This window comes from Rhizobium sp. rho-13.1 (assembly GCF_007000305.1).
Taxonomy (GTDB): domain Bacteria; phylum Pseudomonadota; class Alphaproteobacteria; order Rhizobiales; family Rhizobiaceae; genus Rhizobium; species Rhizobium rhododendri.
In genome coordinates, this window is the sequence record NZ_SCFL01000005.1 from 224,130 (window position 1) to 280,524 (window position 56,395).

Genomic DNA, 56,395 nt, shown 5'->3' on the forward strand with positions numbered 1-56,395 from the left:
CGCCGACAATGGCGGCACGGCATATGACGGTTTCGTTGCGCTCGGAATGGTCATTCGCGGCGAGACCTACCATTTCGATATCGTTTCCAACGAGTCGTCGCGCGCATTGATGGATCTGTCCGTCAGCGAGTCGCTCGCCATCGGCAACGGCATTCTCACCGTCGAAAACGACGAACAGGCCTGGAGCCGCGCCCGCCGCAGCGACAAGGACAAGGGTGGCTTTGCCGCCCGCGCCGCCTTGACGATGATTTCCGTCAAGCAGAAGCTGGGTGCCTGAGCGATGAGCAACGAGGAAGTCGAGCGCCCGGTCAAGACCGCCAACCAGCGCGGCGCAGCGCGTCTCGCCGCAGTACAGGCGCTCTACCAGATGGATATCGGCGGCAGCGGCGTGCTCGAGGTCGTTGCCGAATACGAGGCGCATCGCCTCGGACAGGAAGTCGACGGCGAAACCTACCTGAAGGCCGATGCCTCCTGGTTCCGCTCGATCGTATCGGGCGTGGTTCGTGAGCAGACGCATCTCGATCCGCTGATCGGCCAGGCGCTGCAGGACGACTGGGCTTTGTCGCGTCTCGACAGCACGGTGCGTGCCATCCTGCGTGCAGGCACATTCGAGATCGTCGATCGCAAGGATGTACCGGTGGCCGTCATCGTCACCGAATACGTCGAGATCGCCCAGGCATTCTTCGGCGACGACGAGCCCAAGCTCGTCAACGCGGTGCTCGACCGCATCGCCAAGCAAGTCCGGGTCGAGACGAAGAAGTGATTCTCGCCTGAGTCGCCGTAGTAGTTCGAAAATCTACCCCTGCGCGCCGCTTCTTCGTCATCCCATCCGGCTTTTTCAGCCCTGATTTGGCTCGCTTTGCAGGATCTTCGGCACTCCCGTGCATAACGACTGCTGTTTTTGCCACCCATGGCTTTTTGCCTGCCGCCCGTCTTGACGCGCGGTTGTCCCGCACGCAATCTCGCCTTCCGCAAAGGCCGCCATCCTTGGAGGAGGTTGGCGACCGATGCCTTTTGCGGCCGGGGGAGACAAGCGCCGGCTTTTTGGGAGGGAAGATCGAATGCTTATACTTTTTGGCGTCATTGCATGTGGGGTGCTGTCGCTGCTCTACGCGGGATGGGCGACCCGCTCGGTGCTGGCTGCCGACCAGGGCAATGCGCGAATGCAGGAAATTGCCGGCTATATTCGCGAAGGCGCGCAGGCCTATCTGACGCGTCAGTATAAAACCATTGCCATTGTCGGCCTCGTTGTCTTCTTCGCCGCCTGGTGGCTGCTCTCGGGCGAGGCGGCTATCGGCTTCCTCATCGGCGCGGTACTCTCCGGTGCCGCCGGCTTCATCGGCATGCACGTCTCGGTGCGCGCCAATGTCCGCACCGCACAGGCGTCGTCTGTCAGCTTGTCGGCAGGCCTCGATATCGCTTTCAAATCCGGCGCGATCACCGGCATGCTGGTGGCCGGTCTCGCTCTGCTCGGCGTCTCCGTCTACTACGGTGTCCTTACCGGCATTCTCGGTCACGATCCCGGCTCGCGAGATGTCGTCGATGCGCTTGTGGCACTCGGCTTCGGCGCCTCGCTGATCTCGATCTTCGCCCGGCTCGGCGGCGGTATCTTCACCAAGGGCGCCGATGTCGGTGGCGATCTCGTCGGCAAGGTGGAGGCCGGTATTCCGGAAGACGACCCACGCAACCCGGCCACCATTGCCGATAACGTCGGCGACAACGTCGGCGATTGTGCCGGCATGGCGGCCGACCTGTTCGAGACCTATGCCGTCTCCGTCGTCGCCACCATGGTGCTGGCTTCGATCTTCTTTGCAGGCAGCGCCATCCTGCCGGTCGCCATGGTCTATCCGCTGGCCATCTGCGGCACCTGCATCATCACCTCGATCATCGGCACTTTCTTCGTCAAGCTCGGCCCCAACGGCTCGATCATGGGCGCGCTCTACAAAGGGCTTGTTGCCACCGGGCTGCTGTCGATCGCAGGGCTTGCCATCGCGACATCGGCCACCATCGGCTGGGGCTCGATCGGAACAGTCGGCGGCGTCGATGTCTCCGGCCTCAACCTCTTCTACTGCGGTCTCGTCGGTCTGCTTGTTACGGCCCTCATCGTCGTCATCACCGAATACTACACCGCGACAGGCAAGCGCCCGGTGGTCTCCATCGCCCAGGCGTCGGTGACTGGTCACGGAACCAACGTCATCCAGGGACTGGCTGTTTCGCTCGAATCGACGGCGCTGCCGGCCATCGTCATCATCGGCGGCATCGTTGCCACCTACCAGCTCGGTGGCCTTTTCGGCACCGGCATCGCCGTCACGGCAATGCTGGGCCTCGCCGGAATGATCGTCGCGCTCGACGCTTTCGGTCCGGTCACCGACAATGCCGGCGGCATTGCCGAAATGGCCCATCTGCCGCCTGAGGTCCGCAAATCTACCGATGCGCTGGATGCGGTCGGCAATACGACCAAGGCCGTCACCAAGGGCTATGCCATCGGATCTGCCGGCCTCGGCGCCCTCGTGCTGTTTGCCGCCTATTCCAACGACCTGAAATATTTCGCCGCCCATGGCGACCTGTTTCCCTACTTCGCCAACATGGGGGCGATTTCCTTCGATCTCGCCAATCCCTACGTTGTCGCCGGACTGCTCTTCGGCGGCATGATTCCCTACCTGTTCGGCGGCATCGCCATGACAGCGGTCGGCCGCGCCGCCGGTGCCATCGTCGAGGAAGTACGCCGGCAATTTCGCGAAAAGCCCGGCATCATGCTCGGCACCGAGCGCCCGGATTACGGTCGGGCCGTGGATATCCTGACGAAGGCGGCCATCCGCGAGATGATCGTCCCTTCGCTGCTGCCGGTGCTGGCGCCAGTCGTGGTCTATTTCGGAGTGCTGCTGATATCGGGGTCGAAGGCCTCGGCCTTTGCAGCACTTGGCGCCTCGCTGCTCGGCGTCATCATCAACGGCCTGTTCGTCGCCATCTCGATGACGTCGGGCGGCGGCGCATGGGACAATGCCAAGAAGTCGTTCGAGGATGGTTTCGTCGACAAGGATGGCGTGCGGCACATGAAGGGATCGGAGGCACACATGGCCTCTGTGACTGGCGATACCGTCGGCGATCCCTACAAGGATACGGCCGGTCCCGCCGTCAATCCGGCGATCAAGATCACCAACATCGTTGCCCTGCTGCTGCTGGCAGTGCTGGCTCGGTCAGCCTGATACACCAAAAAGCCCGCGGCGCATGAGTGCGTCGCGGGCTTCGTCTTGATTGGTGGGCTTATTGGCCCGGGTTGACGGTGTTCAGCAGGTTCTTGGCGCCATTGGCACCCGTGCCGCTGCCCATCAGGACCTGCTGCAGGAAGGTCATGTCCTTGCCGCCTGTTGGCGTCGTGCGCGAAATCATGTCGAACGGCTTGCCGTCCTTCAGCGAGTAGTTCGCCCGCTGCTTCACGACACCGTCCTTGTCGAAGTAGATCGCCAGGATCGACTGGGCGACCAGGTGCGGCTTCATGAAGGCCACCGGGCGCGTACGCTTCTGGGAGATGTAATAGAACACCTCGCCGTCGAACGTCGCCGTCGTCGATGGCGTGCCCAGCGACAGCAGCACCTGCTCGCGGCTGGAGCCGACCGGCACCAGATCGAGCGACTGCTGGTCGAAGATGTAGCCGCCATTCATGACGTCGCCAGTCTGGCAGCCTGCAATCCCTGCGGTGGCAATCAGCAGGGCGATAGTGGCGCCCCGGATGAAAGTTCTGTCCGACTTGAAATCCCGTCGCGTCAACGACATCTCCCTATCTATCAATCCTGCGGCCGACCGCCCGGAACACTTGCTGCGCACATCATTATGGCGTTTCCGCGATATGCGGAAAATCCGGTGATGGACGAATGGCCCTGAAGCGACTGTCGTGGCACCAGGGCCGGACAGATCGGGCGGTTCCCGCAAGGGCACCAACGGCATTGCAATTCGCGCCTGCTTCGGTAAACCAGCTTTTTGACGGATGCAACAAGGGCCGGCGCCATGCGGCGCGCCGAATGGGCCAATTCTGGGAAATTCGATGATCTTCGGGCTCTTTGCCAAAAAGAATCACAATCGGACGATCGTCGAGCGGCAATATGCTGCCCTGACCGCTGCAGCCCGCCAGCCCGGCTTCTATGCCGCACTGGACGTCCCGGACACGGTGATGGGCCGTTTCGAAATGCTGTCGGCCGTCATGATCCTGTTTTTTCGCCGCACCCGGTCGTCTCGGACCAGCGGCCAGGAGATCGCCCAGGAAATTGTCGATGCATTCTTCCAGGATATCGACTATTCGATCCGGGAACTCGGCGTCGGCGACAACGGCGTGCCAAAGCGGATGAAGAAACTGGCCGGCATGTTCTACGGTCGTCTCGAATCCTACGCTGCGGCGATGGACAGCAACGATCGTGAGGCACTCGCGCAGGCGCTACGCCGCAACATATATCCCGAACCGCGCGACGATGCGCCTGACATGCTGGGATTGGCCGACTGGATGATGTCGGCGGAAAACCATCTGTCGGGCATTTCGGAAGCGGAAATTGCCACAGGCTCGGCGTCACTGCCGGTGCCGGCATAGGAGGCAAAGATGAAGAATAAGACGGCGACAGCCGAAAACCCGTTTTCCTACAACGTCAAGGTTGGGCATATTTCGCTCAATCCGATCGAGGTGCGTCTCGAAGCCGACGAGGCTGAACGTATGGGCCTGGCTGCTCTGTGGAATGTCGTCTCGGTCGACGATCTCAAGGCCGAGTTGAAGATCTCCCGCTGGAAGCGCGATGGCGTCAGGGTGAGGGGTACAGTCAAGGCGCGGATCGTGCAGGAGTGCGTCGTTTCGCTCGACCCGGTCGCCTCCGAGATCGACGAGGAGTTCGACCAGCTGTTCGTTCCCGAGGGATCCAAGCTCGCCCGCGTGCCGGTTCAGCCCTCCGGCGAACTGGTGCTCAACCCAGACGGTGACGACCTGCCCGAGACCTTTGTCGGCGATGTCATCGATGCCGGCTCTATCGTCACGGAATTTGCCGCAATGGGCATCGAACCCTATCCGCGCAAGCCCGGTCTGGACTTCGAGGACCATATCGAGGATACCGCCGACAATGACGTCAAACCGTCAGCATTTGCTGCTCTAAAGAACTGGAAGAAGGAATAGGCTTCCGCAGCCCCTTCGGCACAATTCAGTTGTAAGGCAAATGAAAAACGGTATTTTGGCCGAAATTTCGCCAAATGTGGCGGAAAAAAAGGATCAGTCAGGCGTGATCAGAATTTCTCTCGACCTTATGGGTGGCGACTTCGGCCCTGGAGTTGTCATCCCCGGTGCTGCCAAGGCGCTGGAAAGGCACCCGGAAATCTCCTTCCTGCTCTATGGCCGGAAAGACCTTTGCCAACCGCTGATCGACAAGTTTCCCAAGCTCAAGGCAAAGTCCGTATTCTACGATTGCGAAGTCGCAGTCGCCATGGACGAGAAGCCCAGTCAGGCGCTGCGTCGCGGTCGCAATGTCTCGAGCATGTGGCGCTCGATCGAAGCGGTGAAACTCGGCGAGGCCGACGTTATCGTGTCTGCCGGCAACACCGGCGCGCTGATGGCGATGTCGAAGTTCTGCCTGCGCACCATGGCCAATATCGAACGGCCCGCCATTGCTGCGATCTGGCCGACGCTGCGCGGCGAGAGCATCGTGCTCGACGTCGGCGCCACCATCGGTGCCGATTCGCAGCAGTTACTGGATTTTGCCCTGATGGGCGGCGCCATGGCGCGGGCGCTGTTCGAGGTGGAGCGACCGACGGTCGGGCTGCTGAACGTCGGTGTCGAGGAGATGAAGGGACAGGAAGAGGTCAAGGATGCCGGCCGCCTGATCCGCGAGGCCAATCTCGAATCGCTGGAATATTTCGGCTTCGTCGAAGGCGATGACATCGGCAAGGGCACCGTCGACGTCGTTGTGACCGAGGGCTTTTCCGGCAACATCGCCCTGAAGACGGCGGAAGGAACAGCCAAGCAAATCGCCGGCTATTTGCGCTCGGCGATGAACCGGACCCTGATGGCCCGCATCGGCTATCTTTTCGCCAAGGGTGCTTTCGACATGCTGCGTGAAAAGCTCGATCCAAGCAAGGTCAATGGCGGCGTGTTCCTAGGCCTCAACGGCATCGTCATCAAGAGCCATGGCGGCGCCACCGCCGACGCCTTTGCAGCGGCCATCGACGTCGGCTACGATATGGCCAAAAACGGCCTCACTCAGAAAATAGAAAACGATCTCAAGAGATATCATGCCATGCGTCTGCCGCCCATCGGGCCGGAAGCTGTCATGAGCGACGAGGTATAATCAGCATGATCCGTTCAGTAGTCCGCGGCTTCGGGGCAGCGCTTCCGAAGCGCGTGATGACCAATCGCGAAATGGAAACCGTCGTCGATACGTCCGATGACTGGATTGTACAGCGCACCGGCATCCGCCAGCGATACATCGCCGGAGATGGCGAGACCACCGCATCGCTCGGCGAAGCCGCTGCCCGTGCTGCGCTCGACAATGCCGGCCTGACGGTCGCTGACATCGACCTGATCATCCTTGCAACCTCGACGCCGGACAACACCTTTCCAGCGACTGCGGTCAATATCCAGAACCGTCTGGGCATGCACCACGGCTTCGCGTTCGACCTTCAGGCGGTCTGCAGCGGTTTCGTCTATGCTGTCACCACTGCCGATGCCTACATCCGCGGCGGCCTTGCCAACCGTGTGCTGGTGATCGGTGCAGAGACCTTCTCGCGCATCCTCGACTGGAACGACCGCACCACCTGCGTGCTGTTCGGAGACGGGGCAGGCGCGCTGATTCTGGAGAAGGCTGAAGGCGAGGGCACTGTTGCCGATCGCGGCGTGCTGACCGCCAGCCTGCGCTCCGATGGGTCACACAAGGACAAGCTCTTCGTCGACGGCGGGCCATCCTCGACGGGCTCCGTCGGCAAGCTGCGCATGGAAGGCCGCGAAGTCTTCAAATATGCGGTCGGCATGATCACTGACGTCATTGTTGCCGCTTTCGAGGCGACAGGGACCACCGCCGACGATCTCGACTGGCTGGTCCCGCACCAGGCCAACCGCCGCATCATCGACGGTTCCGCGAGGAAGCTCGGCATTCCGCCGGAGAAGGTCGTCATCACCGTCGATCTTCACGGTAATACTTCGGCGGCCTCCATTCCGCTGGCGCTTGCGACTGCGGCCGGAGACGGGCGGATCAAGAAGGGCGATCTGGTGATGCTGGAAGCCATGGGCGGCGGGTTTACCTGGGGTGCGGTGTTGCTGCGCTGGTAGCTGCCAAACCCAAATTCCGATTCCGAACAAGAGCTTGACCGTTCGGCGCAAGGGCAATACTCTCTCGCGGCGACCACAATTCCAGAACACGATGGGCGGGGAACCATGACCGGTAAGACAGTCACGCGGGCAGACTTGGCAGAGTCGGTGTTCCGGAAGGTCGGCCTGTCCCGTACCGAATCCGCGGAACTGGTCGAAACCGTGATCGACGAGATCTGCAACGCCATTGTGCGGGGCGAAATCGTCAAGCTTTCGTCGTTTGCGACGTTCCAGGTGCGCGACAAGAACGAGCGCATCGGCCGCAATCCGAAGACGGGCGAGGAAGTGCCGATATCGCCGCGCCGGGTGATGACATTCAAGGCATCCAACGTGCTGAAGACCCGCATCCTGAAGGCCCATACGAGCCGCAAGACCAAGGTCAAGCCCGCGGCGCCCGTGGCCTGAACGGGCTAACCGCCTTGCAGCGGGCAACTTCGACCAATTTTCCAACACATATTTTTGCATAATGCTGGTGTTCACTGTGTAACACCCGCAGACTGCACTTGAAATGCGTGTCGCAAACCTTTGAAATATAGCGATTCGTTACCAGATGGCGAGAATGGTCGTGCAGGGAGAGTGACGTTGGACAAAAGCCCGGATGCTTTCCGCACCATCAGCGAAGTCGCTGACGATCTCGATCTCCCCCAGCACGTTCTTCGCTTCTGGGAAACCCGCTTCCTGCAGATCAAGCCGATGAAGCGGGGCGGCGGCCGCCGCTATTACCGGCCGGAAGACGTCGATCTGCTAAAGGGCATCCGCCATCTTCTCTACGACCACGGCTACACGATCAAGGGCGTCCAAAAGCTTCTGAAGACGAATGGCAACAAGTTCGTTATCGCGGTCGGCAGTGGCGACCTTGCCAGCGTCGAGGCGCTTGCTGCTGCGGTACAAGAGCCGGCTCCGTCCGAACCACGCGTGAGCACCGCCGAGGAAGACCAGATTGTCGGCCGCGCCAAGACTCCGACCAGCCGTCGGTTCTTCAATTTCGGAGGCGGCGAAGAGGGCGCTCCGGAGATTTCACTGGGCGGGTCGACTGTGGGCAAGGAAGATCGCGCGCTGTTGCAGGAAGCGCTTTACGATCTGCTGGAATGCAAGCGTCTCCTCGATCAGGTTCGCTGACCGGAGGCCTCAGCCGATGTTGAGGCTGGTAAGGGCGGCTTCCAGCTGGTGTAGCTGGTAGGGCTTGTTGAGCAGCTGACGACCGCTGCCCTCCATGCCCTCGGGCAGGACGCCGTAGCCGGTGGCAAAGATATAGGGCTTGTTCTTCTCATCGAGCAGACGTGCAACCGGCAGCGAGCTCTTGCCTGCCAGAGACACGTCGAGAATAGCTGCATCGAACGCGCCACCCTCCGCCATTTCAAGCGCGTCTTCCAAATCCGCTGCCGTACCGGCAACCGCGTAGTCGAGTTCCGAAAGCATATCTTCCAAAAGCATGGCGATCAGCGCATCGTCTTCTACGACCAGAATTCTGCGGTGTGTCACGAATATGTGTTCCCCTGTTCAACCCTACCAGCAGCTTATTTGGCTTGAAACGACGGGGTGTCAAGGTCCGTTAGCGGACCGTCTGCTTTTTCGGCGCCAGACATCTATGTCATGTAGCGGAGCTATGCCCCGCGTAGAGGGAAATGCTGAGCCGGAATACCGCCTCGAAAACAAAACGGACGCCTTAGGCGCCCGTTGCAAACTGTCGCGGATTTCACTCTACCGGAAAACCGGGCGCCGCTGGGCGTTCATCAGCAGTTCGTGTTCGAGCGCGAAGGGCGCTAGAAGCGCCAACAACTTGTCTTCCTCAGTCTTGTCCAGCCGGTAGCGCCGGGCAAATTCGGGAACGCTCCACACGCGCCTGTTGGCAGCGTTCTCGATTGTCTTGCTGTCGATATAAGTGCTCATGGTACCAGTCCTCCTGTAGCCCACCTCGCTAACGTCGAATCCTGGGGAATGTTCCTGAGGGGAGGCGACGAATTCCCGTTGCCGCCGGGCTTGCACCCCGTGGAGGCCTATGGCATCCGTGGACCATGACACTGGAAACTGTAAGACGCTTTTTCGAAGCCAATGCGCCAGACCTGACGATTATCGAAACGGTTGAAAGCTCCGCTACCGTTGCCATGGCCGCTGCTGCTCACGGCGTGAAACCTGGCCAGATCGCCAAGACGATTTGCCTGAGGGTCGGCGACAAGGTCATCCTTGTCGTCATGAGCGGTACTGCGAGGCTGGACAACAAGAAGAGCCGCGAGGCGCTCGGCGCCAAGCCCCGGATGCTGGATTTGGAAGATGTGGCAACACTGACGGGACATCCCGTCGGTGGCGTCTGCCCGTTCGGTCTCGCAACGGACTTGCCCATTTACTGCGATGTATCGTTGCAGGCCTACGCGGAAGTTCTTCCGGCGGCCGGGGCGACAAACTCGGCAGTGAGATTGTCGCCGCAGAGAATGGTAGATCTCACCGGTGCTCAGTGGGTCGACGTCTGCCAGTAATTTGGTTGTTGCCTACTTAGCGCCAGAAGCGCTGGCGGCTGTTAACGCCGGAAGAGTGTCCGAGCGCGTAGCCGAGACCGAATGCGATGGCACCGATGGTCACCAGCAGCGCAGTCGCTGTGTGCGGGTGTTCGGCCGCCGCTGCTGATATGGCACTTGCCTCGTCCTTCAGGCCAGAAACGACAGCCTTTGCCTTTTCGGCGACGCTGTCGGAAGGCTCTATGGGCGTGCCGGTAAAGCCGGCGTGGAGGTCTTCGTCGTTCTTTGCCATCTTCTTCTCCTATGTTGCAGAGAAACAGCCAAGTGGCTGCGAAGTTCCGATAGCAATGTCATTCAACGGACTGCCCGCGCGAACGCGGGCAGTCCGGGCAATTAACGGCAAACGCGCGTCTTGCGGACTACCAGCTGGCCATGGTGACGCACTTTTGTCACCTTGACGTAGCAGTGACGGCGTGGGGGGTGATGCCAGCCGCGGTGCATCGGCCGTTCGCGCGTCGTCACGGTGGTGACGGTGTCGGCGTATGAGGCCGGTGCGAATGACACGATGGAAGTCACTGCGATTGCAGCAGCTATGATCAGGTTTCTCATGGGATTTCCTCGATTTGTATTGGCGACGGGAAACGCGGGCCTGGCCTCGTTCGTTCCCCCTCGCGAGTGGATTTTATGCGACGATCTCAGTAGTCGTCGTAGTGGCGGTGGTGGTGCCATCTGCGGTCACCCCAGTATGGCGGTGGCGGGCGATGGTGACCATAGAAACGCGGTGGTGGTGGTGGCGGCAGACGGCGCCAGCCGTTGCGTCGGCAATCGCCCCACGGCGTCTGGTGGAAGCCAGGACCGCAGACGTAATCCACCTGCACGACGACGGTCGGGGCCTTGGCGATCGAGACCGCAGGCATTGCGCTCGCGCCTGTCGCGAACAAACCGCCGACCAGAATTGCAGAGGCAATAATCATGTTCTTCATCAAACTTCCTCCTATTGGACGGCTTATTTAGCGACCGCAGGTCTGAACGGCTGATGAACCGAGTTAGGCCATTTCCGGGCAAAAATCGGGCATTCTGGGAACGCCGGGATACGGCTTCAGACAGGAATCTCAACCCCCTCACAAATTCATTCGGCACCCGGCATTTTTTCGCTTGCGTCCAGAAAGTCGAAAGACTAATCAGACCAAGCCTTTTAGGCAGGTCGGGGCGTAGCGCAGCCCGGTAGCGCACTTGACTGGGGGTCAAGGGGTCGCAGGTTCAAATCCTGTCGCCCCGACCAATTATCTCCTTGATATCCCTGGTAAAATCACAGAAATATTAGGCTGGCTGCTTCACCTTAGGGCGGTCCATGCCATGCCGGCGAGGGCGCAGGCTATCAGCGTCGCGACGACGGAAGCTCTGAAGCGGAAGATCGCGATGGCCGCTGCCAGCGACAATGCCATGGCGGGAATGGCTGCCGAGTCTAAAATCGGGATTTCGAGGCTGACAGGGCCGATGGCTGCCGTACGGACCGCTCCGAAAAGCGTATGGATGGCAAACCAGATCGCCAGGTTGAGGATGACACCGACCACGGCAGCTGTTATCGCCGACATGGCGGCGGAAAGAGGGACATTGCTGCGCATGCGCTCGATGAACGGCGCACCGAGGAAGATCCAGAGAAAGCACGGCACGAAGGTTACCCACGTCGTCAGAATGGCGGCCAGCGTTGCCGCGAGCATTGGGTTCAGGCTCCCCGGATTGCGCAGGGCGCCCATGAAGCCGACGAACTGCGTCACCATGATCAGCGGGCCCGGGGTCGTTTCGGCCATGCCGAGCCCGTCGAGCATTTCCCCAGGTTTCAGCCATCCATAGTGCTGCACGGCCTCCTGGGCCACATAGGCAAGCACCGCATAGGCGCCACCGAAGGTGACGACCGCCATCTTGCTGAAGAAGACGCCAATCTGGGTAAACACATTGTCCGCGCCCAAGAGGACATGAAGAAGGATCACCGGTCCGAGCCACAGGGTGAGAAAGACGATGGCTATTCGCAAGGACCAGCCGACGTCAGGACGCGCGTGCTCTGGGGTGTCCTCGCCAAGCGCGGAGTCTGCATCCGGCAGAACCCGCCCGGAGCCCGGTCGGTGGCCGCTATCGATCCGGAACCAGCCAAGTCCCGCCCGCGATCCGGCATAGCCAGCTAGACCGGCGGTAACGATGATCAGCGGGAACGGCACATGGAATGCTGCGATCGCCACGAAGGCCGTGGCAGCGATGGCGATCATGGCGGGGTTCTTGAGCGCCCGTCCGCCAATCCGCAGGACTGCCTGCACGACCACCGCAAGAACCGCGGCCTTCAGGCCGAAGAACAGTCCTGCCACCATGCCGGCATCCCCGAAGGCGGCGTATAGATAGCTGAGGCCAAGGATTGCCACGAAACCGGGAAGTACGAACAGCGTGCCTGCGACAAGCCCGCCAGCCGTGCGGTGCAGGAGCCAGCCGAGATAGATCGCCAGCTGCTGGGCTTCCGGGCCAGGCAGCAGCATGCAGTAGTTCAAGGCATGCAGGAAGCGCGCTTCACCGACCCAGCGCTTCTCCTCGACGATAATTCGGTGCATCAGCGCAATCTGCCCGGCCGGGCCCCCGAAGCTCAGGGCGGCGATCCGAGCCCACACCAGCAGCGCCTCGCCAAAGGCAATGCCGTGCACTGGGCGACTGTCGGGAGCCTCGACTGCGACACGATCTGCCAAGGTTTTAACCCTTCCGGCAGCGTCTGGCGACAAAGTGGCCGGCGAGGCGGGACCCTTGTCTCTGCCTGATGATCGAAATCTGTAGGGGTAACGGCATGACGCGTCCTGATGGGATGTGTTTGCCGTGGACATCGCTCCAGAGCACGCCGCGTTGCGTTACGCAGCCCGCTCATCAGTGGCAGCGGCACAGGGCGGCTGTCAAGCAGGTGACCGGCTCCAGGAGGCTGCCGCTTGCGTGTCACAGGCGACGGTGCGCCGCCTGTGACTTCAGTCCGAGACACAAAAATGCGCCCGAAAGCCTAGACCGTCATGATGACGCGACCGATGCGGCCGCGTTCTTCTGCCCGTCGGTGCGCTGCCGCTGCCTCGGAGAGGGGGAACGTGGCATCGATCGGGACATTGAGGGAACCGTCCTTGGCCATCGGGAACAGTTCCTCGATCAGCCTGCGTGCCTCGGGATCGGTCATTGCCGTACCGAGGAGGCAGCCGATGATGACGTGGCGGTGCATCAGGATCTGGCCCGCATCGATCATCGTGCTGCGGCCGCCGAAGACGCCGATCAACACAGCCTTGCCGCCGTCCTTCAACACCTTGAGAGAATCGACCAGTGCGTCGCCGCCGACATTGTCGATGATGAGATCGACCTCGTTGCCCCCGAGAAGCGCACGGACCTGTTCGCTCGCCGGCTGGTCAGCGGTGACGATTGCGTCCGTGAGGCCATAGGCCTTGAGCTTTGCGAGGCTCTCTGCCTTGGTGCCGGTGCCGATTACCCGTGCGCCGGCCTTGGCGGCAAGCTGGACGGCGGCAAGACCGACGCCGCCGCTGGCACCGAGGACGAGGACGGTTTGGCCGCTCTGCAAATCACCGAGCTTGAGCGCATAGGCCGCCGTGCCGGGGCCGACGGGAATGGCGGACGCCACGCCGATATCGAGGCCATCTGGAACGATGAAGCAATTTGCCGCCGTAACCGCGCGAAGAGTGGCATGCGATCCCTTCCATTGGAAAGTTGCAACGCGCTGCCCGACGGAGAGCCCTGTCACAGCCTTGCCAACCTGCAGGATCGTGCCTGCTGCCGCATAGCCGACCACTTCGTCGGCACCCTGGCGCGTCAGCGCCCGGTTGATCAGGTCGCCGCCCTCGATGCTGATAGCCTCGACGCGGATGAGCACTTCGTCGTCGGCTGGAACAGGATCGGCAACCTCACCGTAATGAAAAACATCCGGGGTGCCTGGTTCGCTGTAGATTGCAGCTTTCACTGGCTTTTCTCCTTGTGGGATAAGCCGCCATGGGGCGACAGACCGCGCAGATGTAGTGTGCCCCACACCGCAGACAAGCGCATGAGGACGTTAATGCGTAGCAGGACTAATGATTTGAGTGGCTTCGTATCGAATGTAGAGGTGGGGAAGGGAGAAGCGACTGAGCTGTCTCTGATAGTTGCTGATTACTGCACAGCCTGAATTCAGGGTACAGGCAACTGTGAGTCATCCAAGAAGGGAACGTTGTTATAACGGAGTGCGGGGTCGGTAGCGTCGAGAGAGGCGACCGACCCCCGCGTGTCATTTCTGTTCGACTGAAACGCCGTTCTTGCCGATGGTGAGTTCGACACCCTCGGGCTTCTGCTTTTCGTGATAGACATAGGCGCCAAGGCCGATGACGGCGACGATCAGTGCGCCGATAATGAGATAGAGCCCGTTGCTGCGATTCAAGATGTCCCCCTGAGCGTAATGCGGGGGCAGAATGCGCGACTGCCGCTTTTGTTCCGTGCGTCGCAGGATTTATTGCGCTGCCGGAGAAATTGTGTCGAAAGGATAAATTCAGTCGTCGTTGGTGGAATTGAGGTTTTCGGGGCGTGTGCCCTCGTCGCCATGCGTGTGTTTCAGCCTCAGGCCGGCGCCGCCGCCATCCTGGCTACCATCGGCGAGAAACTGTATGCCGCTGGCCTCGAGCGCGGCGCGGATGGCCGAGACAGCGTGGCTGTTGGCGGGTTCAGTGCCGGTTTCGATGGCTTCGACCTCGGCTGAGCTGAGCCTGGCGGCGTCCGCCAGCTGTTGCAGGGAGAGGCCGGTCATGGCGCGGGCGGCGCGGATTTGTGCTGCTGTGATCATGCCTTCAACTCTAGGGCATTCTCCGGCGTTCTCAAGAGGGTGGGCAGGCGATGGCCGAGCAATTCGAAATAGATTTCCTCGGTTTCGTCGGCCATGCCAGACAGCGTGTATCGGTTGCGGCGGCGCTGCGCCTCGGCGGTAAAGATCGTCCTGGTCTCCGGTTCCGCAGCGCTGAGCATCGCGGCTGCCAGCTCTTCCGGATCGTCGCTGTTGGCAATCCTGATGCCGTTGCGCCCGTCTTCGAGCACTGTGCTGACGCCGCCGACGTCGGTCAGGATCAGGGGCTTGGCGCCCGATGCTGCTTCCAGCATGACGTATGACATGGCCTCGTAGCGGCTCGGCATGACGACGATATCGAAAGCGTCGATGGCGACTGGGCCGTGGATGCTGCTGTCGAGATGCGCACGGTCTCCGAGATTGGCGGCAGCCATGCGCTGTCTGACCTCCTGTTCGAGCTCGCCGCTGCCGATCATCAGCAGCCTGGCGGAAGGCAGCTGTTCTGCGACCTGCGCAAAGGCCGAGACCAGTCGTTCCGGCGCCTTCTGGGCGGAAAGCCTGCCGACGAAGCCGAAAAGTATATCGTCCGGAGAAATACCGAAGCGGGTGCGAATTGCCTCGCGTTCGCCGACCGGCGGTCGGGCGACGCCGTTGTAAACGACCCGCAGCCGGCGTCTCGGAATACCGATCGAGACGGCATGATCGTATTCGTCACGCGAGACGCAGATCACGCGGTCGGAAAAGAACGCGCCGAGAAGCCGCTCGATGCTGCCGAAGACAAATCGCGGCTTTCCTCCGAGCGAGGGGTCCATCGTCCGGAAGGCGTGCGGTGTGTAGAGCACCGGCGTCTTCGACCAGGGGAGCCGCAGGCGCGCAAGAGCCCCGGCCTTCGAGCTGTGGCCATGGATCAGGTCGAATGGGCCATGCGTGGCGATTATCCGGCGGATTTCCAGCCAGGCGGTGAAGTCGGCCGGGCCGAGAGCCCGCTTCATGCCGACCGAATGCACGGCGGTAAGGCCCATGCCCTCGAGTTCCTCGACAAATTTCTGTTCGGCGCGCACCGGTGAATAGATCGCCGTCACGGCGTGGCCACGGTGTTGCATGGCCCGGCAGAGGTCGAGGAAATGCCGGCCGGAGCCGCCGCCGCCGGGCTCGAGGATCTGCAGCATCGACAGGTGCGTAGTCGCGGTGCTGGCGTTCATGCCGCGATTTCTCCCCGGGCAAGCCGATGCTGGTGGCGAACTTCGAGCGCACCGCAGCCCCAAACGATCCCGATCAGCATGTAGAGATGGCGCCAGTGATCCGTGTCGATGACGTTACCGATGCCGACGTGGCCGAGGACGACGATCCAGGCAATCATCAGGAACGGCTGCCAGGGCCGTTCCTTCAACACGTTCTTGAAGCCGATATAGATGGTCCAGCAGATCATGCTCACCCAGCAGAAGAAACCGATCCAGCCGTAGGTCGTCAAAGTCTTCAGCCAGATATTATGTTCGTCCTCGCGGAACATTGTCGCAAACACCAGCGGCCCGATGCCGAGCGGGCGCTGCATCGACAGCAGGAAGCCGATACGATGGCGCTCGAAGCGCCCGAGGTGCCCTCCGTCATAGTCCTGCACCAGTTGGGTGCGGGTCGAGAACAGGTCGCTGACCTGGTGGAACTGCAGGGCGACCAGGAGGGCTGCGCCAAGCAGCAGGATTGCCGTCAGCGTCATGACCAGGATGCGCAGGCGAAACGTATTGCTGCGGTGCTTGAGCAGCATGAAGAACACCAGCGCCACCGACGAGAAGGCGAACAGGCCCCAGGCGGCGCGCGAAAACGACAGGAAGATGCCGAGTGCGAGGATCGTCAGTCCGATTGCCTTCAGGGGCGCCTTACGGAGGTCGCCGATGATCACGCCATGGATGAGATACAGCGTCGGCGCCACCAGATAGGGGCCGAAGACATTCGGATCCTGGAAGGCCCCCATCGCCCGGTCGTAGCGGGTGAACATTCCGGCGCCGGGGAAGGCATGGAAATAGCCGAGAATGCCGAGCAAGGCCGTGATGATGGCGGCAGCCACCCAGACCTTGAACATCAGCTTCAGCACATTGCCGTTGTGCTCGATGATGGCGGCATAGAACACCGCGCTGAGAGCAAGAAAAGTGGAAACGGCGATATAGATCGGTGCGTCCATTTCGGCGCTGCCGAGATCGCGCATCTGCGTCATCGACAGCATCCCGCCGATGTTGAATGTCAGAAACAGCACGAGCAAAGGCGCCACGCTGCGCGAGATGCGCAGCCCGAGCATGAACCATAGGCCGATCAGCATCGCCAGCCACAGTTCGTACGGCGCCGGTTCTGCGACGACGAAGCCGGAGAGGAAGACGCCGAACGCAACGCAGCCGGTGCCGATCAGCCGCAGCGCGGCGAGCTGCGGTTGGGTGACCTGCGGTGATGGGGTGGCGAACGTGCTCATCGGGCTCAATAGGCGTTTTCGGTGTTGAACAGGCGGATCGGTGTCAGGAAAAGGATCTTGAGATCGAATAGCAGCGACCAGTTCTCGATGTAATAGAGGTCGTAGGCCGTGCGGAATTTGATCTTGTCGTCATTGTCGATCTCGCCGCGCCAGCCGTTGATCTGCGCCCAGCCGGTAACGCCGGGCTTGACGCGGTGGCGGGCAAAATAGCCCTCGACGACATCGCCATAGGATCGGTCATGGCTGGCGGCGGCAACCGCATGGGGGCGTGGGCCGACCAGCGAAAGTGTGCCCAGCAGAACGTTGAACAACTGTGGCAGTTCGTCGATGGACGACTTGCGGATGAAGCGGCCGACGCTGGTAACGCGCGGATCGCCCTTGGTGACGGCATTGCGGGCGGTGGGGTCGCTCATGTCGGTATACATGGAGCGGAACTTGAAGATCTTGATGATCTCGTTGTTGAAGCCGTGGCGCTTCTGCATGAAGAACACCGGGCCCTTGGAGTTTAGCTTAATGGCAATCGCCGCGCCGACCATTACCGGCCAGAGCAGCAGCAGTGCCAGGACGCTGAAAAACACGTCGAACACCCGCTTGGCGACCGAATCCCAGTCCGGGATCGGTTTGTTGAAAATATCGAGCATCGGCACAGAGCCGACATGCGAATAGGCGCGCGGCCGGAAGCGCAGCTTGTTGGCATGGGCGGCGAGCCGAATATCGACCGGAAGCACCCACACCTTCTTGAGAAGCTGTAGAATACGCTCCTCGGCAGATATCGGCAGGGCGATGATCAGCATGTCGATACGGGTAACGCGGGCAAATTCCACGAGTTCTGCGACTGTACCGAGTTTCGGATAGCCGGCGACGACGACGGGCGATCGTCTTTCTCCCCGGTCATCGAAAATGCCGCAGATGCGGATATCGTTGTCGACCTGATCCTCCAGCGCCCGGATCAGTTCCTTGGCAGGTTGACCTCCGCCGACGATGACCGCGCGACGTTCCATGATGCCGTTGCGCGCCCAGCGGCGAATGCCCCAGGCAAACAGCAGCCGCTCCGCAAACAGGAACGCCATGCCGATCAGGCACCAGCTCATGATCAGCCGCGGCGGGAAGGTCGGCAGCATCTTCAGTGCAATCGCAAACAGCGGCATTGCGACGAACGGCAGTGCCCAACCGAGAACAATGCGGCGGAGATGGCGCGTCGGCGCGCGCAGCACCGGTATCTGGTAGGTGTCGAAAACTTGCAGCGAGAGAATATTGATCCCGGCGACAAGCACCGTGATTGGGACCTGGATCAGCGCTTCATAGGTCGGACTGCCGAAACGCAGGTAAAGCAGCAGTAGTCCCAGCGCCAGCAACGACACGAACTCGAACAGCATGAACTGGCCGATGATGATCGACGGCGTGTAATTGCCTTCGCGAAACTGCTCGGCGATCTGCCGCGCAAACGGATTGAGCTTGACGGTGCCCTCGGCCTCGACCTTTTCGTCGGGACTGCGGGCACGGATTTCCGAGACGCTCTTGCGAATTTTGTCGAGGTCGAAGTCATCAGGCTTTTCGATATTCGTCATCGCTCTCGATCCGTCTCACTGACGTATCAATTTCTATCGAAAGGCCCCTAAGGATGGCTTAGTAAGGTAGGTTAAATTTTAGGAACTGGCCTCTAGATCCAGTATATCTGTATACAGCTTCAGAACTTCGCCGGCCATAACGGGCGCCGAAAATCTTTTGTGTATCATTTCAAGACCGGGCATGGCGCGGATACGCCAATCCGGTTCCGTGATCGAGGCGGCCATGATGCGCGCAAGGTCGGCGACGTTGCCGGCCTTGGCGAGACCCTCGCTGGTTGCGCCCAGCACCTCGGGAATTCCACCGACTGCCGATGCGATGACGCCCTTGCTGGCGGCCAGTGCCTCGAGCACGATATAGGGCATGGATTCGGCGCGGGAGGGAACGACGACGGTCTGCGACATCGACAGGGCGTCTTCGATGCGCATGGCGGGGAGAATGCCGACGCGCGGATAAAGTCCGCCCGCGACTATCATCCTCATGTATTTGTCCCGGTCCTGCCCATCGCCGATCAACAGCGCCGACAATGGCCGACCGACCAGCCTCTCGGTCTGCCCAAAGGCCTCTATAAACAGATCGGGACCCTTGAGGTCCCGAAGCATGCCGATATAGATGAAGTCGACGGAGTCCGATCGGGTTGGAACAGTCCTGAAATCCCGCTCGTTGATGCCGTTGTAGACGAGCCTCGACATGGGGGAGGGAGGGCCGACCTTGGCCTCGTAGGCGTGTCTCTCGAAATCGCAGATGAAAATCAGCGCGTCCGTCAGGCGCTCCTGCAGGCGTTCCATCGTGAACACCGCGCGTCCCTTGAGAGACGCCTTTGAAAAATGCAGGCTGCCTCCATGGGCGGTATAGACGCGGGCAACGCGATACTTGTTCACCCGCAACACTGTGCCGATGACGCGCGCCAGCATGCCGCCCTTGGCGCCATGTCCGTGCAACACGTCCGGCCGCAAACTCTTGATCGTCCTGTAGCCCCGCCAAATCGCCGGCATGTCCGCGAAGCTCACCGAACGGTGGATCGGCATGCGCGTCAGGCCGAGTGCCAGGAACGGCTTTATTTCGTCAAACAGCGCATCCTCATGCGCTCCGCCGGTCAGGCTGTCGCAGACGATCCCGACGTGATGGCCGGCCCGGCTGTGCTGCTCGGCCAGATCGCGCACATGCCTGAAGATCCCGCCAACGGGCGACCTGAAGCAATGGATAATGCGCAAAGGCTTCGCCATTGATAATCAGAACAGCCTTTCGCGGACGTAGATGGTGTCGCCTGCAAGCACCGCATCGGAAATTCCGACGCGCCCTGTCATCACGTGGCCGTTGATCTTGCGGGTCACGTCCGTATTGCCCTGGTAGGCGCGCGGCGTAAAGCCGCCAGCGGCTGCGACCGCGTTCTGGATCGTCATGCCCGGGACATAGGAGTATTGGCCGGGCTGGCCGACTTCGCCCATGACATAGATCGAGCGATAGCGGTCGATGTCGATGGAGACGTCCGGGTCGCGCAGGTAGCCCTGCTTCAGCTTCGACGCGATCTCGCCGGACAGTTGCTGCATCGTCTTGCCACGAGCGGTCACCTGGCCGATCAGTGGCACAGAGATATAACCGGCCTGATCTACCGTATAGGTATTCGTGAGAGCCTGCTGCTCGAAGACGGTCACACGCAGGCGGTCTCCGCTATCGAGCCGGTAGGGCTGGATAGTCGCGGCGCTGAACGCCTCCGGCGCCGGCTGATAGCTCACGCAGCCGCCAAGGGCGGTGCCGAGGACAACCATGCTCAGGACGACGACGATGTTACGCTTAGCGAAAGACATCCGCGTGCTCACAAAGGAATAAAATCATGAACCCGTTATCAGTCTGTTAGGGTTAACAGACGGTAAATCGTGACGACAAATTGCGCATAATGGGCCGGTTCAGCAGAAGAGGGGCCTTAACCCTTGCGTTACCATAGTCGTTTACGGTTGCCGCCAAACGAGTATCGGAGTGCGGTATGCCCGGCGTAAACAGCAGCCAGCAGGATGTCGACATTGATTTGAGCCAGCTTTTCCGGGCCGTATGGCGTCGGCGGCTGCGCGTGGTGCTGATCGTCACTGCCGCTGCTCTTGTCGCCTTCGTAATCGCCAAGGTCGTCTCGCCCGAATATCGCAGCGAGACGAGGGTGCTGATCGAGCCGCGCGCTGCGGCTTTTGCCACCACGAGCAACCAGGCAAGCGCCGGCAGCAACGATGCGTCTCTGCTCGATGAACTCAATATCGCCAGCCAGGTGCAGATCCTGCAGTCGGCCGACCTTATCAAGCAGGTGATTACCCAGCTGAAGCTCTACGACCTGCCGGAGTTCGAGGACAGTGCGCGGTCGTCGGCGCTGGCCGGTCTGCTGGTCACCCTGCATCTGAAGAAGCCTTCATCCGACAAGGCACCCGAGGAGCGCATCCTCGATGCCTTCACCGAGCGGCTGCAGGTCTACCAGATCAACACGTCGCGTGTCATCGGCATCCAGTTCACCTCGCGGGATCCGAAGCTCGCCGAGAGCGTTCCGAACGCTATGGCATCGGTCTATCTGTCGATGCAGAGCGGCGCCAAGCTCGATTCCAATGCCGAGGCAACCCGCTGGCTGGAGCCGGAGATCGCCAACCTGCGCATCAAGGTGGCGGAAGCCGAAAAGAAGGTTGCCGATTACCGCAGTGCCAATGGCCTGCTGCAGACCAACGACACCACCAGCTTTTCCAACCAGCAACTGACCGACATCTCGACGCAGCTTGCCCAGGTGCGCGGCGAAAAGGCGAATGCCGATGCCCGCGCCCAGGCCGTGCGTAACGCCCTGGCCTCCGGCGGCCCCACCGACACGCTGAACGACGTCAGCGGCTCGCAGACCATGCAGCGTCTGAAGACGACCGAGTCCAGCCTCGAATCGCAGATCTCGGACCTTTCGACGACGCTGATGGACGGTCACCCGCGGCTGAAGAGCCTGCGCGCCCAGCTGGCCGACATCCGCTCGCAGATCACCCGCGAGACCCGCAAGATCCTGACCGGCATCGACAACGAGGCAAAGATCGCCGCGATGCGCGAGCAGCAGCTGTTGGCGCAGTCGAAGCTCCTGAAGGCGGACAGCGCCCGTGCCGGCGAAGACACCGTCGGCCTCAATGCGCTTGAGCGTGAGGCAACCGCCGAGCGGCAGCTGCTCGAGACCTATCTCGCCCGCTACCGCGAAGCTGCCTCCCGTTCCGACAAGAATTCCAGCCCTGCCGATGCCCGGATCGTGTCGAGTGCGGTCGAGCCGGTTGACCCCTACTTCCCCAAGGTCGGGCCGATCGTGGTCATCGCCGCGGTTGCAGCCTTCGTGCTCAGTGCCATTGTCATAATGCTCATGGAGCTGTTCAGCGGTCGCGCCCTGCGGCCGGTGGGCTTGCCCAATGACGGTGCGCGGCGTGCGACCATGTTCGAAGACGATGGCCGGCCAAGTGCGACAGCCGCGCCGCTCCGCCGTGCGGTAGTGTCCGCAAGCCTGCTGTCGGCAACGCGCAGGGTGCAGGCGCCCGAACGGGCTGCCGTACAGCCGGAGACAATTATGCAGCCCCCGGCAGCGGCTGTCGTCGCTGAGCCTGAAGCGCTGCCTGCCGCCACTGTCGAGGCGGTGGAGGACTTCTCGATCCCATCGGTCGCCGAATACTTCATCGATGCCAAGGTGCCGATGGCAATCGCCGTCTCGCCGGATGGTGACGCAGGTTCGACTGCCACCGTCATGCTGGCCCGCACCATCGCCGACAGCGGCCGCCGCGTGGTCCTGGTCGACATGACCGGCACAGCCTGCCCGACGCGCCTGATGGCCGACAAGCCGGGACTTCCCGGCGTGACCGACCTTTTGTGTGGTGAAGCAGCGTTTGCCGATACCATCCATCCCGACCGCCTGTCGGACGCCCATCTGGTGCCGCTCGGAGCAAGCGATCTTGCAAGCGCCATGCGCGGAGCCGACCGGCTTTCGCTGATCCTCGAAGCACTCGTGTCGGCCTATGATCTGGTGCTGGTCGAATGCGGTGCGGTCAACGTCGACGGGATTGCGAAATTGACGCGCAGCAAGGATGTCGAGATCATCCTTTCCATGCCCGTGCCGGATGAGGCGAAGTTCGTCGCCGTCATGCATGATTTCCAGCAGGCCGGCTACGAGCATCTCGTGCTGATGTCCGGCAGCGACGGTGACGAGGACCGGCACCGCACCGCCGCCTGAGGCTTGCTTCAGGCTCCGTCCAGCGTTGCCGCCTGCTGGCGGCGAGCCCTCAGTTTCTGGATGGCACTGTACAGGCGTGGGTTACCCTTGATCAGCGCCTTTGCCCGCGTCAGACTTCTCTGCCCGAAGGCGGCGACCCTCCCGAGTGGCGAGACCGGCAGCAGGATATCGTGCTGCACCGTCTGCACCGGGCACCACGAGCGCTTGTAGAGCTGGTCGCCGATGCCGAAGTCGAACAGCGCAATGCCGGATTCCCGGCACTTCTCGATCATCACCCAGAACAGCAGTTCGCCGGGGCTGGCCTCCGGGACCACGCTCTCGTCGATTGAGGCAAACTGGCAGATGACGTGGTCTCCCTTGCGCGAAAGGGCTGCAATGGCCGGCAGATGACCGTCATGCCGTCCCTTCAGCCTGATGGCGTGCAATTCGAGCGCGATGCTGTCGCCCTCGATATTTTTCGTCGCGAGCAAGCGTAGCAGGAAGTCGCGGGCGTCGCTCCCCTGGAAGACATCCGGCAGCCCGGCCGCTCTGAACCGTTCTGCTTTTTGCTGCAGGAAAAGATCGAGCATCCGCCGCTTTTCCTCCGGCGTCGTCGCGACGACATGCTCGAAACCACCGATTTCATTCAGTAACTTTGTCTGGGACCGATGCTTCTTGCGACGCCTTTTCGCATTGACCTGGCTGAGCGTTTCCTCGAATGAGCCCAGCAGAGGCAGCTGGAAGGCGCGGTTCTGGTTTTCGACGGAGGGTAGCGAGGCGAGCGGGCTGACACGACCGCGCCACTCCAGCGGCAGGTTCGACAGCAACAGCAGATCGGCGTACCCGCGCAACGCGACAGCGATGGCCGCCTGAACATCTGCCGAAAGGGTTGTGACGTCGGCAAGAAATTTCGCGGAAAACAAGCCGGTATTGATGTTGCTGCGTGGAGCGCCGATGAAGCGCGCGGTTCTGACGCCATGGCTGCGGACGATTTCCAGCGGCAGAATGAAAGCCACTTCGGAGCCGATGCTTGCGCGCAGGATGGCAAGCGTCGGCCGATAAGTCTCGACCCAGGCCGTGCACCACCCGAAACTCTGGTGCAGGGAGCTCAGCCTGTCTCGCTCTAACCGACGCCATTCCGGTTCCAGAGGCACCATGTTGTCGCTGACGGTGATCGTCAACGAGCCGCTGCCGGCTTGCAACGGCGATGCTGGTCGAGGCTGCACCACGACGCCGGTTTCGCCATCGGCCAATGTTCCGGTTTCGCCTGTCGCCGTCCGCACTTTTGGCCTCCGCGCCTGTTTCTGCAGGCGCACGCTAGAGGCGAGGCCGTCTATTTTCGGTTTAAGCGCGTGTTTGGCCGGTGTCTTCCGGCGATCATGCTTATCCGGCGGTTAACGCGGCAGGCAGCTATCCCTGCTTCGGTCCAGACATCCATTTGATCAATCCCATTGCCGGCAGGATCCACAATAGGCCGGTGAGGAAAAAGTAGGTGAGGTGCACCCACCAGGGCGAGGCTCCGAGCGCATTGACTGCCACGGTCGTCGCCAGCAGAGCATAACCAAGCACCAGCACGATCAACAGGATGGTGCCAATGAATTTGCGCAGGCGGATGGGCATGATGGCACTCTCCTCGGCAGTCGATTGCGGGGACGGGGAGTTGCGACCCCATGCCGCAAAGGCGCAGCCCTTGTTTTGCACCGCGCGCTGGGGCAAATCAACAGGCAGATTGAAGGAGCCCACCATGGCTGTTGCACATTTTTCCACCGAACAGGCCGTTCGCGGCGAGGTCGCACGCCAGGACCGCAATCGCCGTGCCGTCCGCATCTGGCTCGGCTTCGTGCTGCTGTCGCTGTTCTGTCTGGTTCTGGTCGGCGGCGCGACGCGGCTGACCCAATCCGGGCTGTCGATCACCGAGTGGAAGCCGATCCACGGCGTCATCCCGCCGCTGAATGCCGCAGAGTGGCAGGATGAGTTCGATCGCTACAAGCAGATCCCGCAATTCAAGCTGCTGAACAGCGACATCACGGTCGATGATTTCAAGAGCATCTTCTGGTGGGAATGGGCGCACCGGTTGCTCGCGCGCGCAATGGGCGTCATCTTCGCCGTGCCGCTGATCTTCTTCTGGGCGACTGGCCGCATCGAGAAAAGCCTGCGGCTGCCCCTTGTCGGCATCTTTGCGCTTGGCGGCCTGCAGGGCGCCATCGGCTGGTGGATGGTGTCGTCGGGCCTTGAAGCCCGCACCGATGTCAGCCAGTACCGGCTTGCCACGCATCTTGTCACCGCCTGCCTGATCTTTGCCGCCTGTATGTGGGTGATGCGGGCGCTGACCCCGCATTCGGACGACGCGCCTCCGAGTAGCCATTCCGGCCGGATTGCCGGTCTCATTGCCCTGATGGCCTTGTTCCAGATCTACCTCGGTGCGCTGGTCGCAGGCTTGCATGCCGGCCTCAGCTACAACACCTGGCCGTTGATGGACGGCGCCGTCGTCCCCGGCGACCTGTTCGTGCAGAACCCGTGGTGGATCAATTTCTTCGAGAACCCGAAGCTTGTGCAATATGTCCATCGTCTCGGGGCCTACGCGCTGACTGCCGTGGTGCTGGTCAACATGATCGTCTGCCTGCGTGTTACACCCGGCAGCACCCATACCCGCCGCGCCGTGGTGCTGGCGTTTCTGGTGCTTTGCCAGGCAGGGCTCGGCATCGCCACGCTGCTGATGCAGGTGCCTCTGCATCTGGCTCTCGCGCACCAGGGCGGTGCCCTTGTCGTGTTCGGGTTTGCTGTGGCCAACTGGCGGGGTTTCTACGGCGAATATTCGCGCGACACCACGGTGGTCGTTGGCGCCTGACGCTGCCGGCGATCATGCCACGCGAAGTCATTGGCCGAATCGGCAAATAGTTGCATTCTGCGCAAAAGCGATGGGATGCAGATGAACTGGCAGCTACAAGACGAAAACAGCGGCGGCAAAATGCCTATGCTGTCTCTGGCGGTGCCTTTCTACAATGAGGAAGAGACTGTTGCGGCTTTCTTTGCCGCCGTTGTCCCGGGTCTGGAGGCCATTCCTGCGCTGCGCTTCGAGATCGTTTGTATCAACGATGGTAGCCGAGACGACACCCTGCGCCTGCTCTTGGCTGCTGCCCGACGCGACCGTCGCATTCGCGTCATCGATCTCACCCGAAATTTTGGCAAGGAGGCCGCCCTCTCGGCTGCCATCGACGAAAGCCGTGGCGATGTCGTCGTTCCCTTCGATGCCGACCTGCAGGATCCGCCCGAACTGATCGCAAGGCTGGTAGAGCGCTGGCGTGAAGGATATGACGTCGTGCTCGCCCGTCGCACGGATCGCCGCTCGGACGGCGCTGCCAAGCGGCTGACGGCATCCTGGTTCTATCGCCTCCACAACGCCGTCTCGGATGTGCAGATTCCGGAAAACGTCGGTGACTTCCGGCTGATGACGCGTGAGGTCGTCGAAGCCGTGAAGCAATTGCCGGAATCGCATCGCTTCATGAAGGGCCTGTTTGCTTGGGTCGGCTATGAGACGGCAATCGTCGATTACACCCGCGAGGCGCGCGTCGCCGGTCAGAGCAAATTCGCCGGCTGGCGCCTGTGGAATTTCGCCCTCGAGGGCATTACGAGCTTCAGCACGTTACCGATGCGTATCTGGACCTATCTCGGGGTCGCCGTCGCGCTGGTCGCCATCGGTCGCGCCGCCTTCCTCATTCTCCGAACCTTGATCGAGGGCGTCGACGTACCAGGCTATGCATCGCTGGCGACCGCAATCCTCCTCCTCGGCGGCATACAGTTGATCGGCATCGGGACGCTCGGGGAATATATCGGTCGCATCTATCTCGAGTCGAAGCGCCGGCCCATCTACCTCGTCAAGCGTCGGCATGAGGTCGTACCCTCGGAACTGCCACTTGCTACGGCGCACCAGGACCATGTCTGAGGGACGCGCGGATGCCGGCCGGGCGCGGGGCCGGATTGGGGTGTCGCCGATGGGATTGCTCGACAGGGATGCGCCCCTCGGCACCCGCATATTCTGGATTGCCTGCGTCGCGATAACCCTGCTCGGCCTTGCGTTGCGGCTGCCCAACCTGGCTACGCGGTCGCTGTGGCTGGATGAGGCCTATACTGCATGGTTTGCCGCCCAGCCGCTGCGTGCGCTGTGGACCGACGTGCCGCTCTACGAAACCCATCCGCCGATGTACTATACCCTACTCAAGGGCTGGACGACGCTGTTCGGCAACTCGGAGGCCGCCCTTCGCATGCCTTCGGTACTGGCAAGCGTCGCCACCATCCTGCTGGTTGCAGGAGCCGGTCGCGTCCTCAATGCCGGTCCACGTGGCGACCGGGTTGCACTTCTGGCAGCGCTGCTGCTGGCGATCAACGCGGGCAGCATCTATTATGCGCAGCAGGCGCGACCCTATGCGCTGGAAACGTTTGCAGCATCCATTGCCATTCTCTCGGCGCTGATCCTGCTTCAGCGGCTGCGGGCCGGGGCTGAACAGTTTTTTCTGATGAGCCCTCTCGTGCCACCGATGGCAGCTCTGGGGCTCTCCACGGCCGCAACGATGTGGCTTCACGACACCGGTATCCTGGTCGCCCTCGGGATATGGGTCGGGCTGATAACGTCGTTGCTTGTCTTCATTCCTGGTCGCCGGGCAGGGCAGGCTCTGGCTGTCGCCTTGCCGGGCATCCTGGCACTCCTGCTGTGGTCGCCCTTCCTGTCGATGTTCATCCGGCAAAATTCTGGCATGGCATCGCTTGCCTTCTGGATCACCTTCTCGCCCTGGGATCTCTTGACCGCCTGGTTCCTGATCGCAGGCGGCTATCTGCCCTTCATTCCCGCCGTGCTGCTGTTCTTCGCCGGTATGGCGTCGGTCTGGCGCAATCAGCGGCCACTGGCAGCGCTCATCTTGGTCGTGGTGCTCCTGCCCTGGGCGACAATGCTGGCGATCAGCTATTTCATAAAGCCTGTCTACATCGACCGCCTGTTCGAATGGATGGCGCCGACCGTGCTCGGATTGATCGCCATCGGCATGCTGGCCAGAAGCCGCTGGGCAATCCTGCGACTGGTCGCCGCCGTGCTGTTCATCGGCATGTGCCTGATGTCGACCAACGCAGTCTATCACCTGGAGACAGAGGACTGGCGAGGCCTCGTCGCATCCATCGCGGCGGATGCCGAGCCCGGCGATCTGGTCATAGCCTCCCCGAACGAACTCGATGCTCCTCTGCGGTATTACATTGCGCGCACGCAGCCATTCCCGGATCTGATGGTGCTGCCGGCGCCGTTTCCAGCGCGCGGCTTGCCACGCGTCTACGTCAGCAATCGCGGCGCGCCGAAAATCATGCCCGAGGATCGTCAAAAGGTTAGGGCAGCTCTGGAGACGCATCGACGCGTCTGGCTGATCGAGCGGGCAACCGATCTCTACGATCCGCAAGGCCTGATCCGCGCCGAGATCATGGCCAGCCGCCACAAGATCTCGTCGCGCATCAGCGACAGCATCTCGCTCGATTTGTTCGAATGAGCGATGCAGTCTGCTTCCTCTACAGGGATGCCCTTTAATGAAGCAAGATGCCCGCAGAAACCGTCGGCTCACGAAGGATTGACTCGCCTGTTTACGAAATATGCTCCGAATCGCTCTATCGACTGTGTTTGACGGCTTGCTGCATGCTAGGGCGAGCCCTGATTCTCTAGGAGTGCTTAGTACGTGCGGTTGCCTTCGACCTTTCGGACCATCGGCCAGACCATTGGCGTCTTCAGCATTGCGGCGCTCCTCGGCAGCGCCGCACCAGCCTCTGCCGTGCAGCAGTCGGGCTCCTTTCCATCCTGGCTCGATGCCCATGTCGGGCTCGGACCTGGCCAGATTGCGCGGCCTGTCCTGAAGCGCGCCCGTGCTCTCTACCAGCAGCGCGTCAGCGAAGGCAGGGTCCGGAACCCCTGCTATTTTGCGATGGATGCCACCAAGCCGAACGATCCCGGCAGCGAAACTTCGGGTGGCCGCTTCTACATCATCTGCGAGGCCAGCCAGTCGTTTCGCGCGATAGCAGCCGGCCACGGCAGCGGTACGAAGCTTCCAGGCGTCGTCGATTTCTCCAACGGCCGGGAATGTGCCCGCAATTTCGGCAACGCCATGGACTCCAACCTGACGACGGGTGGCTCCTATGTCACCAGCGAGGTGAAGACGTCCTTCAAAGGGTATTACAAGTCATCGGGCGTCAAGGACGCTGTCTTCATGCGATCCTTCCTCCAGTTCGACGGCGAGGGGGACACGGCGAATGCGCGCGCCCGCGTTATCGGCGGTCACGCAGCCGCGAAGGTGGCCGCCATGTGCATGATGAAGGCCCCGGCGAGTCCCTACGCCAACAAGGACGGCTATGTGCCGTTCGGCAATCTGGTCAACTACGCCGGCGGCCGCAGCAATGGCTGCACCAGCTGGTCGCCGACGGATGCCAACCAGGTCATCTCCATGGTCAAGGACAACCCGACGACGCTTTATATCTATCCGGAATCATCGGATATATCAGCCGTTGCCAAGGCTGCTGCGTCCCATGCATCGCTGTCGCAAGCGGGGCTGTACTGGAACGATCAATGCCTGCAGAAGATAGGCACCCCGAAATTCTGGTCAAAGACAACTCTCGAGCCAGTGATCGCCAAGTACAAGGCCGACAATCCCCCGAAGCCCGGGAAGCCGCTTCCCGTCTGTGCACCGCAATAAACGGTTACAAGAAACGTTGGACCTGAGGTCCGTGGGGCTTACAGTCTAGTGGAAGATGCCATCCAGCGCCGGCATGCCGAGCACGGCGGAGGTGCCGATCAGCGCATAGCAGATCCATCGGAAGGTGCTTTCGCGGGCGAGGCCGAAGAGCCTCGTTCCACCGTAAAGCCCGAGCACATAGCTCGGCAGGATCACAACCGTCAGCGCGAACACCTGCGCCACGAACAGGCCGCTGGTATAGTAGCTGACGACGCTGAGAATGGTCGAGATCGAGAAGTACAGGATGATGTTGGAACGGACGCGGGTAAAGTTGCTCTTGCCACCGAGCCAGAAGGCGACGACCGGCGGCCCGCCAAGCTGGGCCGCACCACTGAACAACCCGGCAATGAAACCGACCGCCGCCGTCAACGGCCGCGTCGGCTCGCCGTGGTAGCGCCAGCCGGATACCAGCAGCGTCAGCAGGCAGGCGGCGATGGCAGTGATCAGCCAGCGCAGCAGCAGCGGATCCATCAGCGCGAGTATGGCAGTGCCGAGCGGCACCCCGATGATAGCGCCTACCGCCATCGTCACGACCTCGCGCCGGTTCGCCAGATGAAACGCCGGACGCACCATTCCGAGCGTCGCCAGCCCATCGACGACCAGCAGCACCGGTGAGATCAACCTTGGGCCAATCAGTGCACCACCGAGCGGAATGAGGATCAACGCCGCGCCAAAGCCCGAAAATCCACGCGCAAGACCAGCAACAAGTGCGATGGCGACAAGCGCCACCAGACCATGTGCAGGCAGGGATGCGATAAACCAGGCGTCAACGGCCGCCCGCAGCGCATCCAAAGACATTGCTTGGCTTACTCCCGGGATTTCAGGCGGACAGCATCAGGTCCATGTTCTGCACGGCAGCACCTGAAGCGCCCTTGCCGAGATTGTCGAGCAGCGCCACCAGATTGACCTGGCTGCCACCCGGCGTCCCGAACACAAATAGCTTCATCGTATCCTTGCCGGCCAGTTCGACCGCATCGACGCGGGGCTGGGCGCGGCTGGCATCAAGCGACACCACCTCGACGATATCCTGTCCGGCGTAGTAATCCGTGAGCGCCGCGTGGATTGTTTCCAGCGTCGTTCCTTGCGCCAAGGCATCCAGATGCAACGGGACCTGGACGATCATGCCCTGCGGAAACTTGCCGACCGACGGCGAGAAGAGCGGTGCGCGGTCGAGCAGGCCATGGGTGGTCATTTCAGGCACATGCTTGTGATTGAGCGGCAGGCCATACAGGAAGTGCGGCGAGGAGATCGAGTCAGGCCGGCTCGGGTCTTCCATCTGGGCGATCATCTGCTTGCCACCGCCGGTATAGCCGGAGACCGCATTGACGGTAACGGGATAGCCATCAGGCAGCATGCTGGCAGCTCTCAGCGGCCTTATCAGCGCGATGGCACCGGTAGGGTAGCAGCCGGGATTGGCGACGAGACGCGCCGCCGCGATCTTGGCGTCCTGGCCCTTGGCCATCTCGGCAAAGCCGTAGGCCCAGTTCGGATCGATACGGTGAGCCGTCGAGGTGTCGATGATGCGGACATTGTTGTTGCCGGACACCATGGCCACCGCTTCGCGGGAGGCATCGTCCGGCAGGCAGAGAATAGCGATGTCGGCGCTGTTCAGCATATCTTCGCGAATTGCCGCATCGCGCCTCTGTGCTTCCGGGATCGACAGCAATTCGACATCGCGGCGATCGGCCATGCGCGTGCGGATCTGCAGGCCCGTGGTGCCGTGTTCGCCATCAATGAAGATTTTCGGTGCCATGATCGTCCTGCACTTTCAAAGGGTTCGCGTGATTTACGGAATCAATATGCCATCAACTTGATTCAGAATGATAACAACCGCCTCAGCGGTTTGTCGCCAGTCGCCCGGCATACAATCCGAGCATATACATTGCCACCGTGGCGCCCGCAATGGCGGTGATATCGGCGTGGTCGTAGGCTGGCGCCACCTCGACAACATCCGCGCCCCGGATATCGAGCGATGACAACCGCTGCAACACCGATAGTATTTTGGCGCTCGACGGGCCCCCGGCGACAGGCGTTCCGGTACCGGGTGCATAGGCAGGATCGAGGCAGTCGATGTCGAAGGTGAGATAGGCCGGCGCACCCGCGGTGCGGGCGAGGATCCGGGCGGCGATGTCGGATGCTGTCATGTCCTCTACTTCGTAGCCATGGATCATCTCTATGCCGCAATCCTCCGGCGCCTGGGTGCGGATGCCGATCTGGATCGAGCGGGAGGCATCGATCAACCCGTCGCGCACCGCACGCCCGACAAAGGAACCATGGTCGATGCGCCCGGCCTCGTCGGTCCAGGTGTCCTGATGGGCGTCGAATTGCACCATTGCCAGCGGCCCGTGCCGCGCGACATGGGCTTTCAGCAACGGCCAGGTGATGAAGTGATCGCCGCCGAGTGTCAGCAGGAAGGCACCGCTGTCGAGCAGCGTGTTGGCCTGGCGTTCGATCGCAGCAGGCGTGGCGGCGTGGTTGCCATAGTCGAGCAGGCAGTCGCCGTAGTCGATGACAGCCATTTCGGCAAAAAGGTCGCGGGCGAACGGATATTGTGGATCGTTGTCAAAGATCGCCGAAGCTCGCCGGATCGCCTGCGGCCCGAAGCGGGCGCCGGGGCGGTTCGAGGTTGCCGCATCGAACGGAATGCCCCAGACGACGGCATCAACGCCCGTCGGGTCCTTGCTGAAACGCCGGCGCATGAAGGAAAGGGCGCCGGCGAAGGTCGGGTCGCTGGCGGCCGAGGTGGGGGAGGTCGCGGTGAAAGCATGGTCGATGGATTTGCTGGCCAAGCCGGTGTCCTTCGCATTCAGTTCGTCTTCGAGCCACGCAGTTTCAGCCGCAGTTCTGCGAATAAATGATGGCCAGCCATAGTCTTCAAAGCCTGAGTTACTCAAAGGTGAATGTCACCGACAGCCTTACGCATTGCAACGGGTGGAGAGCAAAAAAGGCTGCCGGATCGTCTCCCCGACTATTTGCGCTGACTATGCCTGCGGGAGGGTCGGAAAAACGCCAGCTATCCTCTTTCACCCGTTACCCGCCGATCCTAAGCCGCATTCTGATCCGTCGAGATCGACACCTTCAATCCTAGCGCCTTGATCACGCCGAGAAAGGTCGACAAGCGCGGATCACCGGCTTCGCTCAGTGATTTATAGAGTGCTTCCCGGGTCACGCCCGCTTCTTTGGCGACAGACGTCATGCCGGCAGCACGGGCAACGTCGCCGAGGGCCTGGGTGATGAGCGCCGGATCACCGTCCTCGAAAGCGGCTTCGAGATAGAGCATGCGGTCGGCCGGTGTGGTCAAATGGTCCTGGATGTCAAAGCGGGTGGTTTCCAAGGGCATTCAAATCTCCTTAGCCAATTGCCGGGCGATTGCGATGTCCCTTGCCTGCGATGACTTGTCGCCGCCGCATAAAAGAATGACGATCGTCTCACCGGATCGGGTGAAATAGAGCCTGTAGCCGGGGCCATGAGGGATGCGCATTTCGCTGACACCTTCACCGACCGGCTTGATATCTCCAGGGTTACCGAGTTCGAGCCGCCGGATGCGAACGACGATGCGTTGGCGCGCCTGCGCGTCTCGGAGCGCATCTAGCCAATTCGCAAAAATAGAGGTCTGCCGAACTTCGATCACGCGTGAATTATAGTTCACAAAGCCGATTTGTCAAAGTCCCGGGAGAGGCTGGCGACTTGTTGCCGAAACACAAAAAAGGCGGCGCCGAAGCACCGCCTTTTCCAAAACCAAATCCAGCCAGCGATTAACGCTTGGAGAACTGGAACGAACGACGGGCCTTCGCCTTGCCGTACTTCTTACGTTCAACAACACGGCTGTCGCGTGTCAGGAAGCCGCCCTTCTTCAGAACGCCGCGCAGGCCGGGTTCGAAGTAGGTGAGGGCTTTGGAGATGCCGTGACGAACGGCACCGGCCTGGCCGGAGAGACCGCCGCCAGCAACCGTGGCGATGATGTCGAACTGGCCGTCGCGGGCAGCAGCGACGATCGGCTGGCGCAGGATCATCTGCAGAACCGGACGTGCGAAATATGTTGCGAATTCGCGGCCGTTGATGATGATCTTGCCGGAGCCTGGCTTGATCCAGACGCGGGCAACGGCGTTCTTGCGCTTGCCGGTGGCGTAGGAACGGCCGAGCGAGTCGACCTTGCGAACGTGAACCGGAGCAGAAGGCTGTTCCGAAACCGTGCCGAGATCCTTCAGGGAAGAGAGGTCAGCCATACTCAGGCGCTCCTTGTGTTCTTGCTGTTCAGCGCGGCGACGTCGAGAACGGTCGGCTGCTGCGCTTCATGGGGATGGTTGGAGCCGGTGTAGACGCGCAGGTTCTTCATCTGGCGACGGCCGAGTGGTCCGCGGGGAACCATGCGTTCGACAGCCTTTTCGAGGACGCGCTCAGGAAAGCGGCCTTCGATCAGCTGGCGAGCGGTACGCTCCTTGATGCCGCCGGCATAACCGGTGTGCCAGTAGTAAACCTTGTCTTCGTACTTCTTGCCGGTGAAGACGACCTTCTCGGCATTGATGACGATGACATTGTCGCCGTCGTCGACGTGCGGAGTGAAGGTAGCCTTATGCTTGCCACGCAGACGCATTGCGATAACAGAAGCGAGACGACCAACGACGAGCCCTTCGGCGTCGATGATGATCCACTTCTTCTCCACCTCTGCAGGCTTCTGGGAGAAGGTTGCCATGTTGTATACTCTCTTTTAGGACCCAGAACCCGAAGGTCAGGGCGTTTCTTGTTGCTTGAATTGGAAAGGCTTGGCCCGGCCAAAAAGAAAGCAGCCCGGAAAGGCTGCGTTTCTGCTGCGGCTTGTAGGGGAAACCCCATCTCAGGTCAAGATTGGCATTTCGAGAGACGGTTAAAAATAGTCAATGATATCAACGCTCTAGGAATGTGGTATATCAATACCACAAAATTCATGGCGTCTGATGTCTTCTATGACTAAAGCTCAGGGCGATCATTTCATCGAAAGTAAGCTGAAAAGCTTCAACGTCGCGACAATCAAGCCTCTACCGAAGAGGGTAAACTCGAGTATTATTGTCGCTCTGCGAGCAACAGAGAAGCATCTGTTCGTCCACTGTCACAATGTTGCAATGCACCAAAGGCGGTAGCGGAATATCTGCGGCAACTATAAGATGTTACTGATGGATACCAGAACAAAAGTAGACCGAAACAGGACAATTGATAGAACCTTGTCCCGCTCCAATTTGGCTCGCTCTTTATCACTCTCAGCTGCGCTCGCTGGCGGTTTTGGAGCTCAAGTTAGGCGGCGTACCAAAATCAACGGTCGGGTATGATCTCGTCGTCGTCCAGTTCGCTTGTCGAGTGACAGGTGTAGACCGGACAGTTTTTCGTGTCCTTCGTCGGCAGCGTGTCTTCGAAAGCATATTCGCCGAAATTGCAGGCCCCGCGGTCGCTGACGTAGCGGTCATAAAGCGTCAGGTTTTTCGTCCGTTCCGCAGGGTGACGGAAAATCACGGCGCGTTCGCGGCCGATCAGCGCCTGCGCTGCCGAGCAGCTGTATGACATGGAGTTGTAGCGATTGATCGCCAGTGCGGGCGTCGCCATAGATGCTGCCAAAACGCCGAGTAGGATGATTTTTTGCATGAGACTGTCCTCACAGGTTCGGTTCATGCCTATATACGCAGAAGCGGTACGCTAGTTTCCGCTGGATACGACAAAAACGTAACTGTGATCGAAGCTGGAGATGTCAGCAATGAACCACGACCGTTATGACGATTCCTACATCGCCGATATTCTGCACAGCGTGAAGACCATCGCACTGGTCGGCGCGTCCCCGAATGCTGCACGCCCGAGCAATGGGGTGATGGGCTATCTGCTGGCCAAAGGCTATCACGTCATCCCGGTCAATCCAGGCCTGGTCGGCAAGGAAATCCTCGGCCAGCCGGTGTTCGGCAAGCTCGCCGACATTCCCGAGCCTGTCGATATGGTCGATGTGTTTCGCGCGCCCGAATATCTGGATGCCGTCGTCGAGGATGCGCTGGCGCTTCCGGCCAAGCCGCAGGTCATCTGGTCGCAGCTGGACATCCGCGACGATGCGGCCGCCGAAAAGGCCGAGGCGGCCGGCGTGAAGGTGGTCATGAACCGCTGCCCGGCAATCGAGATCCCGAGACTTGCCTCCGCCTGATCGACTGCCCGTGCAGGGTAGGATTTTCTCCGCTTCAGGCGGGAATGAGAAAAGATCGCGATGAATTTGCATCGCCGTCGCGCTATGGTCGTCCGTGAGATATTGAGGGAGGACTACCATGGCGACCACCAATCCGGGCTTCGACACGCTGGCAATTCATGCAGGCGCACAGCCCGATCCGACGACCGGCGCCCGCGCGACGCCGATCTACCAGACGACCGCCTATGTCTTCAGCGACGCGGATGCCGCAGCCGCCCTGTTCGGGCTGCAGCAGTTCGGAAACATCTACACCCGCATCATGAACCCGACCCAGGCCGTGCTCGAGGAGCGCGTCGCGGCACTCGAAGGCGGCACGGCGGCGCTGGCGGTAGCATCGGGCCATGCGGCTCAGCTTCTGGTGTTCCACACCATCATGCAGCCGGGCGATAATTTCGTTGCGGCAAGCAAGCTTTACGGCGGTTCGATCAACCAGTTCGGTCATGCCTTCAAGAATTACGGCTGGCAGGCGCGCTGGGCCGATCCGCTGGAGCCCGAGAGTTTCGAGAGCCAGATCGACGATCGTACCCGCGCAATCTTCATCGAGAGCCTTGCCAATCCGGCCGGCACCTTCATCGACATTGCTGCTATCGCCGCCGTCGCCCACCGCCACGGCCTGCCGCTGATCGTCGATAACACGCTGGCAAGCCCCTATCTGATCCGCCCCCTCGAACACGGCGCCGATATCGTCGTGCATTCGCTGACCAAGTTCATGGGTGGCCACGGCAATTCGATGGGCGGCGTCATCGTCGACGGCGGCACCTTCGACTGGTCCGCATCCGGCAACTATCCGATGCTGTCGGCGCCGCGCCCCGAATATAACGGCATGGTGCTGCATGCGACCTTCGGCAATTTTGCCTTCGCCATCGCCTGCCGCGTCCTTGGGCTGCGCGATCTCGGTCCGTCCATCGCCCCGTTTAATGCCTTCCTGATCCTCACCGGCATCGAGACGCTGCCGCTCCGCATGCAGCGCCATTGCGACAACGCGCTTGAAGTCGCGGGGTGGCTGAAGCGACACCCCAAGGTCGCCTGGGTCAAGTATGCCGGTCTTGCCGACGATCCCAACCATGCCTTGCAGCAACGCTATTCGCCTAAGGGCGCCGGCGCCGTCTTCACCTTCGGCCTGAAGAACGGCTACGAGGCGGGAAAGACCTTTGTCGAGAGCCTGACGCTGTTCTCGCATCTCGCCAATGTCGGAGACACCCGCTCGCTTGTCATCCACCCCGCGTCCACCACCCACAAGCAACTGAGCGACGACCAAAAGACAGCCGCAGGTGCCGGCCCCGACGTCGTCCGCCTCTCCGTGGGAATCGAGGACGTGAAGGATATCATCGCGGATCTGGAGCAGGCGTTGTCGAAGGTTTAGGAGCAGCCATCGCCATCGGAAACTGCCCTGCCGTAGAGCAGGGCAGTTCCAATCCGCCATTATCCACTCTCGACGCTCTTGTGCTACAGGCAGGGCCTGTCACCAAGATCAGATGCGAGACTTCCGATGACCAATGCCATCCTTTTCGACGCTACAGCCATCGCTCCTGAATTCGGCGTGCCTGCTGCCGATCGCGTGCTTTCCGGCAACCCCCAGTTTCGGACATGGAGCCTCGACGAGGCCGAGGGTGGCATTTACGCCGGCATATGGGAGGCGACTCCCGGATCGTGGCGCATCGTCTATGAGGAGTGGGAATACTTTTCCATTCTGTCGGGATACTCCATCGTGACAGAGGATGGCGGCGAGGCGCATCATCTTCGCGCAGGCGACCGCATGGTCTTGAAACCCGGCTTCAGCGGAAGCTGGGAAGTGATTGAAACGACTCGCAAGGATTATGTCGTGCGGCTTTAGGCGAGGGCGCAGGCTCCGGGCTGGCCGTTGCGCTCGACGACGATGGCCTTGCTCCCGTGACGAGCGGCAGTTGCTGTCTGCCCAGCCCCATTGGCGCGGTCTGCATTCTCGATCCATGCGGCCGCACACGCCCTGAAAACCGTGTCATTTGGCCATTATCAAACTGTCATCAAACTGAAACATTGCAACTATAGAGCCATCCATGTCGCCGGAAGTGGCGGCCGTGATGGATCGATGGACGGTCCGTTTGTGGCTCCCTTCCGCCCGCCATCCGATCATCACTCAAGGAAGTGAGACCCTTATGTTGAATTTGAAAATCCGCACCCTCTGCCTGAGCGCAGGCCTGGTCGTCACCATGACGGCTTCGGCCATAGCTGCCGACATCACCGGCGCTGGTTCGAGCTTCATCGCTCCGGTTCTGTCCAAGTGGGCCGAGGGTTACAAGGCTGCAACCAACAACTCCGTCAACTACCAGTCGGTTGGTTCGGGCGCCGGCATCAAGCAGCTCCTCGACAAGACCATCATCTTCGGCGCTTCGGACAAGCCGATGAGCGACGCAGATCTCGAGAAGAACGGCATTGCCCAGTTCCCGATGATCTCCGGCGGCATCGTCGTTTCCTATAACGTCGAAGGCGTAAAGCCGGGCGAACTCATTCTCGACGGCACGACGCTCGCCGACATCTTCCTCGGCAAGATTGCCAAGTGGGACGATGCTGCGATCAAGGCTCTCAACCCCAACGTAAAGCTGCCTTCCACGGCGATCTCCGTCGTTTACCGCGCTGACAGCTCTGGCACGACCTTCAACTTCACCGACTACCTCTCGAAGGTTTCACCGGATTGGAAGTCGAAAGTTGGTTCCAACACGGCTGTTGAATGGCCGGTCGGCTTCGGCGCCAAGGGTTCGGAAGGCGTTTCCACAACCGTCAACCAGACGGCTGGTTCGATCTCCTACGTTGAATACTCGTATGTCGTCGCCAACCACATCGGTTTCGCGAAGATGAAGAATTCCGCCGGCAAGGTTATCGAGCCTAGCCTGGAAACCTTCAAGGCTGCTGCTTCGAACGCCGATTGGGCACATGCCAAGAACTTCAACCTGATCCTCACAAACCAGCCGGGTGAAAACAGCTGGCCGATTGCAGCGTCTACCTGGGTCATGCTTTACAAGAAGCCTGCCGATCCTGCTGCAAACGCAGAAGCCCTGAAGTTCTTCAAGTGGGCCTACGAGAAGGGCCAGAAGTCGGCGACCGACATGTCCTACCTTGCTGTTCCGGAATCGGTTGCCAAGGTCGTGGAAGAGTCCTGGAAGAAAGACTTCGGCACCAAGTAATCTGTGCTGACTGAAAAACGAGCGGCGGACAGGGTATTGCCCTGTCCGCCTTTAATGACAGGACAAGGAGAAAGCGATGGCTGATGCGACTCAGACGGCTGGATTCCAGACCATGGAAACCTCCGCCGTCACCAGAAAATTCCGGACGCAGGATCGGATTTTCTATTTCATGACGCTCAGCTCGGCTTCTTTTGTCGTGCTTCTGCTGCTGGCAATCCTGACCGTTCTGGTCGTGGATGCCTTGCCAACATTCCAGGCCTTCGGTTTCTCGTTCCTCTGGGGCACAAGGTGGAGCGCTCCCCTGGAGATTTACGGAGCGGTGCCCGCCCTGGTCGGCACGCTGGTGAGTTCGCTCATCGCGATGCTGATTGCAGTTCCGCTGGGCATTGGTATCGCCATCTTCCTGACCGAGCTTTGCCCCGGCAGCCTGCGGCGCCCGATCAGCACCGCCATTGAGCTCTTGGCCGGCGTTCCCTCGATCATCTACGGCATCGTCGGTCTGTTCATGATCGTGCCGCTGATGCAGACTTATGTCCTCCCATTCCTCATGAACACCGTTGGCCAGGTGCCGCTGATCGGGTCGCTCTTCCAGCCACCTGCACCGGGCGTCGGCCTTTTGACGGCAAGCCTCGTGCTGGCCATCATGATCCTGCCGTTCATCACGGCGATTGCCCGCGACGTCTTCACCACCGTGCCGCCGATGCTGCGTGAATCCGCGTACGGCATGGGCATGAGCACCTGGGAAGTGGCGCGCAACATCCTGATACCCTACACACGCCGCGGTCTCGTCGGCGGCATCATGCTCGGCCTTGGGCGTGCGCTCGGCGAAACCATGGCCGTCACCTTCGTTGTCGGCTCCGTCAGCCGCCTGCAGTCGTCGATCATCTCGCCGTCGACCACCATTTCCGCCCAGATCGCCAATAATTTCGGCGACGCCGACGGTCTGCAATTTTCGAGCCTGATGGCACTCGGCCTGCTCCTGTTCGTCCTTTCCTTCTGCGTGCTTGCAGTGGCGAGATGGATGATCGGCCGCGTCGACTCGTTTTGAGGAAGAAAGCCATGGAAAACGCAATTCGTCAGAGGATCATCTCGCGCCGCCATATGACGAACCAGGTCATGATGGCCTTGTCGTTTCTCGCTGCCATCCTCGGCATACTGTTCCTGAGCGTCATCCTCGTGACCTTGGTTTATCGAGGTGTCACGGCACTCAGCCTCGACGTGTTTACGATGTCGATCCCGGCCCAGGGCTCGCGCGGCGGCCTGCTGAACGCCATATACGGTACCTTCATCGTGACCGGTCTGGCGACCCTGCTGGCAGCACCGATCGGCATTCTTGCCGGCACCTACCTGGTAGAATTCGCCAACGGCAGCAAGCTTGCCGAGGTCGCCAAGTTCATCAACGACATCCTGCTCTCCGCACCCTCGATCATCATCGGCGTGTTCGTCTACGGTGTCGTGGTCGTGCCGATGCATGGGAACTCCGCCATCGCCGGCATCCTTGCATTGGCGCTCATCGCGCTCCCGGTCATCAACCGCACGACGCAGGACATGCTTCTGCTGGTGCCGAACTCGCTTCGTGAAGCAACGGCGGCCCTTGGCGCGCCACGCTGGAAAGCGATGACGACTGTGATATACAAGTCTGCCTGGTCGGGCATCCTGACGGGCATCCTGCTGGCCGTTGCCCGTATCAGTGGTGAGACCGCGCCGCTGCTGTTTACGGCCGGCTATAGCAAGTTCATGCAGGGGGGACTGACCGGTCCGATCGCCACGCTGCCGGTTGCCATCAACACGCTGGCCGCTGATGCCGGTGAGGATCTGAAGCAATTGGCCTGGGCAGGCGCGCTGATCATCACTGTCGCCATTCTGGCCCTCAATATCATTGCCCGTTTTCTGAGTGGGCGCCGCCAGTGACGCAGCCGCCGAACGATAGGAATAAGACCATGAACATGAGCGACAACAATTTCCTGAGCGTTAACGCACAGTCGGGCAAGGGCGCAGTCTCCGCTTCGGATATTGGTGACCTTCCGAAGCTCGATGTGAAGAACCTCGATTTCACCTATCAGAACGGCCATCGCGTTCTGAAGGGTGTGAACATGAGCATCAGCAAGAATGCCGTGACGGCGTTCATCGGTCCTTCGGGCTGCGGAAAGTCCACGCTGCTGCGCACCTTCAACCGCATGTATGATCTTTATCCGGGCCAGACGGCTTCTGGGGAGATCCTGCTGGACGGTCGCAACATACTCAGCAAGGACGTCGATCTGAACGATCTGCGTGCCAAGGTCGGCATGGTGTTCCAGAAGCCGACGCCGTTCCCGATGTCGATCTATGAAAACGTCGCTTTTGGCATTCGTCTCTATGAGAAGATTTCCAAGGCGGAGATGGATGCGCGCGTCGAACAGGCGCTGACCGTCACGGCGCTGTGGGGCGAAGTGAAGGACAAGCTGCACCAGAGCGGCCTCGGGCTTTCCGGCGGCCAGCAGCAGCGTCTCTGCATCGCCCGCGCCATCGCCGTGAAACCATCCGTCCTGCTGTTGGACGAACCGACATCGGCACTCGATCCGATCTCGACTGCCAAGATCGAGGAACTGGTTGCGCAATTGAAGGGCGATTTCACCATCGTCATCGTCACGCACAACATGCAGCAGGCCAGCCGTATCTCCGACAAGACCGCCTTCATGTATCTCGGCGACCTGATCGAATACGGCGCCACCGACCAGATCTTCCAGGCGCCGAAGAACAAGCGTACCGAAGACTACATCACCGGCCGCTACGGCTGATATTTGCCTTTATCGTATTGCAGATGGCGCTCCGCAAGGGGCGCCATTTTTGTTTGGATTTTGCAGCCAGTCGTCGACCACTGTGCACTCGCCCTCGAAAATGCTGCAGGTTGCATTTCAGTCGTGCTGCGTTATCATCTATGTAAAGTGGGATCATGGTAATGGTAGAAGACAATATCGACCTGGGGTTGATCGCCAAACTCGTTCAGAAGAACAACGATGAGATGCGCGGTCTTCGCAGAGAGGTGGCCGACATCCGGACACTATGCGTTCAAACATACGATTATCTGAACCGCAGCGATAGGCGTTACATGGAGCTACGCGACGATCTCGAGTTGATGATCAAAATGGAGGTAGGCGGCGCGATAACGCACGTCCACTCTGTCTTGGAGAACTCCCTGGTGCGTATCGAGGGAAAGATCGCCGATGTTTCTGTAAAAGTGGACGATCTCTCGGGCAGGATCTTCGCAGCCGAAAATAAACATTAGCTGATAGCTAAAATCCCGCTCACCAGCGCAAATCCAGCCGCTCCAGCCCATGGAAATGGTAGACGTCCTTGACCACCGGCGTCTTTGCCAGCCGCAATCCCGGCAGCCGCTCGAACAGGATCGGCAGTGCGATATTGAGCTCGAGGCGGGCAAGCGGTGCACCGATGCAAAAATGGATACCGGCGCCGAAGGAGAGGTTGGGCGCTTCGCGGCGGTCGGGCTTGAATGTCAGCGGGTCGGAGAACTTTTTCGGGTCAAGGTTGGCGGCAGCAAGGATCATCGCCACCTTGTCGCCGCGCTGGAAGGTGACGCCATCGATTTCGGCAGTCTCCAGTGCCCAGCGCTGGAAGATGTGCACCGGCGCGCAGAGTCTGAGTGTTTCCTCGACGGTGCGCTCGGTCGCGGCTTCGTCGGCAAACAGCGTCTCCGGGGGCAGCCCGCATTCGAGGATCACACGAACCGAATTGCCGATCTGATGGACGGTTGCCTCGTGGCCGGCGTTGAGGAGCACAATCGTCGTCGACACCAGTTCCTCGTCGGTGAGATACTGGCCCTTGTGCTCCGTGGTGATCATGTGGCTCAGCAGGTCGTCGCGGGGCTCGGCGCGCCGCTCCCGGATCACCGATCTGACATAGTCGGCAAATTCCTTTGCGGCCGTGTCTGCGGCATCTTCGTCTGCACGCGTCCTGCCAAACATGTACATGCGCACATAGGCATGCGACCATTTCAGCAGCTGCGGCCCCATCTCGTCGGGAATGCCGATCATCCGGGCGATCATCGTCACCGGAATGATGTCGGCAAAGGCCGTGAGCAGCTCTACTTCGCCGTTTCCCGCAAAATTGTCTATCAGCCCGTTTGCCAGTTCTGCAATTTCCGGCTTCATCTTCTCGACGTGGCGCGACACGAAGGCCCGATTGATCAGCGTCCGCAGTCGCGTGTGCTCCGGGGGCTCTATCTCCAGCAGCGAATGCAGCTCGGCGGCGTCGAAGTTGCGCAGATGGGGCAGCGGTTCGGCGAGACCGATCTCGGCACGGCTCGCGACGTGCAGGATCTGGCGGCCGAAGCGACGATCCCGCAAAAGAGCGTTCACGTGATCGTAGCCAGTGACCGTCCAGAGCTTCTGCTCCTCCCAATAGAAGGTCGGACACTGCTCGTGCAGCGCCGCATAGACGGCGTTCGGATTGCTATAGAATGCGGGATCTTTGCCATCGAGAGAAACGTGGCGGGTAGCAGGATCGATACGGAGCATGGGAGGGATCATCATGATACTGGCATTAGCCCAAACCGGCGTGCACGGGAAGCGCGTCGGCGCCCCTTTATCCTAGTTTCGCGCCAGTGTGCCGATCCGTTGCAGCGCCTGGATCTGGTCGTCGACCGTAGGCACCAGTTCGCCGGCTTCCTGTTCGCTGGACGCGCTAATTGCGCTTTCGGTGGCAGCCTCGCTGAAGACCACGGTGCAATTGCGTCCCGCTCGCTTGGCGGCGTAAAGCGCCCGGTCCGCAGCCCCGGTGAGCTTGTCCCAGTCTGCGGCCTCGGCAGTCGCGAGTGCCACGCCGACGCTGACGCTGGCATTGACGGCAGCTCCCTCGATCTGCAAAGGCACCCTGCAAAATTCGCTGCGGATCGTTTCCGCCACCGCTTCGGCCTCCGTCTGGTCTGTCACGGTGATGAAAGCCATGAATTCCTCGCCGCCCATGCGACCGAGGGCGCCGCCGCGCGGAAGGCACTTTCGAGTGATGGTGACGAATTCGCACAGCACCTGGTCGCCGGTTTGGTGGCCATAGCGGTCGTTGATGCTCTTGAAGTGATCGAGATCGAACAGCAGGGCGGCAATCCGCCGAGACGGCGACGTCGTCTCGAGTCGGAGCAGCCCGAAGAATTCCAGCAGCCCGCGCCGGTTGAAGGCCGAGGTCAGCGAATCGTTCAGCGACAATGCGCGCCAGCGTCGCTGCGACCGCTGGACCAGCACATGGCCGGTCAGCACGACAGCGATCGTGATCAGCAATGCGTTCACCACTACCGTAACTGTGCGGTAGGTGACGGCCGTCTCTGGCGAGGGCCGGAAAACGACTGCCGAGAGTGCAATGACGAAGCACAGGGAGGCGAGCGTCATCAGCACGAAAGCCAGCGGCATGCGGGCCGCCTCGGGGCGGCTGGTCGCCGGACGGACGGCCGCGGCAAGGAGAGTTGCGCTGGCAGCGCTTGCCAGCAGGAAAAGGACAACGCGGTTGGCGAGATCGTCATGCACCCAGGGAAGACTGATGCCGATCAGCCATATGGCCGGCGGCAGCAACGCGGTCCATTCCGGCCGGCGCTTGTCGAACAGGCTGAAGCCGGCGATCCAGGCGCTCTGGCCGAGGAAGGTGAGTACGTTGCCGAGATCGATTGTGAGAACATTGGGCATCACGCCCTGCAGGCTGATCAGCGCGTAGCCGACTGCGCGCAGGGCGAAGCCGATGGACCAGAGCAGGTAGAAGGACGATCTGCGGTCGCTGCGCCAGGCGAAAAACAAGACTACGGCAAGCGTCGTCGCTTCCGAACACCAGATCGTCAATCCCGTCGTGATATTGAACACAGGCTGCGCAACTCCATCTCGCGCAGTACCATGCCGCAAGAAACTGGCCAGCCGGTTAACGCGGACCGCAAATTACGCCCATCGGTCGTGGAATCGCGGCACGGTTGCGTCAATACGGAGGCCTGGGATCGAACATTCATCGTTTCTTCACTCTGCCACGTCGAAAAGCTGTGGGCGGCCTCTGGCGTAACGCCGCCTTAATAGCCATCTGTGACAAACAGCCGTAACTGCAGCCTGAACTTCATTCGCATCCGCTTCTTGACGTTATCCTCTGGCGCGTCTTGAAGTACAGGGCGGTGACACTCTATGTAGGGGTGACGATTTTATTCGATTCCCGGTATTTCGCCGCCGGGTGCAAGTTTGACAGAGGACGCACATGAGAAATCCAGTCGATACCGCAATGGCTCTGGTCCCCATGGTTGTGGAGCAGACCAATCGGGGCGAACGGTCCTACGACATTTATTCGCGCCTTCTGAAAGAGCGCATCATCTTCATGACGGGTCAGGTCGAAGATCATATGGCGACGCTTGTCTGCGCGCAGCTGTTGTTCCTCGAGGCTGAGAACCCGAAGAAGGAGATTGCGATCTATATCAATTCTCCGGGCGGCGTCGTGACTGCCGGCATGGCAATCTATGACACCATGCAGTTCATCAAGCCGGCCGTATCGACCCTGTGCATCGGTCAGGCGGCATCGATGGGCTCGCTGCTGCTGGCGGCAGGGCATAAGGACATGCGCTTCACCACGCCGAATTCCCGCATCATGGTTCACCAGCCCTCCGGCGGTTTCCAAGGGCAGGCATCGGACATCGAGCGCCACGCCCGCGACATCATCAAGATGAAGCGCCGCCTGAACGAGATCTATGAAAAGCATTGCGGCCGCACCTATGAGGAAGTCGAGCAGACACTCGATCGCGACCACTTCATGACCGCCGAAGAGGCAAAGGACTGGGGTCTGGTCGACAAAGTCCTGACGTCGCGCGCCGAAATGGAATCAGACGCCGAAGCGTGATTATTCGCGGGGCGGTGTCTTCTAAGCCACAGTTCTATCCCATTTGTGATCAACGAGGGGGTTTCAACTGCGGTAGAAGAAGCTAATAGTAGGCTTTAACGCTATGTTTTGATTTTATGACATAGCGTTCGGATTCGACGGGGAATTCGTTGCCGCCGTGGCCCGTGCAGTGTGCGGACCACGTTCAGTACCCCTAGGAGCGCCTGAACCGGCTAAGCTCCAGTCCATGGAGTGGCGCAGGCGAGCGCAGAGAGTGGACCGCCATTTCGATTTGGAAATGCGGCGTGCTGGAAGGAAAGTGATATGAGCAAAGTCAGCGGCAGCAACGGCGGTGACTCCAAGAACACCCTGTATTGTTCTTTCTGCGGCAAGAGCCAGCACGAAGTCCGGAAGCTTATCGCCGGACCGACGGTCTTCATCTGCGATGAATGCGTCGAGTTGTGCATGGACATCATCCGCGAGGAAAACAAATCCTCGATGGTCAAGTCCCGCGACGGCGTTCCCACGCCCCAGGACATCATAAAGGTCCTCGACGAATACGTGATTGGCCAGCGCCAGGCAAAGAAGATCCTCTCTGTCGCCGTCCACAACCACTACAAGCGGCTGGCGCATTCTTCGAAGAATGGCGACATCGAATTGGCAAAGTCGAACATCCTGCTCGTTGGCCCGACGGGTTGCGGCAAGACTTACCTTGCCCAGACGCTCGCCCGGATCATCGACGTGCCCTTCACCATGGCTGATGCCACGACGCTGACGGAAGCCGGCTATGTCGGTGAAGACGTCGAGAACATCATCCTGAAGCTTCTGCAGGCTGCCGACTACAACGTCGAGCGCGCCCAGCGCGGCATCGTGTATATCGACGAAGTCGACAAGATCTCGCGCAAGTCCGACAACCCGTCGATCACCCGCGATGTATCGGGCGAGGGCGTGCAGCAGGCACTGCTGAAGATCATGGAAGGCACTGTCGCTTCCGTGCCTCCCCAGGGCGGTCGCAAGCATCCCCAGCAGGAGTTCTTGCAGGTCGACACGACCAATATCCTGTTCATCTGCGGCGGTGCGTTTGCCGGTCTCGACAAGATCATCTCTGCGCGTGGCGAGAAGACCTCTATCGGCTTCGGCGCTTCGGTCAAGTCGCAGGACGATCGCCGCGTCGGTGAAGTGCTCCGCGAACTCGAGCCGGAAGACCTGGTCAAGTTCGGCCTGATCCCGGAATTCATCGGCCGCCTGCCTGTCTTGGCGACGTTGGAAGACCTGGACGCCGATGCGCTGATCCAGATCCTGTCCGAGCCCAAGAACGCGCTGGTGAAGCAGTATCAGCGGCTGTTCGAGATGGAAGACGTGGAACTCAACTTCCACGAGGACGCTCTTCGCGAAATCGCCCGCCGGGCAATCACGCGAAAGACCGGCGCTCGTGGCCTGCGGTCGATCATGGAGAAGATCCTTCTCGACACGATGTTCGATCTGCCGGCACTCGAAGGTGTTCGCGAAGTTGTGATTTCAGACGAAGTCGTGCGCGGCTCCGCCCGGCCGTTGTACATCTATGCTGATCGTCCCGATGAGAAGGCCAATGTGTCGGCCTGATGTCTGACGCAATAGTGCAGCAATCTTAAGGGGCTCGTCGGTGACGGGCCCCTTTCTGTTTGAAATACCATGCAGTTTGCTGTTAGACTTTCGAATATGGTGGTCACTGATCCGGCGTAGTCGTTGCACTTGAGATCACCGGCGGCCATGATGGCGTGATTCTTCGAGCGTTCTCGCATCAGCCATTCCGTTCCGTACCGGTGGACATGGCAGGGAGGCGAGGCGCCGGACGAGCCCGATTTGTTTTGCGTTGATCGTTGTAATAAGCCTGTCACATCTGCCACGGCCGGCAGGCGGCATGGCTTGAAATTGCCAAGGTGAAACTCCACTTCTACATCAAGTGAGAGAGGCCGGCGCACTGAATACTGCCGGCGCTTATCCCGGAAACGGGACGATGGAAAGGAATTGAAATGTCGAAGAAAACGTCTGCTGCACACGAGAGCACCGCTTATCCGGTACTTCCGTTGCGCGATATCGTGGTCTTCCCGCACATGATCGTGCCGCTGTTCGTCGGTCGCGAAAAGTCGATCCGCGCTCTGGAAGAAGTCATGGGTTCCGACAAGCAGATCATGCTCGTCACCCAGATCAACGCCAGCGACGACGACCCCGCGCCGGAAGCCATTCATAAGATCGGTACGATCGCCAACGTGCTGCAGTTGCTGAAGTTGCCAGACGGAACCGTCAAGGTTCTCGTCGAAGGCCGCTCGCGCGCCGAGATCGATAACTACACCAATCGCGAAGACTTCTACGAGGCCATGGGCCACGCTCTCGAAGAGCCGGTCGAAGATCAGGTAGAGCTTGAAGCGCTGAGCCGCTCGGTCGTTTCCGAGTTCGAAAGCTACGTAAAGCTCAACAAGAAGATCTCGCCGGAAGTCGTTGGCGCTGCTAGTCAGATCGAGGATTACTCGAAGCTGGCCGACACCGTCGCTTCGCACCTTTCGATCAAGATCACCGAAAAGCAGGAGATGCTGGAAACCACCAGCGTCAAGGGCCGCCTGGAAAAGGCGCTCGGCTTCATGGAAGGCGAGATTTCGGTCCTGCAGGTCGAAAAGCGTATCCGCTCGCGCGTCAAGCGCCAGATGGAGAAGACCCAGCGCGAGTACTATCTGAACGAACAGATGAAGGCGATCCAGAAGGAACTCGGCGACGGCGAGGAAGGCCGCGACGAGATGGCCGAGCTGGAAGAGCGCATCAACAAGACCAAGCTTTCCAAGGAAGGCAAGGAGAAGGCCGATGCCGAGCTGAAGAAGCTGCGGCAGATGAGCCCGATGTCGGCGGAAGCCACCGTCGTGCGCAACTATCTCGACTGGCTGCTCGGCATTCCGTGGAACAAGAAGTCCAAGGTCAAGACCGATCTCGCTGCTGCCGAGAAAATCCTCGAGGACGACCACTTCGGTCTCGACAAGGTCAAGGAGCGCATCGTCGAGTATCTCGCCGTGCAGGCCCGTTCCTCCAAGCTGAAGGGACCGATCCTCTGCCTCGTCGGTCCTCCCGGCGTCGGCAAGACATCGCTTGCCCAGTCGATCGCCAAGGCGACCGGCCGCGAGTATGTCCGTATGGCACTCGGCGGCGTGCGCGACGAGGCCGAGATCCGCGGTCACCGCCGCACTTATATCGGCTCGATGCCCGGCAAGGTCATCCAGTCGATGAAGAAGGCCAAGAAGTCCAACCCGCTCTTCCTGCTCGATGAAATCGACAAGATGGGCCAGGATTTCCGCGGCGATCCATCTTCGGCTCTGCTGGAGGTGCTCGATCCGGCGCAGAACGGCACATTCCAGGACCACTATCTGGAAGTCGAATACGATCTTTCGGACGTGATGTTCATCACCACGGCCAATACGCTGAACATCCCTGCGCCTTTGATGGACCGCATGGAAGTGATCCGTATTGCCGGCTACACGGAGGACGAAAAGCGGGAAATTGCCAAGCGGCACCTGCTGCCGAAGGCTATCAAGGAACATGCGTTGCAGCCGCACGAATTCTCGGTCAGCGACGATGCCCTGATGGCGATCAGCCAGCAGTACACCCGCGAGGCCGGCGTTCGCAGCTTCGAGCGTGAATTGATGAAGCTCGCCCGCAAGGCGGTCACCGAGATCATCAAGGGCAAGGCAACCTCTGTTGCCGTGACCGCAGACAATATCGACCAGTATCTGGGCGTTCCCCGCTTCCGCCATGGCGAAGCCGAGCGCGAGGATCAGGTCGGCGTTGTGACCGGTCTGGCATGGACGGAAGTCGGTGGCGAGTTGCTGACGATTGAAGGCGTGATGATGCCAGGCAAGGGCCGCATGACGGTCACCGGCAATCTGAAGGAAGTGATGAAGGAATCGATCTCGGCAGCGGCGTCCTACGTCCGTTCGCGAGCCGTCGATTTCGGTATCGAGCCGCCGCGCTTCGACAAGTCGGACATCCACGTCCACGTTCCGGAAGCGGCAACGCCGAAGGACGGTCCGTCTGCAGGCGTCGCTATGGCCACCGCCATCGTGTCGATCATGACCGGCATCCCCGTCAACAAGGATGTGGCCATGACCGGTGAGATCACGCTGCGCGGTCGCGTTCTGCCGATTGGCGGCCTGAAGGAAAAGCTGCTCGCTGCCCTTCGCGGCGGTATCAAGACGGTGCTTATCCCGGAAGAAAACGCCAAGGACCTGGCGGAGATCCCGGACAACGTCAAGAACGGCATGGAGATCATTCCGGTGTCGCGCATGGGCGAGGTGATCAAGCATGCGCTGATCCGCCAGCCTGTGGCTATCGAGTGGGATGGATCGATCGAAACGCCGCTAATTGCGACCGTCGAAGGCGTCGATGACTTCGGCAATGCGATTGCGCATTGATGTTGGCTTTTGCCATACTTGTGCCGAATTGACATAATTCACCAAAAAGGCCGGCTTAATCGCCGGCCTTTTCTGTGAAAACAACGCAGGAATGCTTGCTTTTCCTTGCTTTGCAGGGCTTTTGGGTTGCGACGGGCCAGAGCTTACGTATTCTGCGCCCGGCTTAAACGATTGAGTCGTTTCATACCGAAGAAAGGGTTGGAAACATGAACAAGAATGAACTCGTGTCTGCTGTGTCCGAGAAAGCCGGCATCACCAAGGCTGATGCAGCATCCGCTGTTGACGCTGTTTTTGAGGTTGTGCAGGGCGCACTGAAGAGCGGTGGCGACGTTCGTCTCGCCGGTTTCGGTAGCTTCACCGTTTCTCACCGTGCAGCGTCCAAGGGTCGTAACCCGTCGACCGGCGCTGAAGTCGACATTCCGGCTCGCAACGTGCCGAAGTTCACGCCCGGCAAGGGCCTGAAGGAATCCGTTAACAGCTGATTTCGCTTTGCCGGCCGGATCATGGCGATCCATGCTGGCGGCGCTTGTAAAGAGGGTCCGGTTTTTGCCGGACCCTTTTTCGTTTACCAGCGCTGATGCACGTGCGGTGCGACGAGCCTGTCGTAGACGTCGCGCGTGGCCGCCATGACGTCGGCCGATAGCGGCGCCAGATCGGCTGCGGCGGCATTTGCCTTCGCCTGCTCGCCGTTTCTAGCGCCCGGAATGACCACCGTCACGGCGTCGCTCATGAGGATCCAGCGCAGCGCGAAGGCCGCCATGGTCGTTCCCTCCGGCACCAGCTTGCGGACCTCCTCGACAGCCTGCAGCCCGACTTCGAACGGCACGCCGGCAAAGGTCTCGCCGACATCGAAGGCCTCGCCGTTGCGGTTGAACTTGCGGTGGTCGTCGTCAGCGAATGCGGTGGCGGAGTTGATCTTGCCGGAGAGCAGGCCGCTTGCCAGCGGCACGCGGGCGATGACGGCAACATTCTTGCGTCGTGCCTCTGCGAAAAACAGGTCGGACGGCCGCTGGCGGAAAATATTGTAGATGATCTGGATGCTGACGACGCCCGGGAATTCGATCGCCTTCAGGGCTTCTTCGACCTTTTCGACGCTGACGCCATATCCCTTGATCTTGCCCGCCGTCTGCATGGCGCCGAGGGCCTCGAAGACCTCAGGCCGATATAGGACTTCCGTCGGCGGGCAATGCAGTTGCACCAGATCGAGGCTGTCGACGCCAAGGTTGTTCAAGCTCCGGTCGACAAAGGCCTCGATGTTGGCCTTGGTGTAGCCGTCCGCAACATGCGGATCGAGCCGCCGGCCGGCCTTGGTAGCGACCATCGGCCGCTCGCCGCTACGCGTCTTCAGCACTTCGGCGATGATTTTTTCCGAGCGGCCGTCGCCATAGACGTCAGCAGTATCGATGAAGGTCATGCCGGCATCGAGCGCTGCGTTCAATGCGGCCCGCCCATCGGCCTCGCTGACGTCGCCCCAGGCGCCGCCGATCTGCCAGGCGCCGAAACCGACGTCGCTGACGATGAATGGTGTGCGGCCGAATGCGTGATATCTCATGGTATTCCTCCTCCAGTGGGGTGGGTGTCGGCGTAGCAGGCGGCTCGGTTTGCAGCAAGCGCACCTCGTGTACGACCGGGACGCAGATAGAGGCGGGCTGCAGCGCGGCAACCAACGTCGTGGTCGGCGCCGGTAAATTCGTCTCCTCGCTGGAAATCCCGAGGCCGCCCCGGTAAGCTCCATCTCGACTCGAAGTCATGAGGATCCGCCATGCCGACGCCCATTCGCCTCTCCAACGAATTCCTCACAGTCGACATTTCGTCTCTCGGCGCTGAAATGCAGGCGCTGACATCAGCCGATGGGCGTTCCTATCTCTGGAATGGCGATGCCGCGTTCTGGACCGGCCGCTCGCCGATCCTGTTTCCGATCGTCGGCAGGGCTCCTGACGACCAGCTGACGATCGATGGCAAGACCTATCCCATGGGGCAGCACGGCTTTGCCCGGCGCAGCGAGTTTGTCCTCGCAGCATCGACCGCGACCATGAGCCGGCACGAACTTGCAGCCTCGGCAGAAACGCGAGCGGTCTACCCCTTTGAATTCCGGCTCGCCGTCGAGCATCGGATCGCGGGGCGGGCGGTGACGGTTGCTGCCGAAGTCAGCAATCTCGGCAACACGCCGATGCCGTTCGGCCTCGGCTTCCACTCGGCCTTCGTCTGGCCGCTGCCGGGATGCGAAGGAAAGCCACACGGTGTCACCCTCGATAACGGCGCCGAACCGCCGCTGGTGAGGCTCCAGGGCGGTCTCGTGAAGCCCGGCACCCTTCCATCGCCGTTCAAGGCCGGCCACCTGCAGCTCGAACATGCAATGTTCGATGCGGATGCGATGATCTTTCCGGAGGGCGCAGGGCAGGGGCTCACCTATGGCGCGGAAGGCGGGCCACATCTTCGTTTCGCGTTCGAAAATCTCCCGAACCTCGCGCTGTGGTCCAAACCCGGTGCCCCGTTTCTGTGCGTCGAACCCTGGCATGGCACGGCAGCGAAGATCGATGGCTCGAAGGAACTGGCCGACAGGCCATACTCCGAGATCCTCGCTCCTGCGGCAACCGCACGCTTTTCGTTCACGGTCGAAATCCCGGCATAGGCAGCGTGCTGGCGGCAAGCCGTTAATGCTGGATAACCCCGGGACGAGCGACCCGTCGCCATAGCATTCGCTGCCGAAGACGCTTAAAAAAGGCGCTCGACGCCTTTGCTGTCTGGAGCGCATGTCCGCATTCACCTTCATCCACGCCGCCGACCTCCATCTTGGCAGTCCCTTCCAGGGGCTGGCACTGAAGGATGCCGACATTGCAGCTGTGTTCGTCGATGCCAGCCGTAAGGCCTTCTCGACGCTGGTCGATCGTGCGGTCGAGCGCAGGGTGGATTTCTTCGTCATCGCCGGTGACGTCTATGACGGCGACTGGAAGGACAACAAGATCGGGTTGTTCTTCAACCGCGAGATGGCGCGGCTGGAGCGGGCTGGAATCCCCGTCTATCTGCTGAAAGGCAACCACGACGCCGAAAGCGTCATCACCCGGACGATCACGCTGCCCGACAACGTCCACCAGTTCCCGACCGGAAAACCCGGCACTTTCAAGCTGGAGGCCTTGAAAGTCGCGCTGCACGGGCAGGGCTTCGCCGACCGCTCGGCAACCGACAACCTGGCGCTCGGTTATCCGGCCGCGGTCCCCGGCTGGTTCAACATCGGCGTGCTGCACACCTCGCTGACCGGCCGCGAGCCGCATGCCAACTATGCCCCTTGTTCGCTCGACGACCTGCGCTCGCGCGGCTACGACTACTGGGCGCTCGGCCATGTTCACGAATATGAGTTGCTGGCTGAAAACCCGGCGATCATGTTTCCCGGCAACCTGCAGGGGCGAAGCATCCGCGAATGCGGCCCAAAGGGCGCGCTGCTGGTGAGTGTCGAGGATGGTATCGCCACCCACACCCGGATCATCGTCGATGAGGCGCGCTTCGGCGAACTCGCCGTCCTCGTCGATGTCGATGACGATCAACCGGCGATCCTGCGTCGTATCCAGCAGGCAGTCGAGCCGCTGGTCGAGGCTATGGAGGAACGCATCCTGGCCCTGCGCATCCGGCTTTCTGGCGAAAGCCACGTCCGCAAGGCGATCATTGCCCGCCGCCAGGATTTTCACGACGAAGTACAGGCAGCCTGCCATCGTGCGCACGCCGACATCTGGTTGGAGAAGCTTGAGATCAGGCTTGAGGATCCGGCAGGTCGCGCTGTCACCGCCAGCGCGACTGCCGGGCTGGACCTGGACGCCTTGATCCCGCCGGCGTCAGACTTGCCGCCGGCCGTGATCTCGGAGGCTGAGGCCCGTCTATCGGAAATCGTCGCCAAGCTGCCGGGCGGTCTCGGCGCCCAGGAACAGCCGCTGGACGTCGATCTGCAATCGCTGCTGGCCGAAGCCCGCGACCTGCTGGTTGCCCGGTCCGGAGGGGCGGTCTAGCCGATGCGTTTCAAGAGCCTGGAAATCCTGCGCTACGGTGCACTCACAGACCGCACCCTGACATTCCGGCCGGACGCGCGGCTGCACATCATCTACGGGCCCAACGAGGCCGGAAAGTCGTCGGCTCTGGCTGCGATTTCCGATCTGATGTTCGGTTTCCCGACGGCTGCCGAATACAGTTTCCTGCACGAGGCCAACACATTGCGGGTCGGCGCCGAAATTGTCAGCCAAGGTGGCCAGAGCCTTGCCTTCCGCCGCCGTCGTGGCCGCAAGAACACGCTGCTGTCGGCAGACGCCGCGGAAACCGCGTTGCCGGAGGATGCGCTTGCAGCCTTTATCGGGAGTCTCAACCGTGATGTTTTCGAGCGTGCCTTCGGGCTGAATTCCGATCGTCTGCGCCGTGGTGCTGCCGCGATGCTGAAAGGTGGCGGCGAGATCGGCAGCCTGCTGTTTTCGGCGGCCTCCGGTCTGCTCGGCCTGACGCAGCTGAAGCAGTCGCTGGAGAATGAGGCCGATCTCATCTTCGGGCCGCGAAAATCCAAGGATCGATCGTTCTACCAAGTGCTCGAGCGCCATGACGAGGCCAAGCGCGCCGAGCGGGACAGCGAGCTGAAATCCGGCGACTGGAAACGGCTTTTGGCCGATGCTGCCGATATCGAGGCACAGCTGGCCGCGCTTCAGGCGGAGCGACAGGAGACCAGGCACACCCTGGACCGCCTGACGATGCTGAAAACGCTGGAGCCGGTGCTGGCAGAAATCGATGCGGAGCAGGATCGGCTAGCCGAGTTCGTCGACCTTGCCCCGCTGCCGCAGGCTTTTGCAACGGAGCTGGCGCAAGCACTGGCGCGTCGTCAGGCGGTAGAGGCTGCGATCCGCGTTGCCGATGCCGAGATGGACCGCATTGCCGACGACATCAGCGCCACCCCTGTAGATGAGGCGATACGGGCAGCGGCGCCGGCGATCATGGCCCGCTACGCCGAGACAGCCGATTATCGTTCCAAGACCAAGGACATGCAGCGCGTGTCGGGCGAGATCGATGAATTCGACGCCCGTCTGGTGCAGTTCGCCCGCAGGCTTGGCCTTAGCGATGTGGCCGAGGTCGAGCGCGTTCAGCCCAGCGACGCGGAACTCGCGCGCATCCGCAGGCTCACAAGCGCGGGCATCGCCCTCCATCGCGATCATTCGGATGTCGGCCAGAGACTGGCCGAGGCGCGTGACCAGTTGCGGCGCCTTGAGGAGACGGCGGCGAGCGGCAGGCTCATCGACCCCAAGCCCTATCAGGAGCAGATGACCGTTCTGCAGCCCGATCTGTCTGAACTGTCGCGTCTGGATGCCGTTGCCGTTCAGGTGGAGCGTCTGGAGAGAGACCTCGAGGCGGCCACCGCCCGAATGTCGCCTGCGATAGACGACCTCGAGCGTCTGCTGTCCGTTCCCCTGCCGGACATCGCCGCACTTGCCAAGCAGGGCGACACGCTGGCAGAGGCCGAGGCCGATAGCCGGGACGCTGCCAACCGACTGGCGGCGCTGGAGAACGAAGCCAGCCAGATCGTCGCAAAGATCGCCGGTATGCAGCACGAGGGCTCGATCGTCACCCGCGAAGAGATCGCCGAAGCGCGCACCCTGAGAGACGGGGTTTGGCAATCCTTCGCTGCCGCACCGAAATCTACCAAGGACAATGCAGAAGTCGTGTCGCAAGCCATCCGCGAAGCCGACAGGTTGGCCGACCTGGCGCTGGCCAACGCCGACCGCGTCTCGCGCCACACGCAGCTACGTCTGCGGCAGGCCGAACTCGAGCCGCAACTGGAGGCCGCACGGTCCGAGAGCTTCACAAAAGACAAGGCGCTCGAGGCTGCGCGTAAAACGTACCGGCAGCTGTTCGAGCCGGCCGGTGTCAAACCGTTGTCGCCGGACCGCATGATCGACTGGCGCCGCGCCGTCGACGCTCTCTCCAGGCAGCGTGAAACCCTCAACGACATCAGGGATGAACTGGCTGAACTGAAACGCAAGGAAGCGCGGCTCGGACCGGTGCTTGCAGACCTCGCCGATGCGACCGGATATAGCGCCACCGCCTCCCTTGCGCCATCGGCGCTGGCTCGTGGCCTGTCGCGACACATCGAGACGATAGCCGAGCGCTGGACCGATAGCCGGTCGCTCGAGGGCAAGCGCGCTGCGGCGCGGGAAAACATCGCCGGTC

58 protein-coding genes and 1 tRNA gene (2 of these 59 only partly in view) are annotated in these 56,395 nt (G+C 61.0%); 31 read left to right on the top strand and 28 right to left on the bottom strand.

Going from position 1 to position 56,395, the window contains the following annotated elements; genetic code table 11:
• From ribH to EQW76_RS15970, 3 genes are all read left to right on the top strand, one after another.
• A protein-coding gene (gene ribH / locus EQW76_RS15960) for a 6,7-dimethyl-8-ribityllumazine synthase (protein ID WP_142829572.1) crosses the window boundary here: on the top strand, positions 1-277 show its 3' portion. 179 nt of this gene lie to the left of the window's left edge; the window shows 277 of its 456 coding nt (coding positions 180-456); its start codon lies off the left edge, out of view; its stop codon occupies positions 275-277.
• A 3-nt stretch (positions 278-280) separates the two neighbouring features.
• Positions 281-763, top strand: a complete 483-nt coding sequence (gene nusB, locus EQW76_RS15965; protein ID WP_111220519.1) for a transcription antitermination factor NusB — start codon at positions 281-283, stop codon at positions 761-763.
• Between the two features lie 298 nt (positions 764-1,061).
• On the top strand, positions 1,062-3,206 hold the full coding sequence (locus EQW76_RS15970; protein WP_142829570.1) for a sodium-translocating pyrophosphatase: 2,145 nt from the start codon (positions 1,062-1,064) through the stop codon (positions 3,204-3,206).
• A gap of 58 nt (positions 3,207-3,264) precedes the next feature.
• Here EQW76_RS15970 and EQW76_RS15975 read toward each other — a convergent pair whose 3' ends face one another.
• The gene (locus EQW76_RS15975) at positions 3,265-3,774 is read right to left on the bottom strand and encodes an outer membrane protein assembly factor BamE (RefSeq protein ID WP_142829569.1); all 510 of its coding nucleotides are present in this window, start codon (positions 3,772-3,774) and stop codon (positions 3,265-3,267) included.
• Between the two features lie 211 nt (positions 3,775-3,985).
• Between EQW76_RS15975 and EQW76_RS15980 the strand changes: the two genes are divergently transcribed.
• From EQW76_RS15980 to EQW76_RS16005, 6 genes are all read left to right on the top strand, one after another.
• Positions 3,986-4,579, top strand: a complete 594-nt coding sequence (locus EQW76_RS15980; RefSeq protein WP_202617154.1) for a ubiquinol-cytochrome C chaperone family protein — start codon at positions 3,986-3,988, stop codon at positions 4,577-4,579.
• Between the two features lie 9 nt (positions 4,580-4,588).
• Positions 4,589-5,149 carry a DUF177 domain-containing protein gene (locus EQW76_RS15985; RefSeq protein ID WP_111220523.1) on the top strand — a complete coding sequence of 187 codons (561 nt, stop codon included), beginning with the start codon at positions 4,589-4,591 and terminating at the stop codon, positions 5,147-5,149.
• A 103-nt stretch (positions 5,150-5,252) separates the two neighbouring features.
• Positions 5,253-6,314 (top strand): phosphate acyltransferase PlsX, encoded by a 1,062-nt coding sequence (plsX, locus tag EQW76_RS15990; protein WP_142829565.1) that lies wholly within the window; start codon positions 5,253-5,255, stop codon positions 6,312-6,314.
• Positions 6,315-6,319: 5 nt separating this feature from the next.
• The gene (locus tag EQW76_RS15995; protein WP_142829563.1) at positions 6,320-7,291 is read left to right on the top strand and encodes a beta-ketoacyl-ACP synthase III; all 972 of its coding nucleotides are present in this window, start codon (positions 6,320-6,322) and stop codon (positions 7,289-7,291) included.
• 105 nt (positions 7,292-7,396) lie between these two features.
• Positions 7,397-7,735: an integration host factor subunit alpha gene (locus tag EQW76_RS16000; protein WP_111220525.1), complete on the top strand. Its 339-nt coding sequence runs from the start codon at positions 7,397-7,399 to the stop codon at positions 7,733-7,735.
• A 171-nt stretch (positions 7,736-7,906) separates the two neighbouring features.
• Positions 7,907-8,449 (top strand): MerR family transcriptional regulator, encoded by a 543-nt coding sequence (locus EQW76_RS16005; RefSeq protein WP_142829561.1) that lies wholly within the window; start codon positions 7,907-7,909, stop codon positions 8,447-8,449.
• A gap of 9 nt (positions 8,450-8,458) precedes the next feature.
• Here EQW76_RS16005 and EQW76_RS16010 read toward each other — a convergent pair whose 3' ends face one another.
• Together EQW76_RS16010 and EQW76_RS16015 are read right to left on the bottom strand one after the other, a co-directional pair.
• Positions 8,459-8,818, bottom strand: a complete 360-nt coding sequence (locus EQW76_RS16010) for a response regulator (RefSeq protein WP_142829559.1) — start codon at positions 8,816-8,818, stop codon at positions 8,459-8,461.
• 213 nt (positions 8,819-9,031) lie between these two features.
• A complete protein-coding gene (locus tag EQW76_RS16015) occupies positions 9,032-9,220 on the bottom strand; it encodes a hypothetical protein (RefSeq protein WP_143122972.1) in 189 nt (62 codons plus the stop codon).
• Positions 9,221-9,345: 125 nt separating this feature from the next.
• Here EQW76_RS16015 and EQW76_RS16020 point away from each other — a divergent pair, with 125 nt between their 5' ends.
• Positions 9,346-9,804, top strand: a complete 459-nt coding sequence (locus tag EQW76_RS16020) for a YbaK/EbsC family protein (protein WP_143122973.1) — start codon at positions 9,346-9,348, stop codon at positions 9,802-9,804.
• Positions 9,805-9,820: 16 nt separating this feature from the next.
• Here EQW76_RS16020 and EQW76_RS16025 read toward each other — a convergent pair whose 3' ends face one another.
• The 3 genes from EQW76_RS16025 to EQW76_RS16035 all read right to left on the bottom strand — a co-directional run bounded on the left by EQW76_RS16025 (position 9,821) and on the right by EQW76_RS16035 (position 10,766).
• Positions 9,821-10,075, bottom strand: coding sequence for a hypothetical protein (locus tag EQW76_RS16025; RefSeq protein WP_143122974.1), 255 nt, complete (start codon positions 10,073-10,075; stop codon positions 9,821-9,823).
• 101 nt (positions 10,076-10,176) lie between these two features.
• Complete coding sequence (locus EQW76_RS16030; RefSeq protein ID WP_142829551.1) at positions 10,177-10,392, bottom strand: hypothetical protein; 216 nt, start codon at positions 10,390-10,392, stop codon at positions 10,177-10,179.
• An 86-nt stretch (positions 10,393-10,478) separates the two neighbouring features.
• Positions 10,479-10,766 (bottom strand): hypothetical protein, encoded by a 288-nt coding sequence (locus EQW76_RS16035; protein WP_142829549.1) that lies wholly within the window; start codon positions 10,764-10,766, stop codon positions 10,479-10,481.
• Positions 10,767-10,988: 222 nt separating this feature from the next.
• Between EQW76_RS16035 and EQW76_RS16040 the strand changes: the two genes are divergently transcribed.
• A tRNA-Pro gene (locus tag EQW76_RS16040) sits at positions 10,989-11,065 on the top strand.
• 52 nt (positions 11,066-11,117) lie between these two features.
• Here the strand turns inward: EQW76_RS16040 and chrA are convergent.
• The 9 genes from chrA to EQW76_RS16080 all read right to left on the bottom strand — a co-directional run bounded on the left by chrA (position 11,118) and on the right by EQW76_RS16080 (position 20,446).
• A complete protein-coding gene (gene chrA, locus EQW76_RS16045) occupies positions 11,118-12,470 on the bottom strand; it encodes a chromate efflux transporter (protein WP_244616970.1) in 1,353 nt (450 codons plus the stop codon).
• A gap of 341 nt (positions 12,471-12,811) precedes the next feature.
• Positions 12,812-13,768: a zinc-binding alcohol dehydrogenase family protein gene (locus EQW76_RS16050; RefSeq protein WP_142829545.1), complete on the bottom strand. Its 957-nt coding sequence runs from the start codon at positions 13,766-13,768 to the stop codon at positions 12,812-12,814.
• A 300-nt stretch (positions 13,769-14,068) separates the two neighbouring features.
• A complete protein-coding gene (locus EQW76_RS29395; protein ID WP_162854771.1) occupies positions 14,069-14,218 on the bottom strand; it encodes a hypothetical protein in 150 nt (49 codons plus the stop codon).
• Between the two features lie 108 nt (positions 14,219-14,326).
• Positions 14,327-14,617: a helix-turn-helix transcriptional regulator gene (locus tag EQW76_RS16055; protein WP_142829543.1), complete on the bottom strand. Its 291-nt coding sequence runs from the start codon at positions 14,615-14,617 to the stop codon at positions 14,327-14,329.
• Entirely contained in the window at positions 14,614-15,816 is a 1,203-nt protein-coding gene (locus tag EQW76_RS16060; RefSeq protein WP_224128263.1) for a glycosyltransferase family 4 protein, read from the bottom strand. Before EQW76_RS16060 ends, EQW76_RS16055 begins: the two co-directional genes overlap by 4 nt.
• The gene (locus tag EQW76_RS16065; protein WP_142829542.1) at positions 15,813-17,072 is read right to left on the bottom strand and encodes an O-antigen ligase family protein; all 1,260 of its coding nucleotides are present in this window, start codon (positions 17,070-17,072) and stop codon (positions 15,813-15,815) included. The genes EQW76_RS16060 and EQW76_RS16065 overlap by 4 nt, the downstream gene beginning before the upstream one ends.
• A gap of 5 nt (positions 17,073-17,077) precedes the next feature.
• Positions 17,078-18,640, bottom strand: coding sequence for an undecaprenyl-phosphate glucose phosphotransferase (locus tag EQW76_RS16070; RefSeq protein ID WP_142829540.1), 1,563 nt, complete (start codon positions 18,638-18,640; stop codon positions 17,078-17,080).
• Between the two features lie 78 nt (positions 18,641-18,718).
• On the bottom strand, positions 18,719-19,864 hold the full coding sequence (locus tag EQW76_RS16075) for a glycosyltransferase family 4 protein (protein WP_142829538.1): 1,146 nt from the start codon (positions 19,862-19,864) through the stop codon (positions 18,719-18,721).
• A gap of 6 nt (positions 19,865-19,870) precedes the next feature.
• Positions 19,871-20,446, bottom strand: a complete 576-nt coding sequence (locus EQW76_RS16080) for a polysaccharide biosynthesis/export family protein (protein ID WP_142829536.1) — start codon at positions 20,444-20,446, stop codon at positions 19,871-19,873.
• A 176-nt stretch (positions 20,447-20,622) separates the two neighbouring features.
• Between EQW76_RS16080 and EQW76_RS16085 the strand changes: the two genes are divergently transcribed.
• The gene (locus EQW76_RS16085) at positions 20,623-22,854 is read left to right on the top strand and encodes an exopolysaccharide transport family protein (RefSeq protein ID WP_142829534.1); all 2,232 of its coding nucleotides are present in this window, start codon (positions 20,623-20,625) and stop codon (positions 22,852-22,854) included.
• Between the two features lie 8 nt (positions 22,855-22,862).
• Here the strand turns inward: EQW76_RS16085 and EQW76_RS16090 are convergent, their stop codons facing one another.
• A complete protein-coding gene (locus tag EQW76_RS16090; RefSeq protein ID WP_224128260.1) occupies positions 22,863-24,116 on the bottom strand; it encodes a GNAT family N-acetyltransferase in 1,254 nt (417 codons plus the stop codon).
• 127 nt (positions 24,117-24,243) lie between these two features.
• Positions 24,244-24,453, bottom strand: a complete 210-nt coding sequence (locus tag EQW76_RS16095) for a DUF2842 domain-containing protein (RefSeq protein WP_111220799.1) — start codon at positions 24,451-24,453, stop codon at positions 24,244-24,246.
• A 124-nt stretch (positions 24,454-24,577) separates the two neighbouring features.
• Here EQW76_RS16095 and EQW76_RS16100 point away from each other — a divergent pair, with 124 nt between their 5' ends.
• The 4 genes from EQW76_RS16100 (at position 24,578) to EQW76_RS16115 (ending at position 29,549) form a co-directional block, all read left to right on the top strand.
• Positions 24,578-25,681 carry a COX15/CtaA family protein gene (locus EQW76_RS16100; protein ID WP_142829532.1) on the top strand — a complete coding sequence of 368 codons (1,104 nt, stop codon included), beginning with the start codon at positions 24,578-24,580 and terminating at the stop codon, positions 25,679-25,681.
• A gap of 120 nt (positions 25,682-25,801) precedes the next feature.
• Positions 25,802-26,776 (top strand): glycosyltransferase family 2 protein, encoded by a 975-nt coding sequence (locus EQW76_RS16105; RefSeq protein WP_142829530.1) that lies wholly within the window; start codon positions 25,802-25,804, stop codon positions 26,774-26,776.
• Entirely contained in the window at positions 26,769-28,358 is a 1,590-nt protein-coding gene (locus EQW76_RS16110) for a glycosyltransferase family 39 protein (RefSeq protein WP_161990953.1), read from the top strand. Before EQW76_RS16105 ends, EQW76_RS16110 begins: the two co-directional genes overlap by 8 nt.
• A gap of 237 nt (positions 28,359-28,595) precedes the next feature.
• The gene (locus EQW76_RS16115) at positions 28,596-29,549 is read left to right on the top strand and encodes a murein L,D-transpeptidase catalytic domain family protein (RefSeq protein WP_224128276.1); all 954 of its coding nucleotides are present in this window, start codon (positions 28,596-28,598) and stop codon (positions 29,547-29,549) included.
• 45 nt (positions 29,550-29,594) lie between these two features.
• Here EQW76_RS16115 and EQW76_RS16120 read toward each other — a convergent pair whose 3' ends face one another.
• The 8 genes from EQW76_RS16120 to EQW76_RS16155 all read right to left on the bottom strand — a co-directional run bounded on the left by EQW76_RS16120 (position 29,595) and on the right by EQW76_RS16155 (position 35,201).
• Positions 29,595-30,386 carry a sulfite exporter TauE/SafE family protein gene (locus EQW76_RS16120; protein WP_142829526.1) on the bottom strand — a complete coding sequence of 264 codons (792 nt, stop codon included), beginning with the start codon at positions 30,384-30,386 and terminating at the stop codon, positions 29,595-29,597.
• 22 nt (positions 30,387-30,408) lie between these two features.
• Positions 30,409-31,341 carry an N-acetyl-gamma-glutamyl-phosphate reductase gene (gene argC, locus EQW76_RS16125; protein WP_142829524.1) on the bottom strand — a complete coding sequence of 311 codons (933 nt, stop codon included), beginning with the start codon at positions 31,339-31,341 and terminating at the stop codon, positions 30,409-30,411.
• Between the two features lie 82 nt (positions 31,342-31,423).
• Entirely contained in the window at positions 31,424-32,377 is a 954-nt protein-coding gene (speB, locus tag EQW76_RS16130) for an agmatinase (RefSeq protein ID WP_142829522.1), read from the bottom strand.
• 254 nt (positions 32,378-32,631) lie between these two features.
• The gene (locus EQW76_RS16135; protein WP_142829521.1) at positions 32,632-32,928 is read right to left on the bottom strand and encodes an addiction module antidote protein; all 297 of its coding nucleotides are present in this window, start codon (positions 32,926-32,928) and stop codon (positions 32,632-32,634) included.
• The gene (locus tag EQW76_RS16140) at positions 32,929-33,219 is read right to left on the bottom strand and encodes a type II toxin-antitoxin system RelE/ParE family toxin (protein ID WP_142829519.1); all 291 of its coding nucleotides are present in this window, start codon (positions 33,217-33,219) and stop codon (positions 32,929-32,931) included.
• A gap of 124 nt (positions 33,220-33,343) precedes the next feature.
• The gene (rpsI, locus tag EQW76_RS16145; protein ID WP_111220548.1) at positions 33,344-33,814 is read right to left on the bottom strand and encodes a 30S ribosomal protein S9; all 471 of its coding nucleotides are present in this window, start codon (positions 33,812-33,814) and stop codon (positions 33,344-33,346) included.
• A gap of 2 nt (positions 33,815-33,816) precedes the next feature.
• Complete coding sequence (rplM, locus tag EQW76_RS16150) at positions 33,817-34,281, bottom strand: 50S ribosomal protein L13 (RefSeq protein ID WP_111220549.1); 465 nt, start codon at positions 34,279-34,281, stop codon at positions 33,817-33,819.
• 593 nt (positions 34,282-34,874) lie between these two features.
• Positions 34,875-35,201, bottom strand: coding sequence for a hypothetical protein (locus tag EQW76_RS16155; protein ID WP_142829518.1), 327 nt, complete (start codon positions 35,199-35,201; stop codon positions 34,875-34,877).
• A 109-nt stretch (positions 35,202-35,310) separates the two neighbouring features.
• On the opposite strand from EQW76_RS16155, the gene EQW76_RS16160 reads away from it, so the two are divergent.
• The 8 genes from EQW76_RS16160 (at position 35,311) to EQW76_RS16195 (ending at position 42,207) form a co-directional block, all read left to right on the top strand.
• Complete coding sequence (locus tag EQW76_RS16160; protein WP_142829516.1) at positions 35,311-35,742, top strand: CoA-binding protein; 432 nt, start codon at positions 35,311-35,313, stop codon at positions 35,740-35,742.
• 118 nt (positions 35,743-35,860) lie between these two features.
• Positions 35,861-37,144: an O-acetylhomoserine aminocarboxypropyltransferase gene (locus EQW76_RS16165; RefSeq protein WP_142829514.1), complete on the top strand. Its 1,284-nt coding sequence runs from the start codon at positions 35,861-35,863 to the stop codon at positions 37,142-37,144.
• A 126-nt stretch (positions 37,145-37,270) separates the two neighbouring features.
• On the top strand, positions 37,271-37,615 hold the full coding sequence (locus EQW76_RS16170; RefSeq protein WP_142829512.1) for a cupin domain-containing protein: 345 nt from the start codon (positions 37,271-37,273) through the stop codon (positions 37,613-37,615).
• 301 nt (positions 37,616-37,916) lie between these two features.
• Complete coding sequence (gene pstS / locus EQW76_RS16175) at positions 37,917-38,942, top strand: phosphate ABC transporter substrate-binding protein PstS (RefSeq protein WP_142829510.1); 1,026 nt, start codon at positions 37,917-37,919, stop codon at positions 38,940-38,942.
• 76 nt (positions 38,943-39,018) lie between these two features.
• Positions 39,019-39,990, top strand: a complete 972-nt coding sequence (gene pstC, locus EQW76_RS16180) for a phosphate ABC transporter permease subunit PstC (RefSeq protein WP_142829508.1) — start codon at positions 39,019-39,021, stop codon at positions 39,988-39,990.
• Positions 39,991-40,001: 11 nt separating this feature from the next.
• On the top strand, positions 40,002-40,853 hold the full coding sequence (gene pstA, locus EQW76_RS16185; protein WP_142829506.1) for a phosphate ABC transporter permease PstA: 852 nt from the start codon (positions 40,002-40,004) through the stop codon (positions 40,851-40,853).
• 35 nt (positions 40,854-40,888) lie between these two features.
• A complete protein-coding gene (gene pstB, locus EQW76_RS16190) occupies positions 40,889-41,719 on the top strand; it encodes a phosphate ABC transporter ATP-binding protein PstB (protein ID WP_224128274.1) in 831 nt (276 codons plus the stop codon).
• Positions 41,720-41,880: 161 nt separating this feature from the next.
• Positions 41,881-42,207: a hypothetical protein gene (locus EQW76_RS16195; protein ID WP_142829502.1), complete on the top strand. Its 327-nt coding sequence runs from the start codon at positions 41,881-41,883 to the stop codon at positions 42,205-42,207.
• Between the two features lie 19 nt (positions 42,208-42,226).
• Here the strand turns inward: EQW76_RS16195 and EQW76_RS16200 are convergent, their stop codons facing one another.
• Positions 42,227-43,471 (bottom strand): cytochrome P450, encoded by a 1,245-nt coding sequence (locus EQW76_RS16200; RefSeq protein WP_142829500.1) that lies wholly within the window; start codon positions 43,469-43,471, stop codon positions 42,227-42,229.
• A 57-nt stretch (positions 43,472-43,528) separates the two neighbouring features.
• Positions 43,529-44,782, bottom strand: coding sequence for a GGDEF domain-containing protein (locus EQW76_RS16205; protein WP_142829498.1), 1,254 nt, complete (start codon positions 44,780-44,782; stop codon positions 43,529-43,531).
• Between the two features lie 376 nt (positions 44,783-45,158).
• On the opposite strand from EQW76_RS16205, the gene clpP reads away from it, so the two are divergent.
• The 4 genes from clpP (at position 45,159) to EQW76_RS16225 (ending at position 50,685) form a co-directional block, all read left to right on the top strand.
• Positions 45,159-45,791 carry an ATP-dependent Clp endopeptidase proteolytic subunit ClpP gene (gene clpP / locus EQW76_RS16210; RefSeq protein ID WP_111220561.1) on the top strand — a complete coding sequence of 211 codons (633 nt, stop codon included), beginning with the start codon at positions 45,159-45,161 and terminating at the stop codon, positions 45,789-45,791.
• Between the two features lie 303 nt (positions 45,792-46,094).
• The gene (gene clpX / locus EQW76_RS16215; protein WP_111220562.1) at positions 46,095-47,372 is read left to right on the top strand and encodes an ATP-dependent Clp protease ATP-binding subunit ClpX; all 1,278 of its coding nucleotides are present in this window, start codon (positions 46,095-46,097) and stop codon (positions 47,370-47,372) included.
• 410 nt (positions 47,373-47,782) lie between these two features.
• The gene (gene lon, locus EQW76_RS16220) at positions 47,783-50,203 is read left to right on the top strand and encodes an endopeptidase La (RefSeq protein ID WP_142829496.1); all 2,421 of its coding nucleotides are present in this window, start codon (positions 47,783-47,785) and stop codon (positions 50,201-50,203) included.
• A gap of 206 nt (positions 50,204-50,409) precedes the next feature.
• A complete protein-coding gene (locus EQW76_RS16225) occupies positions 50,410-50,685 on the top strand; it encodes an HU family DNA-binding protein (protein WP_111220564.1) in 276 nt (91 codons plus the stop codon).
• A gap of 83 nt (positions 50,686-50,768) precedes the next feature.
• Here EQW76_RS16225 and EQW76_RS16230 read toward each other — a convergent pair whose 3' ends face one another.
• The gene (locus tag EQW76_RS16230) at positions 50,769-51,755 is read right to left on the bottom strand and encodes an aldo/keto reductase (RefSeq protein WP_142829494.1); all 987 of its coding nucleotides are present in this window, start codon (positions 51,753-51,755) and stop codon (positions 50,769-50,771) included.
• 210 nt (positions 51,756-51,965) lie between these two features.
• Here EQW76_RS16230 and EQW76_RS16235 point away from each other — a divergent pair, with 210 nt between their 5' ends.
• The 3 genes from EQW76_RS16235 to EQW76_RS16245 form a co-directional block, all read left to right on the top strand.
• Complete coding sequence (locus EQW76_RS16235; RefSeq protein ID WP_142829492.1) at positions 51,966-52,835, top strand: aldose 1-epimerase family protein; 870 nt, start codon at positions 51,966-51,968, stop codon at positions 52,833-52,835.
• A gap of 121 nt (positions 52,836-52,956) precedes the next feature.
• Positions 52,957-54,201: a DNA repair exonuclease gene (locus EQW76_RS16240; protein ID WP_142829490.1), complete on the top strand. Its 1,245-nt coding sequence runs from the start codon at positions 52,957-52,959 to the stop codon at positions 54,199-54,201.
• 3 nt (positions 54,202-54,204) lie between these two features.
• Positions 54,205-56,395, top strand: the 5' portion of a protein-coding gene (locus EQW76_RS16245; RefSeq protein WP_142829488.1) for a YhaN family protein. Its footprint extends 1,259 nt past the window's final position; the window shows 2,191 of its 3,450 coding nt (coding positions 1-2,191); its start codon is at positions 54,205-54,207; its stop codon lies beyond the right edge, outside the window.

Coding starts and splice junctions, on each gene's coding strand:
- nusB (WP_111220519.1), top strand. CDS start 281: ATGAGCAACGAGGAAGTCGAGCGCCCGGTCAAGACCGCCAACCAGCGC.
- EQW76_RS15970 (WP_142829570.1), top strand. CDS start 1,062: ATGCTTATACTTTTTGGCGTCATTGCATGTGGGGTGCTGTCGCTGCTC.
- EQW76_RS15975 (WP_142829569.1), bottom strand. CDS start 3,774: ATGTCGTTGACGCGACGGGATTTCAAGTCGGACAGAACTTTCATCCGG.
- EQW76_RS15980 (WP_202617154.1), top strand. CDS start 3,986: ATGCAACAAGGGCCGGCGCCATGCGGCGCGCCGAATGGGCCAATTCTG.
- EQW76_RS15985 (WP_111220523.1), top strand. CDS start 4,589: ATGAAGAATAAGACGGCGACAGCCGAAAACCCGTTTTCCTACAACGTC.
- EQW76_RS15995 (WP_142829563.1), top strand. CDS start 6,320: ATGATCCGTTCAGTAGTCCGCGGCTTCGGGGCAGCGCTTCCGAAGCGC.
- EQW76_RS16000 (WP_111220525.1), top strand. CDS start 7,397: ATGACCGGTAAGACAGTCACGCGGGCAGACTTGGCAGAGTCGGTGTTC.
- EQW76_RS16015 (WP_143122972.1), bottom strand. CDS start 9,220: ATGAGCACTTATATCGACAGCAAGACAATCGAGAACGCTGCCAACAGG.
- EQW76_RS16020 (WP_143122973.1), top strand. CDS start 9,346: ATGACACTGGAAACTGTAAGACGCTTTTTCGAAGCCAATGCGCCAGAC.
- EQW76_RS16025 (WP_143122974.1), bottom strand. CDS start 10,075: ATGGCAAAGAACGACGAAGACCTCCACGCCGGCTTTACCGGCACGCCC.
- EQW76_RS16030 (WP_142829551.1), bottom strand. CDS start 10,392: ATGAGAAACCTGATCATAGCTGCTGCAATCGCAGTGACTTCCATCGTG.
- EQW76_RS16035 (WP_142829549.1), bottom strand. CDS start 10,766: ATGAAGAACATGATTATTGCCTCTGCAATTCTGGTCGGCGGTTTGTTC.
- EQW76_RS16055 (WP_142829543.1), bottom strand. CDS start 14,617: ATGATCACAGCAGCACAAATCCGCGCCGCCCGCGCCATGACCGGCCTC.
- EQW76_RS16060 (WP_224128263.1), bottom strand. CDS start 15,816: ATGAACGCCAGCACCGCGACTACGCACCTGTCGATGCTGCAGATCCTC.
- EQW76_RS16065 (WP_142829542.1), bottom strand. CDS start 17,072: ATGAGCACGTTCGCCACCCCATCACCGCAGGTCACCCAACCGCAGCTC.
- EQW76_RS16070 (WP_142829540.1), bottom strand. CDS start 18,640: ATGACGAATATCGAAAAGCCTGATGACTTCGACCTCGACAAAATTCGC.
- EQW76_RS16075 (WP_142829538.1), bottom strand. CDS start 19,864: ATGGCGAAGCCTTTGCGCATTATCCATTGCTTCAGGTCGCCCGTTGGC.
- EQW76_RS16080 (WP_142829536.1), bottom strand. CDS start 20,446: ATGTCTTTCGCTAAGCGTAACATCGTCGTCGTCCTGAGCATGGTTGTC.
- EQW76_RS16085 (WP_142829534.1), top strand. CDS start 20,623: ATGCCCGGCGTAAACAGCAGCCAGCAGGATGTCGACATTGATTTGAGC.
- EQW76_RS16095 (WP_111220799.1), bottom strand. CDS start 24,453: ATGCCCATCCGCCTGCGCAAATTCATTGGCACCATCCTGTTGATCGTG.
- EQW76_RS16100 (WP_142829532.1), top strand. CDS start 24,578: ATGGCTGTTGCACATTTTTCCACCGAACAGGCCGTTCGCGGCGAGGTC.
- EQW76_RS16105 (WP_142829530.1), top strand. CDS start 25,802: ATGCCTATGCTGTCTCTGGCGGTGCCTTTCTACAATGAGGAAGAGACT.
- EQW76_RS16110 (WP_161990953.1), top strand. CDS start 26,769: ATGTCTGAGGGACGCGCGGATGCCGGCCGGGCGCGGGGCCGGATTGGG.
- EQW76_RS16120 (WP_142829526.1), bottom strand. CDS start 30,386: ATGTCTTTGGATGCGCTGCGGGCGGCCGTTGACGCCTGGTTTATCGCA.
- argC (WP_142829524.1), bottom strand. CDS start 31,341: ATGGCACCGAAAATCTTCATTGATGGCGAACACGGCACCACGGGCCTG.
- EQW76_RS16135 (WP_142829521.1), bottom strand. CDS start 32,928: ATGCCCTTGGAAACCACCCGCTTTGACATCCAGGACCATTTGACCACA.
- rpsI (WP_111220548.1), bottom strand. CDS start 33,814: ATGGCTGACCTCTCTTCCCTGAAGGATCTCGGCACGGTTTCGGAACAG.
- rplM (WP_111220549.1), bottom strand. CDS start 34,281: ATGGCAACCTTCTCCCAGAAGCCTGCAGAGGTGGAGAAGAAGTGGATC.
- EQW76_RS16155 (WP_142829518.1), bottom strand. CDS start 35,201: ATGCAAAAAATCATCCTACTCGGCGTTTTGGCAGCATCTATGGCGACG.
- EQW76_RS16160 (WP_142829516.1), top strand. CDS start 35,311: ATGAACCACGACCGTTATGACGATTCCTACATCGCCGATATTCTGCAC.
- EQW76_RS16165 (WP_142829514.1), top strand. CDS start 35,861: ATGGCGACCACCAATCCGGGCTTCGACACGCTGGCAATTCATGCAGGC.
- EQW76_RS16170 (WP_142829512.1), top strand. CDS start 37,271: ATGACCAATGCCATCCTTTTCGACGCTACAGCCATCGCTCCTGAATTC.
- pstS (WP_142829510.1), top strand. CDS start 37,917: ATGTTGAATTTGAAAATCCGCACCCTCTGCCTGAGCGCAGGCCTGGTC.
- pstC (WP_142829508.1), top strand. CDS start 39,019: ATGGCTGATGCGACTCAGACGGCTGGATTCCAGACCATGGAAACCTCC.
- pstA (WP_142829506.1), top strand. CDS start 40,002: ATGGAAAACGCAATTCGTCAGAGGATCATCTCGCGCCGCCATATGACG.
- pstB (WP_224128274.1), top strand. CDS start 40,889: ATGAGCGACAACAATTTCCTGAGCGTTAACGCACAGTCGGGCAAGGGC.
- EQW76_RS16195 (WP_142829502.1), top strand. CDS start 41,881: ATGGTAGAAGACAATATCGACCTGGGGTTGATCGCCAAACTCGTTCAG.
- EQW76_RS16200 (WP_142829500.1), bottom strand. CDS start 43,471: ATGATGATCCCTCCCATGCTCCGTATCGATCCTGCTACCCGCCACGTT.
- clpP (WP_111220561.1), top strand. CDS start 45,159: ATGAGAAATCCAGTCGATACCGCAATGGCTCTGGTCCCCATGGTTGTG.
- clpX (WP_111220562.1), top strand. CDS start 46,095: ATGAGCAAAGTCAGCGGCAGCAACGGCGGTGACTCCAAGAACACCCTG.
- lon (WP_142829496.1), top strand. CDS start 47,783: ATGTCGAAGAAAACGTCTGCTGCACACGAGAGCACCGCTTATCCGGTA.
- EQW76_RS16225 (WP_111220564.1), top strand. CDS start 50,410: ATGAACAAGAATGAACTCGTGTCTGCTGTGTCCGAGAAAGCCGGCATC.
- EQW76_RS16230 (WP_142829494.1), bottom strand. CDS start 51,755: ATGAGATATCACGCATTCGGCCGCACACCATTCATCGTCAGCGACGTC.
- EQW76_RS16235 (WP_142829492.1), top strand. CDS start 51,966: ATGCCGACGCCCATTCGCCTCTCCAACGAATTCCTCACAGTCGACATT.
- EQW76_RS16240 (WP_142829490.1), top strand. CDS start 52,957: ATGTCCGCATTCACCTTCATCCACGCCGCCGACCTCCATCTTGGCAGT.